This is a genomic window from Nonomuraea mesophila, from assembly GCF_004352805.1.
In the GTDB taxonomy this organism is placed as follows: domain Bacteria; phylum Actinomycetota; class Actinomycetes; order Streptosporangiales; family Streptosporangiaceae; genus Nonomuraea; species Nonomuraea longispora.
Genome location: NZ_SMLD01000033.1, coordinates 1 through 55,057 on the forward strand (window position 1 = coordinate 1; position 55,057 = coordinate 55,057).

Here is a 55,057-nt window from a genome sequence, read left to right on the forward strand (position 1 = left end):
CCGGCCCGCCCCGCTCCGCCGCCGGACGACCCCTCCGCCCTGCTGGTTGCGGAGGTGCCGGGTGTGACGGTGCCGGGCATGGACGTGCCGGTTGCGGAGGTCCCGGAAGCGAAGGTGCCGGGTGTGGAGGTGCCGGTCGCTGCCGTGCCGGCGCAGACCATCCCGGCGCAGACGGTGCCGACCGCATCGGTGGCGCACGCAGCCGTGGTGCCGGTGGAGGGGACGCGCGGCGTGCGAGAGGAGGCGGGCGTCCAGGCACCGGAGAAACGCGGCTCCTTCGCGGTGGACGAACGCGGCTCCTTCGGGGTGGAGGAACCGTGAGCCCAGGTCCTGGACGCTCGCGGTGGAGGAACCGTGAGCTCAGGCCCTGGACGCCGAACAGGTGGTCAAGGGCCTGCGGGTGATGGCGCAGGTGGGCCAGGTACGGAACTGATCGCGTACTCCCCTTGAGTTGATCACGACCGGCGCGGTCGCGTTCGGTCGGTGGGACGTGCCGAGGGACGGGTGGCTGCCGTGTTTCCGGACGTTCACGCCGTTCACGTCCTATTTACGAAACGGGCCCGTTGCGTATCGGAATGCATTGCGCTACGGTGACGTTGCGAAACTTAGACGTATCGGAATTAAGGATCTTGTCATGGACCCGAAGACGGGACATCCACGCCGATGGGCGATCCTCGGTGTGCTGGTGTTCAGCTTGCTGGCCGTCGTGCTGGACAACACGATTCTCAACGTCGCGATGAAGACCATCGCCGACGAGACGGTGGGCTTGGGGGCGACGCAGAGCGAGCTCGAATGGGCGATCAACTCCTACACGCTGGTGTTCGCCGGGTTGTTGTTCACGTTCGGCGTGATCGGTGACCGAACAGGGCGTAAGCGCATGCTGTTCATCGGCATGGTGTTGTTCGGGCTGGCCTCACTGGCCAGCGCCTACGCCCAGGATCCGACGCAGTTGATCCTGGCGCGGGCGGCGATGGGCATCGGCGGCGCGGCGATCATGCCGGCCACGCTGGCCATCATCTCCAACGTCTTCCCGCCCGGTGAGCGCGGCAAGGCCATCGGGGTGTGGGCCGGAGGCGTCGGCCTCGCGGTGGCGATCGGCCCGATCACGGGCGGCCTGCTGATCGAGCACTTCTGGTGGGGCTCGGTGTTCTTGATCAACGTGCCCATCGTGCTGGTCAGCCTGGTCCTGATCTCCACGGTCGTGCCCGAGTCGCGTGACCCGAAGCCGTCCAGGCTCGACCCGCTGGGTGTGGCGTTGTCGATCGTCGGTCTGGTGGCCATCGTGTACGGCATCATCCGCGGCGGCGCGCTGGCCACCGTGTTCAGCGCCGAGGTGCTGGTGCCGACGGTGTTCGGCCTGGCGGTGCTGGGGGTGTTCGTGTGGTGGGAACGGCGCATCGATCACCCGGTCTTCGACGTCCGCAACTTCGCCAACGTGCGCTTCAGCTCGGCCATCGGGATGATGGGCATCGTCTTCTTCGCGATGATGGGCGGGATGTTCTTCCTGACCTTCTACCTGCAGATCGTGCTGGGTTTCACGCCGGTGCAGGCGGGGGCGCTGATGATCCCGTTCGCCGCGGCGCAGCTCATCTTCGCGCCGCTCAGCCAGCGGGTGAACCAGCGGTTCGGCGCCAAGCTGTCGGCCACGGTGAGCTTGATCGTGGTGACCCTGGCGCTCGGCAGCTACGCTCTGATGGACCAGAACACGCCGGTCCTGCTGATCGAGATCGTCTTCTTCGTGCAGGGTGCGGCGATGGCCAACATCATGCCGCCCGCGACCACCGCCATCATGGAGTCGCTGCCCAGGGAGAAGGCCGGTGTGGGGTCCGCGATGAGCAACACCGTCCGACAGCTGGCCGGGGCGCTCGGCGTGGCGGTGCTCGGCTCGGTGTTGTCGTCCAGCTACCGGGGCGAGATGGCGCCGGTGCTCGCCGCGCTGCCCGCCGACGCCCAGCACGCCGCCGGAGAGTCGATCATGGGGACGATGACCGTCGCCCAGTCCATGGGCGAGCAGGGGCAGGCGCTGATCCAGCCGGCGTACGCCGCGTTCGTCGAGGGCATGCACGTCACCGCCATGGTGTCGGCGGTGGTGGCCCTGCTCGGCGTCGTGGTCGTGGCACGGTGGATGCCCGGCAAGCCCCGCCCCGTACTTCACACGGAACAGAGGGAACCCGCTACAGTGTGAGGCCGCGATGACGATCCAGGAACCAGCGGTTGCCCGCCCCGCGGGCCGTCCGCGCAGCGAGAAGGCCGAGAAGGCGATCATCGAGGCGACCCTCGACCTGCTCGGCGAAGGCATGGGTGTGTCCGAGCTGTCCATCGAGGCGATCGCGTCCAGGGCGGGCGTCGGCAAGACGACGATCTACCGGCGCTGGTCCAACAAGGAAGATCTGGTCGTCGACGCCCTGGCCACGCTCAAGGCGCCGCTGCCGGAGCTCGGCGGCACCTCCGTACGCGATGACCTGATCAGCCTGCTCGGCGCCATGCGCGCCGAATCCGCCCAGCCCCGCAGCCGCTGCGTGATGAACATCGCGATGAACGAGGCCGATCGTTATCCGCGCCTGATGGAGCGGTTCGTCAAGCGGGCCATCACGCCCCGCAGGGAGGCGATGCGCGCGGTGATCGAGCGCGGCATCGCCTCCGGTGAGCTCGACCCCGGCCTGGACATCGACATGGGCATGGCGTTGCTCACGGGAACGATGCTCTGGCACACGAAGTGGGGGCCCGAGGGTGAGCTCGACCCCGGCCTGCCCGAACGGGTCGTCGACGTGGTCCTGGCGGGGATCGCGGCGCGCCCCTGACCGCCCGGGCGGTGCGTCCCTGGGCCGGGACCGTGCGTCTCGCGGGCGTGGCTAGGCGGCGGTCCTGCGGCGGAAGAGCAGGGCCGCCACCGGTACGCTGACCACCACCGCACCGGCCAGCCACGCCGCCGCCACCGCCCCCGACGAGCCCACGGGCCGGTCCAGGAGCAGGGCCCGCAGCGTCTCGATGATCGGCGTGGCCGGCTGGTTGTAGGCGAAGTCACGCAGCACCCCCGGCATCGTCTCCGCCGGGACGATCCCGTCCGAGACGTACGGCAGGAAGAGCACCGCGAAGCTGAAGGCCCCCGCCGCCTGGGTCGTCTTGACCAGCAGCCCCCACACGACCGCCAGGGCGGACATCGCCAGGACGTATCCCGCGACCAGCGCCAGCACCAGAGCCCAGCCGGCGAGGGTGGCCTCGGGGCGGAACCCGAGGACGATCGCGGCGAGCAGGGCGATGGCCGACGATGCCACGTTGCGCACCACCGAGGCCACGACGTGCCCGGCGGGCACCACCCAGCCGCTGATGGGCAGGGTGCGGAAACGGTCGATCATGCCTCCGGTCAGGTCTTCGGAGATGTTCACGGCCGACAGGGCGGCTCCGTACCCGCCGGACATGAGCAGCACGGCGGGCACGACGAAGTCGATGTAGGACAGGCCGCTGGAGCCGGTGGTGATCGCGCCGCCGAACACGTACACGAAGAGCAGCATGATGATCACGGGCAGCGCCGTGTTCACGATGAGGCCGTCGAGGAGGCGCAGTTCGCGGCGCAAATCCCGGACGACGAGGCGGCGCAGGTCGCCGGCCGAGGTGACGAGGGCGCTCATGCCGCGGCCGCCGTGAGCTCGAAGAAGACGTCGTCCATGGTGGGGGTGCGCAGCGCCACGTGCTCGACCTCGATCCCGGCACGGTCGAGCAGGTCGAGCGTCTCGCGCAGGTGCCGGAAGTCCCGTACGGTCACGGTCACCTCGCGGGTGCCGGGGTCGAGGTGGGCCTCGGGGAGCGCGACGCCGGCGCGGGGTACGTCCCCGGCCCGCGACAGGCGCAGCACCAGCCGTTCCGAGCCGACCTGGCGCTTGAGCACGGCGGGGGTGTCGTCGGCCACGACCCGTCCGCCGTCGATCACCACGACGCGGTCGGCGAGGTGGTCGGCCTCGTCGAGGTACTGGGTGGTCAGCAGGATGGTGGTGCCGGAGGCGAGCAGCTCGCGGATCACCGACCACAACTCGGCCCGGCTGCGCGGGTCGAGCCCGGTGGTGGGCTCGTCGAGGAAGAGGATCCCAGGGTTGGAGATCATGCTCGCGGCCAGGTCGAGGCGGCGGCGCATCCCGCCGGAATAGGTGGAGGCCAGGCGGTCGGCGGCGGCGGTCAGGTCGAAACGTTCGAGCAGTTCGGCCGCCCGCCGGCGGGCCTGTCTCCTGCCGAGGTGGTAGAGGCCGGCGAACAGCTCGAGGTTCTCCTTGCCGGTCAGCAGGCCGTCCACCGTGGCCTGCTGGGCGGTCAGCCCGATCACACGGCGCACCGCGGCGCCCTCCCGGGTGACGTCGTGGCCGCCCACGGTGGCGGTTCCGGCGTCCGGCGCGAGCAGGGTGGTCAGGATGCGCACGGTGGTGGTCTTGCCGGAGCCGTTGGGGCCGAGCAGGGCCAGCAGGGAGCCGGTGGGCACGGTCAGGTCGATCCCTGCGAGCACCCGCGTGCCGCCGAAGGACTTGGTCAGTCCCCGGACGTGAACAGCTTCTGTGAATGGCGTACTGTGTATGACGTTCATAGTTTTACCGTAATGCAGAATCCTAGGAGTGAGTCAAGGAGGAAGCCGGATGACGCAGGAGCGGTCGTTGCCACCCGTCGTGGAGCGGATGTGGGGGCGCGAGCCTGTCCCGCGCCGCGGGCCGAGGCCGCGGATCGACCTTCCCGCGATCGCTTCGGCCGCCATCGAGATCGCCGACGCCGAAGGGCTGCCCGGGGTCTCGATGGCCAGTGTGGCCTCGCGGGTCGGGGTGGCGGCGACCGCGCTCTACCGCTACGTCGGGAGCAAGGAGGAACTGCTCACCGCCATGGCCGACTTCGTCGTGCCGGAGCCGCCCGAGCCCGCCGGCCGGCCCTGGCGCGACTACCTCGCGCTCTGGGCCCGAGCCCAGCGCGACATCCTGCTCGAGCACCGGTGGCTGCTGCCGATCGCGCGGCTCACTCCGCCTCTGGGGCCGCGGCGGCTGCTCTGGCTCGACCGCCTGCTGGCCGCGCTGGACGGCATGGGGCTGGACGAGGGCGAGAAGATCAACGTGGCCAGTTCCCTGGCCGGTTACGCGCTGACCGACGTGGCGCTCGTCACCACCGCCGGCGGGGGAGATGCGCAGTTCGAGGACACGGGCATCGACGGGGCCGACGCCTACGGCGAGGTCCTTGCCGGGCTGCTCGACCCCCGGACCTATCCGGCCCTGTCGGCCGCCGTGCGCGGGGGCGCGCTGCGCGGGGCCGAAGGGTGGGCCGACGACGACGACTTCCGCTTCGGCCTCGAACTGCTGCTCGACGGCGTCGAGGCGCTGATCGCGCGGCGCGCGTCAGAGGGCGAGGTCGGCGGGAAGTAGCTGCTCGGTGAGCAGGCGGCGGACCCGGTCGGAGGTGGTCGCCCAGGGCCGCAGCAGCTCCCATCCATGGAAATATCCCAGCAGGTACGGGCTTGTCGGCGACGGCTTGATCAACCCCATGGCCAGCGCCACCTCGCTCTCGCTGTACAACGCCCACCGGCCCAGGTACGCGGCCAGCACCGCCTCGCTCCTGCCCTCCTCCGCCATGAAGACGGCGTTGCCCCAGACGCCCCACAACACGTTCTTCGCGTGGTGGATCGCGGCCAGGTCGCTCCCGTCGGGCCGGACGCCCGCCTCGGGCAGAATGTGCTCGTCCAGCCAGGCCCGCGCCTCGCCGCCGGGGAAGACGAGCTCCTCGGCCAGCAGGCCGAGCCCTTCGCTGAGCGCGAACGACGGCGACAACATGAACCGTACGCGCTGGTCGTCCAGGTCCTCCTTGAGCATCGACTCGGCGATGTGCCCGGGATGGCCCTCGTGCGCGATGACGTACAGCAGGTCGGCGAGGTTGAACGGGATCGCCTTGTTGATGTGGATCGTGGACTTCCGCCCGCCCTCGTAGTCGCCGGCCGCGTGGAAGGCCACCCCCTCCACGAGCCGCACCTCCACACGTTCCTCCGGCAGCGGGACGATCGCGTTCGTCCGCGCCCGCGTCTCGGCCACCGCCCTGGCCGCCAGCTCCGGCAGCCGCTCGATCGGCTCCAGAGTGTGGGCCGCCTGCCACGCCCGCATCCGGTCGGCCAGCGAACCACCCCTCCTCGGAAGGGCCGCGTCCAGCTCCGCGTGCGCCTGCTCGAACACCTCCTCGGGCAGCCGCCGGGCCTCCAGGCCCAGGCACTCGCGCGCGTACTCGGCCAGCGGCAGCCGCTCGCCGTCCAGCCGCCGGGCGACGGCCCGCAGCGCACGCACCTGCGCGGCCAGGTATGCCGACGGGGCGGACTCCAGCAGCCGATCCGCCTCCCCTGCCAGCTCACCCGGGTCTGCTGGCGGCTCGGCCTCCGCCGTCGCCTTCAACTCCTGCGGGCCCGAGTAGATGAGCATGCCGCCGCCCAGCAGCCGGTTCACCCGCAACGCCAGCATCGCGTAGTCGTGCTGCCACCGCTGCTCTGTCATGGATTCTCCTCCTCTGATCCGGGCGGCCTAAGCTAGCCGTACGGTTTTCCGTACAGTGCACGGAAAGGAAGCGGGAGCAGTGCCGGAGTCCATCTGGTTCCGCGACGACGACCGGCCGCGCCGGCCGCGCCTGACCCGCGAGCGCATCGTCACGGCCGCTGTCGCGCTGCTCGACGCCGAGGGCGTGGCCGGGTTCTCGATGCGGGCGCTGGCCGCACGCCTGCGGGCGGGGACGATGTCGCTCTACGAGTACGTCAGGAGCAAGGAGGACGTCCTCGACCTGGCCCTCGACGAGGTGATCGGCGAGATCGAGCCCGCGGAGGCCGGCCCGTGGCGAGAGCTCCTGGTGCGCCGGCTCACCCAGAGCAGGCAGGTGATGCGCCGCCACCCCTGGGTGCCCGCGCTCACCGCCACGCGCCCCCTGCTCGGTCCGAACGCGGTGGCCCGCTCCCGCGCGTTCTACTCCGCGCTGGCCGGTGCGGGGCTGAGCGGCGCCACGCTCGTCGCCGCCGTCGGCACGCTCAGCTCGTACGTCAACGGCTTCGTCGCGTCGGAGAACACCTGGTGGGACACCGTACGCACGCCCGAAGCCGACGCCGAGATCCGCGGCAAGGTCACCCGGCACCTCGACGACCACGCCGACGAGCTCGCCAGGCACGCCCAGGTGGACAACGGCGACTTCGAGACGCAGTTCCTGCTCGGGCTCGACCTCATCCTCGACGGCATCGAGACCCGCCTGCCACCAGGGAACCGCGCGACGCGGGTCTCCGGCGTGCACGGCTCGTGACCGCGACTTGTGATCGCCCCGGCGCGGCAAGGGGCTCCGACCCGCATGTGTTCCCTTGACCTTCACATCGACGTGACGCCTTACCGTCCCAGTGCCCTAGGGCAACAACGTGAAGGAGCCGATGCTGCCGGGTGCGGTGATGATCGGGGCGAGGTCCCGCTGGGACCGGGAGGTCCTGCACGGCGGGGCTGAGCCAGGTACGCGCCGATGGCGAGTGCGTGAGCTGATGCCGCTGACTCCGCGACGAGGAGACGGCGGGGTGTCGCGTGCGGGGGAGACGGGGCCGGCCGGCGAGGCCGGAACCGGGCGGGCCGGACGTGCGCGGGCCGCGTCAGCGCGTGAGCTTCCACAACCAGCCGATGGAACGGAGCCCCAGCCGCGCCGCCACCCGCTGCGAGGAGTGGTTGTCCGCGCTCGTGCTGTAGAACAGGCGGGTGCCCGGCAGGAGGCCGGCCCAGGCGGCGGTGGTGGTCGCGGCGAGGCCGCGACCACGGAACGCGGGTGCCGTCCACACCCCGGCCTCGGCGCCGGCCGGTGTCAGGCGCGCGGTGTGGCAGACGGCGGCCACCTGGTCGTCCGCCACGACCATCGCCCAGGGCGCGCCGTCGCGGCCGTCGAGGAGGTCGTCCCACTCGTCGCGGGCCCAGCTCGAAGGCCGCAGGCGGCGTACGCGCTCAGCGTGCGCCCGGTCGTCCGACCGGAGCACCGTGGCCGGGGGAGCGTCGAAGGGCAGCGGTGGCGGCGGGATCACGTAGCACGGCCCGCCGGACACCGTCGTCTCCCCGAGGAGCGCGCGGCACTGCTCCAGCACCTCCGGCGGCTGACCTGGGGGTGAAGGGACGCCGCGGGCGACCAGGTCGAGCAGCCGGGCGGCGAGCGCGCCGGGCACGTCGTGTGCCACCGCCGCGGTCATGCCGTCGGCCGCCACACCCATCACCAGGTCTTCCGGCCCGGGCAGACGGCCGTGGCCGTCGAGGCGCCAGATGACACCGATCTCGGTGGTCAGCAGGTCGACGTCGAGTGTCACGGTAGGTGCGCCTCCAGATCGGTGCGGTGGACGGACGGTCGTGCGGGTCGTACTGACGGGGGAGCGCCAGTCGTACTGACCGGGGCAACCTACCTGGAAGCCGCCCGCCTTGGCCGCTCATTTTTCTGCACCTTCAGAGCGCTTGAAGACCGGCGCCGAGGCGTGTCCTTAATCGAGGGATGTCCGGCCTTGCCTGCCGATGGGCGGGCATCCCACGCTTGAACTGTCGCAACCCGGCGCCGAAACAAGGGGGAGAAATCCGTGAAGAAGGCTGTCATTCGTACTTTGCTCGTGATGGGCGTCGTCACCGGAGTGTCGGGCATCTCGCCGTCGTACGCCGACGCCAGGGCCGCCGCGGAGGCCGGGTCCTTCTGTCTTTACGAGCACGACGACTACAAAGGCGGCTATTTCTGTATCAACGGCAGTGACGTGTCCTTGAGGAAGAACTACTGGGTCGGCACCAGCCGGTCGGTGAACAACGGCGCGAGCTCGATGAAGAACAACACCGGATATATTGTCATGCTCCACGATCTCGAATATTTCGTGGGCCAGTATTACCTGGCGAAGCCCGGGTCGTCCGACAAGGACCTCACGAATAATTCCGGCAACCCGTCGTACGACAACAAGGCCACCTCGCTGGAATTCAGGTGATCGCGTCCCGCCCCACCGGCCCTCCGCCCGGTCCTGGTCTCAACGCGGGGGCGGGCCGGTGGCAGGGGCCGGCTCGGGTGCGGGATCGACGAGGGTGAAGCCGGCCGTCGCGGCGACCCTGCCGTTGACGATCACGTCGAGCTCCCTTCCGCCCGGCGGCTCGTCACGGGTGGTGACCGGGCGGAAGGAATGGCTCTTGCGGACGGTGAACACCGCGCCGGACCCGTCGGCCGCCCGCTGGCCCAGGTGGAACACGCGGCGCGAGCCAGGCCGGCGGATCGCGTATTTCAGCAACATCGGCCCCGGAGCGCCGGCCGTGACCGTGACGGTGAAGGACAGTTTCCCGCCGATGGGCACGGTGCCGGCCTCCAGGGCCAGCGCGTCGACCGTGCCGCTGCCCGGGGTGACGCCCATGAGCGCGAGCGCCTCGGGATGGCCCGTGCGCAGGAGCCCGCGCGCCGCGTGCCGCACCACCTTCTCCACGTGCGAGCCGCCGTCGGAACGCCAGCGAGCCAGCAGCCGCAGCGCCACCTCGGGGTGGTCCTTGGCCAGGTCGTTGACGTGGTTGGCGACCGAGCGCCGCACGTATGCGCTCGGATCGTCACGCAGGCGGTCGAGCAGGGGCAAGGTCGGCCCCGGCGTCATCAGCCAGGCCACCCGCCCGGCCCACGGCAGCCGGGGTCTCGATCCCTCGCAGGCCAGGCGGCGCAGATGCTCGTCGGGGGACTCGGCCCAGTCGCGCATGATCTGGAGCGCGTCGTCGCGGTAGCGCTCCAGGAAAGGGCGTACGGCGAACTCGCCCGTCGCGTGGGGCGTCAGCGTGGCCAGCGTGGCCATCGCCGGCTCCAGATGATCGAGCCCCGCTGCGGACGTGTGGTCGGTGGCCGGCCAGCCGCTCCACATGTCGAGCCGCACCCGCGACGCGCACGCGCGCACGATCTCGGCCGCCCGGGGATAGGGCATCGGCAGCGCGTCGTGCAGCGCCGCCGCGACGTGCCTGACGCGGTCTTTGAGCTCCAGCCCGTCAAGCCCGGCCAGGGCCCGCCCGGTGAAGCGGTCACGCGGGAACGGCGCCCAGGCCGCGGCCAGCCCGTCGGCCAGGACCTGCACGGAGGCACGATTGATGCGTTCTTTCAGCGATTGGGCCACGGGCACACTGTGCCATCCGCCACCGACAGTTCCGGCCCGCTACGTGCCGGCCGCCGGCTCCGGGGACAGGCCGCGATAGTACGCCTGCATGGCAGGGTGGTAGTCGCCGAAGCCGGGTGCGGGTGAGCCGTCGCGGGAGGCCGCGAGCAGGTCGAGGTAGTACTCCCAGCCGGGCCCGACGTCGCCGGCCAGGCCAGGGTCGTCCAGGTGCTGGATGAACCGCAGCTCCGTCGTCCCGGCGGACTCCGACAGCAGCAGCTCGACCCGCCAGGCGCCGAACTCGTCGAGCGCCGACACGGTCAGCCGGTGCGGCGGCTCGCAGGCCTCGATGCGCAGTTCGTACCAGGGCTGCTGCTCCTCGTGCACCATCCGCACCTTGATCGTGCGGCCGGGCCCGGCCTCGCCCTCCCAGGGGCCGAACCAGCGGGCCGTGCGCTCGGGCTCGGTGACGCTCGCCCACACGTCATCGGCGGGGGCGCGGAACGTCCGGGTGAGGACGAGGTCGGTTCCGGCGTCCGTCCTGAACAGCCTGCCTGTGGGGATGGGACTCATGCCGTGTGCTCCTGTCTGCCGTCGATCCTGTCCTGGGGCCTGTCCTGGGGCCTGTCCTGGGGCCTGTCCTGGGGCCTGTCGTCGGTCCTGTCGTCCGCCGGGCCGGTCGGGCGGCGTTCGCGGCGGGTCCTGTACACCTCTGTCTCCAGCGCGTCGAAGCGACGCTCCCACCCGGTGGGCCGGGCGAACTGGGAGAGCCAGGCGAGCAGTTCGTCGAGCTTGCCCGGGTCGAGCGCGTAGAGGCGCCGCCTGCCGACCAGCTCGTCGCGCACCAGGCCGCTCTCCCTGAGCACGCGCAGGTGCCGGCTCACGGCCGGTCTGCTGATCGCGAACCGCTCGGCGATCTGCCCGGCGGACAACCGCCCGTCGCGCAGCATCACCATGATCCTGCGACGCACCGGGTCGGCGATCGCCCCTGCAACGTCGTCCACCCGAAAAGCGTAACCCATCGGTTACGCTTTTGCCCAGTCCTCCGCCCGACTTCGTGTGGGCGTGCGATGACCGGGCCACGGCGGTGGCTCACCCGGACATGTGCACCAGGTGACGGCTCGGCCAGGCCCGGGATCCCGGGGGAGGGCTCAGGTCGTGCTCTCGCGCCACCTGTTGGTGATCGGCAGGCGGCGGTCACGGCCGAAGTTCTTGGGGGTGATCTTGGGGCCGGGCGGATACTGCCTGCGCTTGTACTCCGCCACGTCCACCAGCCTGATCACCCGCGTCACCAGCTCGGGATCGTGCCCGGCCGCGATGAGCTCCCGCGAGCCCATGTCCTTCTCCACGTAGTCGTCCAGCAGCCGGTCAAGCACCTCGTACGGCGGCAGCGAGTCGGTGTCGCGCTGCCCGGGCCGCAGCTCGGCGCTGGGCTCCTTGGTGATCGAGTTCTCCGGGATCGGCCGCTCGGCCTCCATCAGGAAGAAGGGGTCGCGGTGGGCGTTGCGCCACCTGGACAACTCCCACACCATCGTCTTCGGCACGTCCTTGATCGGGGCGAAGCCGCCCGCCGAGTCGCCGTACAGCGTGGAGTAGCCCGTCGCGAGCTCGCTCTTGTTGCCCGTCGTCAGCACCAGGTGGCCGTGCTCGTTGGACAGCCCCATGAGGATCATGCCGCGCACTCTGGCCTGGATGTTCTCGGCGGCCAGGCCGGACAGGTCGATCTCCTTCTCGTAGGCGTTGACGATCTCCGCGATCGGCACGATCCGCGACCTGACACCCTGCCTGCGCACCAGCTCTTCCGCGTCGGTCAGCGAGTGGTCGGAGGAGTAGCGCGACGGCATGAGCACGACGTGGACCCGCGAGGGGCCGATGGCGTCCGCGGCGATGGTGGCCGTCAGCGCCGAGTCGATGCCTCCCGACAGCGCCAGGATGACCGACTCGAAGCCGTTCTTGGCGACGTAGTCGCGGACGGCGAGCACGAGCGCGGAGTAGACCTCGGCACACGGGTCCAGCCGTTCGGCGACCCGGGCGGGCTCGGGGGCGTAGGGCTCGACCGGGTCCTGCGACAACACCAGGCGCTCGACCGTGATCGTGGTGCCGTCGCCCGCGTCGTACGGGAACGTCCCCGTCTCCGCCTGTGAGGCCGGCAGGTCGAGGTCGGCGACCAGCAGCTCCTCCTTGAACTGGCCGGCCCGCGCCAGCAGCTCGCCCGAGCCGTCGACCACGATCGAGTCGCCGTCGAAGACCAGCTCGTCCTGCCCGCCGACCTGGTTGACGTAGACGAGCGCGCATCCCGCCTCGCGCGCCCTGCGCGCGCACAACTCCAGGCGGACGTCGTCCTTCTCCTTCTCGTACGGCGAGGCGTTCGGTACGACGAGCAGCCCGGCCCCGGCCTGCCCGACGACGGACACGGGACCGCCGTCCTGCCAGAGGTCCTCGCACACGGCGATGGCCACGTCGACCCCGTGCAGCCGGATGACGGGCAGCCGGTCGCCGCGCACGAAGTAGCGGTATTCGTCGAACACGCCGTAGTTGGGCAGGTGGTGCTTGGCCGTGCGGGTGACCACCTCGCCCTTGTGGAGCAGCGCGGCGGCGTCGAGGGGCGCGCCCTTCGGCTGGCCGGTGCGGGGCGCGAGGCCGGCGCGGTCGACGTAGCCGACGACCACGGGCAGCTCGCCGAGCCCTTCCCGCTCCAGCCTGCGCGCGACGTCCTCCAGGAGCCTGATGCTGGCGTCCACGAACGACGTACGCAGCACGAGGTCCTCGACGGGATAGCCGGTGAGGAACATCTCGGTGAAGACGACCAGGTGGGCGCCGCGCTCGGCGGCGTCCCGGGTCCACGCGACCAGCCGGTCCGCGTTGGCCGTCAGATCGCCGACGGTCGGGTTGGTCTGTGCCAGGGCAATCCGCAGTTGAGCCACGCGCTCAGCCTAATACGTCCCGCTATTAATCGTCCTAGTGACGAAAAGTGACTTATGTCGCTTGCCGGCGCCGGACCGCCGGCCCGAGCGCCAGCATGCCGAGCGCCGACACCGCGCCGACCCCGCCCATCGTGAACCACAACGCCTTCGGCCCCAGCTCCAGCAGCGGACCGCCGAGCAGCGGCGCCAGCACCGCGGCCAGCGACCACGCGAAGCCGAACACCCCCGAGTACCGCCCCCGCAGGTGCGCCGGAGCGAGCGCCGCGACGACGGCGCCGGGGACGCCGGCCACGATGATCTCTCCGGCCGTCCACACCCCGATCGTCACGGCCAGCCCGGAGGTGCTGGTGACGTACGCGGTCATCGCGAACCCCAGCCCCATCACGGCCACTCCCGTCGCGAACGTGCGGGCGGCGTCCCTGCGCCCCAGCCAGGCCGACACCAGCGGCTGCACGAGGACGATGAGCACCCCGTTCAGCGCCATGGCCAGGCCGAACTGCCCGGGCGAGAGCTTCACGACCTCCGTCATCGCCACCGGCAGCATGGTCATCGTCTGCGCGTAGACCAGCGCGTGGCCCAGCACGACCAGCGTGAACCCCACCATCACCCGGTCGCGCAGCACCACGCCGAAGCCGCCGGCGGACTTCTTCGCCTCCGGCCTGGTCTCCGGCACCGCCCGCCACACCAGCGCGGCGAAGACCACGCAGGAGATCGCGTCGATCCAGAACAGCCAGACGAACCCCAGCTCCGCCAGCCGGCCGCCGGTCGTCATGCCGACCGCGTAGCCGAGGTTGATCCCCCAGAACAGCAACCCGTACGCCCGGGGGCGTTCCGCGGGGGAGACCAGGTCGGCGACCAGGGCGTTCGAGGCGGGCCTGTAGACGTCGATCACCAGGCCGAGCGCGAACATGGCGGCGAGGATCGCCGGCAGCGTGGAGCTGTAGCCGAGCGCCAGCATGCTCACCGCGGTGGCCAGCATGCCGCCCGACAGCGTGGCCCGGCGGCCGATCCGGTCCGTGAGCACCCCGGCGAGCAGCTGCGACAGCAGCGAGCCGGCCCCGTAGACGCCCATCACGAGACCGGCCGCGGCCAGCGACAGGCCGCGGCTCTGCGTCAGATAGACGCCCGTGAAGGGGACGACCATGGTGCCCAGGCGGTTCACCAGGGTGCCGCCCCACAGGGCCCAGAACGGGCGGGGCAGCCCGCCCACCATGGAATGGACGAAGGACCGCTTCTCCGGCGGGTCCGACGGCTTCTCGACAGCGATACGTGACACGCAGAGAATACTGATATTTCCGTTTTTGGGCGGCGAACGATTTAGGGCACACTAAAACCATGACGGTGACCTGGGCGCTCACGCCGGAGGACGTCGCCCGCATCCGGTTCGCGTTCTCACCCATGTGGGAGCTCGTCGCGAGCCTGCGCACCCTCCAGAAACCCGCCCGGCAGTCACTGCACCTGCCCTGGATCAAGGCCGTACGGCCCCGGCTGGCCGGGCTCGACCTGAGCGAGCTGTTCGCGCTCGTCCCGCCGGCCGGCTACGTCGCCGACTTCATCACCCCGCCGCCCGACACGCCGTTGCCCGACTTCGCCGCCGAACTCGACCGGGTCAGGCGTACGCCGCCCGGCACGGCCCGGCTGGAGGCCCTGCGGATCAAGGGGACCGACCCGGCGGTGATCGAACGGTTCACGGCCGACCCCGAGGCGGGCGTGGCGAGGGTCGCGCGGGCGCTGGAGGCGTACTGGGAGAGGTGCTTCGCGGAGTTCTGGCCCCGCGTGTACGGGCTGCTGGAACGCGACGTGCTGCGCCGCTCCCGCCAGCTGGCCGAAGGAGGCGCGCGCCGGTTGTTCGCCACGCTCGACCCCGCCGTCACCTGGACGGGGGAGCGGCTGGTCATCGACCGGCCGTGGTGCGCGGACCAAGCGGTGCACGGCGACGGCCTGGTGCTGGTGCCCAGCGCGTTCTGGTGGCCGTCCGTCGGGGTGATCACGGCTCCGCACCAGCCGATGCTCGTCTATCCCGTGCTCGGCGTGGGCACGCTGTGGGAGCAGGGCCCGCCGCCCGCGCCCGGCGCGCTCGCCGCGCTGATCGGCCGGAGCAGGGCGCAGATCCTGCTCGCGCTCGCCGAGCCCGCCACCACCTCGGCCCTGGCCGCCCGCATATCGCTCACCCCTGGCGCGGTCAGCCAGCACCTCGGCGTGCTCAGCGGCAGCGGGCTCGCGGTCGGGATGCGGGTCGGCAAGCAGGTCGTCTACCGCCGCACCCCCACGGGCGACACGCTCGCGTGCGGCTCGTGACCCGGCGCCGCGTCCGGCCCGCGCAGGTCAGGCGTAGCGCTGCGACTCCAGGAGCCAGTCGAGGTGCGCCCGCGGCGCCGCCAGGTAGGCGCAGGCGACCTTGCTGACGTCCCTGGCGGCCTTGGGCGCGAGATCGGCCAGCGGCAGCCGCCTGGCCGCCTCCTGCATGTCCTGACATCGCTCGGCGATCCGGTCCAGCACCCATGCGGTCGCCTCCCGCTCGCCCAGCCCGAGCTGGCGCATCGCGAGCACGACGAAGTTGTGCACGTCGCCGCGCTCCTTCGGCCGTGAGGCCACGTCGTTGCACCAGGCCGTGACGTCGCTGCAGGCGTCCACCAGCCGGCGCCAAGGCTCGCCGTCGTGGACCCAGCCCGGCACCTCGACCCGCAGGCACGGCTCCACCAGGTCGTACAGGTAGGGCCCCACCGTGCCCCTGCGCAGCGCCGGGTATTCCTCCAGCGTCGGCATCCGGCCGGCCGCCCTGTTGTCGGCCTCCGTACGGCACGCGTCGTGCTGGCGCTGCAACCCCACCGCGAACCTCGACCTCCACCGGTCGCTCATCCGCGCACTCGTCACCCGCCACAGGTCGGCGAAGGCCGCCTCCAGCGGATGGCCGGCCGCGCCCCTCAGCATGCCGTCGAAGACGTCGAGCCGGCACGACCCCTCGTCCAGCTCGTCGTCCAGGTGGAACAGCCACGTCAGCCACTGCGCGAACAACGCCGCCGCGGCCGCGTCGAACTCGGCGAAGGCCCGGCCCGCCATCCGGTGGAACCCGACGCCGGGGTCGGCGCGCAGGCCCGTGCGCCTGGCCCAGTCGATGACCGCGGCCTCGATCGCGTACACGGCCGGGTGCATGCGGCACGGCGCCGCCATCGCGGGCACCCGCTCGGTCAGCGGCAGCAGCGCCACGGCCGCCGAGCCGCCCCTGCGCGGCAGGGGCAGCATGGACGTCAGCGCCGAACGCAACGCGGTGCGCACCGTGGCGAACACGGTGGTGCTCGTGGGGGTGTTCACGGTCGTTCTCACGGTCGTTCTCACTGGGGCCTTCACAGCGGCCCGAAGAGCCAGTTGCCCGTGGCGTTGGGGTCGCCGCTCGTGTAGTACTCGGCAGCGGCCCTGACCAGCCCGTCCACGGTGAGCGTGCCCCTGCCCTCCCGGTCGAGCCGGTCGAACGCCTCGTCCACGTCGTCGTAGGCCACGCCGAACGCGCACAACAGCGTGCGGAACTCGGCAGGGCCCACATTCCCGTCGCCGTCGGCGTCGCACAACTCCGCCACCGCCACCGTCGCCGGCCTGAACACCGGGTCGTAACGGTCGCCGGTGACGAAGGCCGCCGTCATCCCCTTACGGAAATCCTCCCGCGTGACACCGGAGTCGCCGTCGCGCTCCAGCGCCAGCGACAGGGCGGACCAGATGCCGTCGAAGCTTCCGACGAGGCTGGCTCCGGCGACCGAGGTGGGGGACTCCCCGAAGCCCACCAGGATGCGGGCGCCCAGACCCAGCAGGTCCTCACGCTCGACGACACCGTTGCCGTTCGCGTCGATGTGGTCGAACGCTCGATCGAGCTTGTGATTGAGCAGGTCGATAGCCACCAATGCCTCCCCCGAGACTGACTGCGTGATCACAGTAAGTCGGGGCGGGCCCTTTGTCAGCGAGGCTCGCACCGGCTTGTTCCCGGGCAGCCTCACGAGCTCCCTCACTGGCACCCTCGTAACGTGTGCGAAACACGGACACGGCATCCTGGTACGAGACCCGTACTGTCGTTTTGAGGGGACGCCGTGGACCGCCAGCAGGAGTTCGTGCTCCGCACGCTCGAGGAACGCGACATCCGGTTCATCCGGCTGTGGTTCACCGACGTGCTCGGCTTCCTCAAGTCCGTCGCGATCGCCCCCGCCGAGCTGGAGGGCGCGTTCGCCGAGGGCATCGGCTTCGACGGCTCGGCCATCGAGGGCTTCGCCCGCGTCTACGAGTCCGACATGCTGGCCAAGCCCGACCCGTCCACGTTCCAGATCCTGCCCTGGCGCAGCGAGACGCCGGGCGCGGCGCGCATCTTCTGCGACATCCTCATGCCCGACGGCTCGCCCTCGCACGCCGACCCCCGCTGGGTGCTCAAGCGCACGCTCGCCAAGTGCGCCGACATGGGCTTCACCTTCTACACCCACCCCGAGATCGAGTTCTTCCTGCTGAAGAACCGGCCGGAGCCGGGCGGCCGGCCCGAGCCGATCGACTCGGGCGGCTACTTCGACCACACCCCCCACAGCTCCGGCCACGACTTCCGGCGCCAGGCGATCATGATGCTGGAGTCGATGGGCATCTCGGTGGAGTTCAGCCACCACGAGGGCGCGCCCGGCCAGCAGGAGATCGACCTGCGCTACGCCGACGCGCTCACCACGGCCGACAACATCATGACCTTCCGCCTGGTCATGAAGGAGGTCGCGCTGGAGCAGGGCATCTGGGCCTCGTTCATGCCCAAGCCGTTCACCGAGCACCCGGGCTCAGGCATGCACACCCACGTGTCGCTGTTCGAGGGCGACCGCAACGCCTTCTACGAGGCAGGCGTCGACTACCGCCTGTCCAAGATCGGGCGCTCGTTCATCGCCGGGCTGCTCAGGCACGCCGCCGAGATCACCGCCATCACCAACCAGTGGGTCAACTCCTACAAGCGGCTCTGGGGCGGCGCCGAGTTCATCGCCGGCCAGGGCGGCGAGGCGCCCTCCTACGTGTGCTGGGGCCACAACAACCGCTCCGCGCTGGTCCGGGTGCCGATGTACAAACCACACAAGGGCGGCTCGACGCGCATCGAGTTCCGCTCGCTCGACTCGGCGTGCAACCCCTACCTGGCGTTCGCGCTGATCCTGGCGGCCGGGCTGAAGGGCATCGAGGAGAGCTACGAGCTGCCCGCCGCCGCCGAGGACAACGTGTGGACACTGACCAGCGCCGAACGGCGGGCCCTCGGCATCCAGCCGCTGCCCGGGTCGCTGGACGAGGCGATCGCCGTCATGGAACGCAGCGAGCTGGTGGCCGAGACGCTGGGCGAGCACGTCTTCGACTTCTTCCTGCGCAACAAGCGGGCCGAGTGGAACGAATACCGCCGCACCGTGACCGAGTTCGAGCTCGGCCGCTACCTGCCCGTGTTGTGAAGGGGCCTGTTCGCCCGCGCGGCGCAGCGGGGTAGGCCCGCTCTCAGCGGGCGCGAACCCCCGGAGCGGGATCGGCATGACCGCGAGAGGAGATGTCGCGCGGTCACCCGTCGTGGTCGGGCGCCGACCCGATGGTCCGGATCTCCCGCGGGCGCTCGCCGTCGTCGAAGGTGATCGCCTCCAGCAGGGCCGCCTCCGAGCGGTCGACGATCAGCGCGCCCGCCGCGGGCCCGGGATCTCCGTTCTTCACCCGCGCCACCAGACCGGCCCACCGCCGCTGGTGTCGCGCGAACGTGCGCGGCGCCACCACCCGGCCCCTGGTCCGCTGCCCGGCCAGCGCCGCCTCCGGCGACGCGTCCAGCAGCAGCAGGTACAGGCGGGTCCGGTGCCGCCGCGCCAGCCACGCGAAGCCCTTCAGCATGTACGGGGCGCAGCCCCGGTTGTGGGCGATGACCGAGCGGCCGCTGGCGAGCGCCCCCCGGATGCGGCCCACATGGGTGGCGAACACCAAGGCGCGGCGCACCGAGCCGGGCAGCCAGCCGAGCCTGCCGTGCCAGTGCCGCTTGGCCTGCGCCGAGTCGATCACCACGACCGCGCCCGCGGTGACGGGCAGGCTCTCGTCGCCGCCCAGGCCGTACAGGCGGCGGAGCAGGGTGGTCTTGCCCGCGCCCGGGAGCCCGGTCAGGATGACCAGGGATCCGGGCGGGTATCGCAATCTCGACCCTTGCACAGGCCCACCCCCGAATGATCAACGTACATGTCCCGTGCCGTGCCGGCGAGGGGACCGCGTGCCTTAGAGACTCGTCGAAGCCGGGCCGTGGCGCGCGGCCGGTCCGGCATCAGCGGGCCAGGCGTGTGGTCAGGGAGTCCAGCCGATCGTGCAGCTGGGCCTGGTCGTCGCGGAGGCCTGCCAGCTCGTCCACCGCCCCGCGCAGCTCGTTGATCTCGGAAAGGATCTGCGCCACGTCGGCCTCGGTACGCCGCTCCCTGGCGGCGTTGCGCTCGAACCGCTCGACGAACCAGGACGCGATGGCCGCGGTGACCACACCGAGCAGGGCGATCCCCGCCAGCATCAGCCCTGACGCCACCAGCCTGCCCTCGGGGGTGACGGGGAAGCGGTCGCCGTACCCGACGGTGGTCATCGTGGTGAGCGACCACCACAGGGCGTCGCCGATCGTCTGGATGTTGCCGGCGGGATTGCCTCGCTCCGCGTCCAGCACGGCGATGCTGCCGACCAGGGCCAGGAAGACGGCGGTGCCGCTCACGTACACGACCGCGCGTAGCCGCAGCGGGAGCTGGATCCGTTCGGCGACCACCTGCAGGAGCAGCAGCGCGCGCAGCAGCCAGAGCGGGCGCAGGAGGGGGAGCACCACAACCAGGAGCGAGGGGATGTTCCTGAGCACGAAGGGTAGGCGGCGGGGAGCCAGGTAGACGCGGATCAGGTAGTCCGTGGTGAACAGAAAATAGGTGCACACCTGGAGGTACCAGAACATCTGGTCAACGAAGGGCGGAAGGCCGGGCAAGACGATGGGGATCGCCCAGCTGAGGAGAAACGCGATTCCAATGGTGAGAAGTGCCGTGCTCGTGCGGCGCTCCCATGAGGTCAGCCGATCCATCCCGACAGTCTGCTGGCATAACCGCCTATGGTTCTAGGCCGGTATCGGCGGATTGGTCGCGGGAGGCGGAAGAGGCGGGATAGGGTGCTGCCCGACGCCTTGATCGGCCTCACTCCCGGCAGCGGTTCGGAGTGAGGCCGATTTTCGTTGCTTCTCACCCCCTGCTCACGTCCGCGCGATGTGGGACATCTAACGTCCCCGGCAGGCGTGACCGCGCGACGGGTGGGAAGCAACGGACCTCATCGAGGCGTTGTAGGTCGTGTCGATCAGCCGCGGGACCCCCGGCATCTGCGGAAATCGGGAGTCTGGGTAAAATCGGCCTGCTTCTATTGACATTTACGGACTTTTCGCCCTAGGCGGCGATATAGGAGGGCGTGGCATGACGACGGCTGCCTTGCAGACCGTGCTGACCGTTCCCGAGCGCTTCCGCGGCCCGGCGGGGATCGCCAACGGCGGCTGGATAGCGGGCACCATGGCGGAGGCTATGAACGGTGGCCGATCAGCCGTCGAAGTCACACTTCACGCTCCCACCCCGCTGGAGACCCAGCTGCGGCTCGAACACGTGGCCAACTCCGTCTCCCTCTCCCACGGCGACCGGCTCCTGGTCGAGGCGATCCCCGTGGCGGAGGACCTGGAGGGTCCCGGCTTCGTGCCGTTCACCGACGCCGCCCGCGCCGAGGCGGGGTTCGTCGGGCTGCGGGCACACCCGTTCGCCGAGTGCTTCGCCTGCGGTATGCGCGAGCCCGGCGACGGCCTGCGCATCTTCCCCGGGCCCGTGGAGGGCACCGACATGGTGGCGGCCGGATGGCGGGTGCCGTTCACCGTGGCGGGCGAGGACGGCGTCCCGGCCTCGATCGTCGGGGCGGTGCTCGACTGCATCACCGGCTGGGCCCACTTCGGCCCAGGGGAGACCGCGCTGCTCGGGCGGCTCGCCGTGCAGATCCACCGCCCGGTCCACCCCGGCGGCCGCTACTCCGTGGTGGCCCGGCCGACCGGCCGCGACGGGCGCAAGATGTTCGGGCAGAGCGCCATCTACGAGGACGACGGCACCCTGGTGGCCGCCGCCCGCGCCACGTGGATCGCTTCACGCTGACACCGCGTGTCTCGTCGGTCCATGGCGCGGGCGTCGACCCTCTCAAGGCGACAGGCGGGAGACGCGTCGCTGGGCGGCCAGGTCGCCCTCGCGCAGCCGTACACCGTGTCCGGGCTCGCGGCCCGGCGTGATGACGCCGTTCTCGATGACCGGCAGGCCGGTGACGAGCTCTCCGTACCACGTGTGCAGGAAGGCTCTGACCGTCTCCTGGATGAGCCCGTTGGGCTGGCCGCACACGAAGTGCACACAGGCGGCCAGCGTGGCCGGCCCGGTGCAGTCGTGCGGAGCCACCGGCACGCCGTAGGCGTCGGCGAGCGAGGCGACCTTGCGCGCCTCGCTCAGCCCGCCGGTCCACTGGACGTCGAGGGTGAGGATGTCGACGGCGCCCGAGTCGAGCAGCGGCTTGAAGCCGCGCCGCCCGACGCACGTCTCGCCGGCGGCGATCGGCACGGGGGAGCCGAGGCGGGCGTAGGCGTCGGCGGCGTCCGAGCGCAGCGGGTCCTCCACCCAGAACGGCCGGTACGGCTCCAGCGCGGCCAGGATCGTCTCGGCGGCCGGCCGGCTCCACAGGCCGTGCAGTTCCACCATCAGCTTCATGTCCATGCCGGCCTCCTCCCGGATGGCCTCGATCACCTTGAGCCCCTGGTCCAGGTCGGCCCGGGAGATGCCGGCCCCGCCCGTACGCTCGGCCGCGCCGTCGAACGGCCACACCTTCATGCCGCCGATCCCCTGCTCGCGCAGATCGCGGGCGAGCCCGGCGGGGTCGGTGAGGAAGGCGTTCAGGTCCTCGTACCGGCCGGCGGCCAGGCCCCAGTTGCCGCTCTCCTGCCGGGTCGAGACGGCGATGTACCCGGGACCCGCGCAGGTGTTGTAGATGGGCATGCCGTCGTGCACCGCGCCGCCGAGCAGGTCGACGAGCGGCAGCCCGGCGGCCTGCCCGAGCAGGTCCCACAGCGCCAGGTCGACCGCGCCGTTGCCGCGCGTCTCCACGCCGGACCCCTGGTAGCCGGTGTACGGGGTCAGCAGGCGGGCCACCCGTTCCGGCGTGGGACGGGCCAGGCCGAGCAGGACGGGGGCGACGCTCTCGTGCAGGTACGCCTCCACCGCCCGCGCGCCGAAGAACGCCTCGCCGAGCCCTGTCAGCCCGGTGTCGGTGTGCAGGCGGACGAACAGCAAATTGGGTTGTACGGCGGGCCGTACGGTCTCGAGCGCGACGATCCTCACAAGTCTCCCCTCCGGTGCCTCAGACCGGATATGCGCGGCCGGCCAGGCGGCCAAACGTGCCGCCGCCCCGGGCGGCTCCGCCCGACATGTAGTGCTGTGACCGGAAACGATCACCGGGTTGGCGTGTAGAGCGTCTCTGACGGTTGGCTGGTGTTGATCAGGTTCGATTGCGCGGGCTTCCCGGTCGCGCCTTCACCATCGGCCGGGAGGCGTTACGCACCTTGCTGGCCCGGCACGGCATCACCTTCCAGCGCACCAAGACCTGGAAAGAGTCCCCGGACCCCGACTTCGACGCCAAGCTGGACGAGATCGAGTACGCCCTGACGCAGCGGCCCGAGCGCACTTTCGCCTTCGACGAGTTCGGGCCGCTCGGCATCCGGCCCACCGCCGGCTCGGGCTGGGCCCCGCAGGGCGAGCCGGACCGGCTGCCGGCCACCTACCCTCGCACCGAGGGCGTGAGGTATTTCCACGGCTGCTACTCCGTCGGCGATGACTTGCTGTGGGGCGTCAACCGGGCCCGTAAGGGCATCGGGCACACCTGGGCCGCGCTCCGCTCGATCCGCGCCGCCTGCCCGGACGGCGCCCCGATCTACGTCATTCTGGACAACCTGTCGGCGCACAAGAACTGGCGCATCCGCGCATGGGCCAAGAAGAACAAGGTCAATCTGCTGTTCACCCCGACGTACGCCTCGTGGGCCAACCCGATCGAGGCGCACTTTGGCCCCTTACGGCGGTTTCCCTGGCCAACTCCGACCACCCGAACCACACCGTCCAGACCCGGGCGCTGCACGCCTACCTGCGCTGGCGCAACTCCCACGCTCGCCACCCCGATGTCCTGGCTGCCCAACGCCGCGAACGCGCCCGAGTCCGCAGCGAGAAAGGCATCCGCTGGGGCGGCCGACCCCTGTCAGCCGCAGGATGATCGGGCCAGGTGAGCCGTCCCTGTCATCACTCAGCGATCGTCAAGCCGACTTGGTGCCAGCTCCGCGATGACCTCCTCGCCATCAACTGCTCCCGTCGGCACGAAACCCAGCGACTCGTAGAGCCGTCCAGCAACGATGTTTTCTGGCTGATATGCCAGCCGGATCGTCCAACAGCCCTCCTGCGCCGCCAACCAGGCTGTCATGGTGCGCAGGAGGGCGCGGCCGAGGCCCTTGCCCTGCTCTGAGCCATCGATAATCATTCCCCCGATCCAGTGCGAGCCGTCCTCGTCCACACCCCACATGACGTGTCCAACGACCGTGTCGTCGGCGTAGACCGCCAGCGAGTTCCAGCTGTCTTCACGCATCGACAGCAACAGATAGCGGGCTGCCATGGCGGGGACGTAACGTCGCTGCTCGTCAAGAGGCGCGACGTCAGCGACTGCACGCCAGTTCTCTTCGTCTATCTCCCGTAGCGTGACGCGCCGACCAGTTCCGTCGAGAATCCCATGATCAATCACCGGATGAGAATACTGCTCCCAGTCCAGCAACCCGGTGATCGTTTCCGGTCACAGCAGTAGCAACTTGCTCCGATATTTCCGGATAATGGGCCGGTATGAGCGTTACCGTCATCCAGCACGAGGCCGAGGCCGGGCTCGGATACCTGGAGGCCTGGCTGGGACTCGACTGCGACGTCGTACGGCCGTACCTGGGCGACGAGATCCCCGCACGCCCGGGAGCCGGGCTGATCGTGCTCGGCGGCGCGGCGGCCGCGTGGGAGGACGAGCGCAGCCCCTGGCAGCCCGCCACCCGCGACCTGCTGCGGCGGGCGGCCGGGGAGGGCACGCCGACGCTGGCGATCTGCCTGGGGGCGCAGCTGCTGACCATGGCCTGCGGCGGGGCCGTCGAGCGGGGCTCCCACGGGCTGGAGGTGGGCGCCCGCGAGGTGCGCGCCCTGCCCGGCGCCGCCTCCGACCGGCTCTTCTCCGGGATCGGCACGGCCGTGGCCGTCCAGTACCACCAGGACGTCATCACGCGGCCGCCCGACGGCGCGGTGCCGTTGATGACCGGCTCGCCGTACTCCCACCAGGCCTACCGGCTGGGCGAGGCCGCGTGGGCGGTGCAGTTCCACCCGGAGGCCACACCCGAGATCTTCGCGTCCTGGACCGGGGAGACGGCGCTGGAGGGGGCCGAGGAGCTGAACGCGGAGGTCAAGGAGGCCGAGAGCGCCCTCGTCGCGACCTGGCGCCCGGTGGCGAGGGCGTTCGCCGACGTGGTGCGGACCTCCGCCCGCGCGGCGACCGGCCGAAACGACTGAGAGCCTGCTACGGCCCGCGGTGAGGGAACTGCCACTATGGAGGGGTGCCCAGGATCGAATCCACCGCCGCAAGGCTCGCCAAGCTCGGTTTCGCCGACGGCGCCAGGGCCGCCAGGCTCGTCGGCCAGGCGGGAGGCGATCTGGACGACCTGCTGGAGTCGCTGGTCGACGTGGCCGACCCCGACCAGGCGCTGGCCTCGCTGGCCCGCCTGGCCGAGCGGGACCCGTCCGTGCCCCGCGCGCTCAGGGACAACGGTGAGTTGAGGGCCGGGCTCGTCGCCGTGCTCGGCGTCAGCGCGGCGCTCGGCGAACACCTCGTACGCCACCCGGAGCAGGTGGCGCTGCTGGCCGAGCCCCGCCTGGGCGACCCGCGCGAAGAGCTCCTCCGATCGGTCGGCGCGGATCCCGGGGGCGCGGCGCGGGTGCCGCCGGCCGACGCGCTGACGGCGTTGCGGATGGCCTACCGCGGCAGGGTGCTGCACCTGGCCGCGCGCGACCTCACCGGCCGGGCCGCGCCGGCGGAGGTCATGGCGGAGCTGTCCGACCTGGCGGGGGCGGCGCTGGAGGCCGCGCTGGCCATCGCGCGGGCCGAGGTGGACGCCGCCGACGCCGCCGACGTACGCCTGGCCGTGATCGGCATGGGCAAGTGCGGCGCCCGCGAGCTCAACTACATCAGCGACGTCGATGTGATCTTCGTGGCGGAGCCCAGGGAGGGCGCCGACGAGGCCAAGGCGCTGCGCACGGCGACCCGGCTGGCCCAGGCCATGATGCGAGCCTGCAGCACGACCACCCCCGAGGGCTCGCTGTGGGAGGTGGACGCCGGGTTGCGGCCGGAGGGCCGGTCGGGGCCGCTCGTGCGCACGCTCGCCAGCCATCTGGCCTACTACCGGCGCTGGGCGAAGACGTGGGAGTTCCAGGCGCTGCTCAAGGCCCGCCCGGTGGCCGGCGACCTGGAGCTGGGCGCGGCCTACGTCGAGGCGGTCAACGAGCTGGTGTGGTCGGCGGCCACCCGCGAGCACTTCGTCGAGGACGTGCAGGCGATGCGCCGCCGGGTGGAGGCGCACGTGCGCGCCGAGGGCGAGCGCCAGCTCAAGCTTGGGCCCGGCGGGTTGCGCGACATCGAGTTCGCGGTGCAGTTGCTGCAACTCGTGCACGGCAGGCTCGACCCGCTCCTGCGCCGCCGGGGCACGCTGCCCGCGCTGGCGGCGCTCTCCCGCGGCGGCTACGTCGGGCGTGACGACTCGCGCGGCCTGGCGGAGGCGTACACGTTCCTGCGCCAGGTCGAGCACCTGCTGCAGCTGCACCGGCTGAGGCGTACGCACATCGTGCCGGACGACGAGGCCGACCTGCGCCGGCTGGGCCGCGCGCTGGGGATGCAGGCCGACCCGGTGGGAGAGTTCACCGCCAGGTGGCGGCGGCACGCGATGGAGGCGCGGCGGCTGCACGAGAAGCTGTTCTACCGCCCGCTGCTGCAGGCCGTGGCGCGGCTGCCGGAGTCGGAGGCGCGTCTGTCGGCGTCGGCGGCGGCGGCCCGGCTGGAGGCGCTCGGCTACGACGACCCTACGGGCGCGCTGCGCCACATCGCCGCGCTGACCACGGGGGTGTCCAGGAGAGCCGCGATCCAGCGCACGCTGCTGCCGGTCATGCTGGGCTGGTTCGCCGACACGCCCGACCCGGACGCGGCGCTGCTGGGGTTCCGGCAGGTCAGCGACGAACTGGGCAGCACGCCGTGGTATCTGCGGCTGCTGCGCGACGAGACGGCGGTGGCGGCCAGGATGGCGCGCGTGCTCGGCACCAGCCGCTACGCGACCGGCCTGCTCATGCACGCGCCCGACGCCGTGGCGATGCTGGGTTCGGACGAGGAACTGGCCGTACGCTCGCGGGAGTCGCTGCTGGGCGAGGCGTCCGCCGCGGTGTCGCGGCACGCGGGAGACCCGGAGAACGCCGTCGCGGCCGTGCGGGCGCTGCGGCGCAAGGAGCTGTTCCGTACGGCCGTGGCCGACATCTCCGCGCTCATCGACATCGAGACGGTGGGCACGGCGCTGTCGCGGCTGACCGACGTGACCCTCCAGGCCGCGCTCGACGCCGCGCTCGGCAAGGCCCCGCAGCCCACCTCGTTCGCGATCATCGCCATGGGCCGGCTGGGCGGCATGGAGTGCTCCTACGCCAGCGACGCCGACGTCATGTTCGTGCACTCGCCGCTGCCGGGCGTGGACGAGCGGGAGGCCACCGACGCCGCCCACGCCGTGGCCAACGAGCTGCGCAGGCTGCTGTCGCTGCCCGCCCCCGACCCGCCGCTGGCCATCGACCCCGACCTGCGGCCGGAGGGGCGGCAGGGCCCGCTGGTGCGCACGCTGGCCTCCTACCGCGCCTACTACGCGCGCTGGTCGTCGCCGTGGGAGGCGCAGGCGCTGCTGCGGGCCAGGGTCTCGGCCGGCGACCCCGACCTGGGCGCCGCGTTCGTGGCGATGGCCGACGAGCGGCGCTACCCGCAGGACGGCCTGCGCGACGACGCCGTCAGGGAGATCAGGCGGCTCAAGGCCCGCATGGAGGCCGAGCGGCTGCCGCGCGGCGCCGACCCGGCCCTGCACACCAAGCTCGGCCCCGGCGGATTGTCCGACGTGGAGTGGGTGGCCCAGCTCCTGCAACTGCGCCACGCGGGCACGCGGCCGGCCCTGCGCACCACCCGTACGCTGGAGGCGTTGCGTGCGGCCGCGGCCGAGGGGCTGCTCGATCCGGCGGACGAGGAGGTGCTCGCCGAGTCGTGGCGTTTCGCCTCCCGCATCCGTGACGCGATCATGCTGGCCAAGGGACGGCCGGGCGACAGCGTGCCGCGTGAGGCGAGAGAGCGTGCCCTCATCGCGCAGGCGCTCGGCTACCCGCCGGACGGCTCGGAGGACTTCCTCGACGACTACCGCCGGGTGACCCGCCGCGCCCGGCAGGTGGTGGAGCGCGTCTTCTACGCCTGACGCGCCACCGGCGACCGCGGGGTGTGCCCGGCCGGACGGGGATCAGGCCGGGCCGCTGAGCGAGCCCGTGGCGGCCAGCGCGATCACGTCGGCCAGCTCCGCGAGCTCGCCGGGGTCGTCGGTGAGCCGGGCGGTGGCCAGGCGCAGGTGGTGGCCGGGCGCGGGATCGACGACGTAGCGGCTGCCGGGGGCCGCCGAGATCCCGTGCGCCGCGAGGGTGACCAGGGCCGCGGGCTCGTCGCGTACGGGCACCCACAACACCAGGCCGTCGCGCCCGCCCGTGCGCACCCCCCGGGCGGACAGCTCCGCGGCCAGCCGCGCGCGCCGCCCGGCGTAGGTGGCGCGGGCGTGCTCGACCACGGCCCGCGTCCCGGGGTCGCCGAGCAGGTGGGCCAGCGCGTCCTGAAGGATCCTGCTGGTCCAGCCGGTGCCGAAGCTGCGCAGCACGCGCACCCGCTCCACGGCCTCGGCCGCCCCGCCGACCACCGCGATGCGCAGGTCGGGGCCGTGGGACTTGGAGTACGACCGCACCAGCACCGTACGGTCGGGGAAGCGCGCTCCCATGCTCACCGTGGGCGAGACCGACAGCGCGCCGATCCCGTCGTCCTCGACGATGAGGGTCGCCGTGGGCTCCAGCAGGGCGGCCAGCTCGGCGGATCGCTCAGGGGTGACGGCGTGGCCGCGGGGCGACTGGCCGCGCGGCTGGTAGACGAACGCCACCGGCCTGGCCCGCAGCGCCCTGGCCAGCGCGCCGGGCAGCGGGCCGTTCTCGTCGCAGGCGACCGGGACGATCTGCACGCCGATCGTCTCAAGGATGTCCAGCAGCCGCGCGGCGGTCGGCTCCTCGATGGCGATCCGGTCGCCGGGCAGGGCCGCGGTCTGGCAGAGGAGCTGCACGCCCTCGTAGCCGCCGCCGACCGCGAGCCAGCCCTGGGCGTGGAACGGCCAGTCCGGCTCCACGGCGGCGCGCAGCCGTGGCGTGATCGTCTCGCGCGTGTAGTCGTTGAGCCGGTCGGCGTGGGCGGCGGCCGACAGGGCCGCCTCCAGCGGCGGCAGCAGCGCCGGGTCGGGGGAGGCGATCGCCAGGTCGATGGCCAGGCGGTCGCCGAAGTGGCCGATGCGCTCGTACCGGATGGGGCGCGGCACGTCGGGCGGGCCGAGCACCACCGTGCCCCTGCGGCGGTCGGTGCGGATCATGCCGTGCCGGCGCAGCTCCGACCACGCCTCGGCGACGGTGCCGGAGCTGACCCTCAGCTCCCTGGCCAGGGCGCGCACCGTGGGCAGGCGGGTGTCGGCGGTCACCGTGCCCTCCCTGATCAGGTCGGTCAGGACGGTCGCGATCCCGCGTGCGCTCGGTTCGCCGATGTGTTCCGCCAGCCATGCGGCGTCCACTTCACCCCCATGAGTTCCGCAAATCTTTGTTCAGCAACAAAGATCGTCTTGTGTTCGCCTTTCCCCTGAACATATGGTTTCTCGCAATTCGCGGCAACTGATATCGTTTGGGGGGTTTGTGGCGGAGATTCGGATTCGGCTGGCAGTGCGGGACTGGGACCACCTCGTGCCGATCGTGACGGGGGAGGTCACACCTGAGGGCTTCGCCCTCGACCTCGACTCGCGCCGCGTCACACCCGACGTGCTGAGTGAGCCCGGCCTGGACGGCGGCGAGACCTCGTTCAGCAGGTACGTGCTCGGCCGCGCCGCCGGCGACGACCGGCTCGTGGGCCTGCCCGTCTTCGTCATGCGCGGCTTCCGCCACCGGTGCGTCCTCGTCCGCCGCGACAGCGAGCCGACCACGCTGGAGGAGCTCAAGGGCGCCCGCGTCGGGCTCACCGGCTGGCCCGACTCGGGCAACACCTGGACCCGGGCGCTGCTCAGAGCCGCGGGCGTGGACCTCGGCGGCATCGAGTGGACGGTCGGCCCGCTGGTCGCCGGCGAGAGCGGCAAGGACAGGACCGGCCCAGGCCCGCTCCCCGGCAACGTCTCGCAGACCACCGACGGGCTCGCGGAAGGGCTCGCGGCCGGCCGCTTCGACGCCATCATGACGCCGTTCATGCCGCCGGAGCTGTTCACCCCGGACAGCCGCCTGCGCCACCTGCTGCCCGACCACCGCGCCGCCGAGCTCGCCTACTACCGGCGGACCGGCTTCGTGCCCGGCATCCACCTCGTGACGCTCAAACGCGAGAGCGTCGAACGCCACCCGTGGCTGCCGCAGGCCGTGCAGGACGTGTTCGAGCGCTCCAAGCGCCACTGGCTGGCCCGGCGGCGGCTGCTCGCCGACACCACGCCGTGGCTGCTGTCCGACCTGACCACGACCGCGCTGACCTTCGGCCACGACTGGATGCCGTACGGCGCCGCCCCCAACGCGGCCATGGTCGCCGCCTTCTGCGACGAGCTGCACGCCCAGGGCATCTCGTCCCGACCCATCGGAGCCGAGGAGGTCTTCGCCGCATGAGAATCGCCGTCGGGCAGTTCGCCTCCGCGGAGGACTGGACCCAGAACCTCAAGACCTGCCAGGACCTGATCGACCGGGCCGTGGCGGGCGACGCCGGCCTGCTGGTGCTGCCCGAGGGCTCGCTCGCGCTCTTCGTCGACGAGCCCGCCCGCATCAGGCAGGCCGCGCAGCCCCTGGACGGGCCGTTCGTCAGCGGGCTGGTCGAGCGTACGCGCGGCTCGGCGACCACCGTGATAGCCGGCGTGCACATCCCCGCCGCCGACGGCCGCGTGCACAACGTCCTGGTCGCCGCCAGGGACGGCGAGCTCGTCGCCACCTACACCAAGCTGCACCTGTACGACGCCTTCGGCCGGCGCGAGTCCGGCCACGTCGTCCCCGGCACGAACGCCCCCGTCGTGATCGACTGCGCGGGCTGGAAGGTCGGCATGATGACCTGCTACGACGTGCGCTTCCCCGAGATGGCCAGGCTGCTGGCCGACCAGGGCGCCCAGATCATAGCGCTGCCCACCGCGTGGGTGCGCGGCCCGGCCAAGGAGTGGCACTGGGAGGTCATGGTCACCGCCCGCGCCCTGGAGAACACCTGCTACGTCGCCGCCTCCGGCGAGTGCGGCCGGCGCAACATCGGGGCCAGCATGGTCGTCGACCCGCTCGGCATCACCCGGGCCCGGCTCGGCGACGCCCCGGGCCTGCTCTGGGCCGACGCCTCGGCCGGCGAGCTGGCCGACGCCCGGCTCGCCCTGCCCGTCCTCGAGAACCGGCGCTTCGCCGTCGACCCACGATTGGAGCGACATGTCTAGGTACGCGACGCGGGTGACGGCCGCCCTGCTCGGCGCGGCCCTCCTGGCGGCCGGATGCGGCGCCAACCCGGAGGAGGCGGAGGGCGTGCTCGACTCCCAGCAGCCCAAGGGCACGACCGCCGCCCAGGCCAAGGACCAGGCGCTGTACGACCGCCTGCCCGGCAAGGTCAAGCAGGCGGGCAAGCTCGTCTCGGTGAACAACGGCTCCTTCCCGCCGTACGAGATCGCCGGAGCCGACGGCAGGTCGCTGACCGGCGCCGCCGCCGACATGTCCGAGGCGCTCGGCCAGGTGCTCGGGGTCAAGATCGAGCACGTCACCGTGGACGGCCTGCCCAGCTCGCTGACCGGCATCGCCTCCGGGCGCTACGACTTCGCCATCGGTCCCATCGGCGACTTCCCCGACCGGCAGAAGTCCAACGACTTCGTCGACTGGGTCAAGGAGTTCGTGGTCTTCGCGGTGCCGAAGGGCAACCCGAAGAAGATCGGCTCCCTGGCGGACACGTGCGGGCTGAAGATCTCCGTCATGGCCGGCGGCTCCGCCGAGAGCGTGATCAAGGGGCAGTCGCAGACGTGCGCCAAGGAGGGCAAGCCGAAGATCAACGTGCAGTCGTACAAGGACCAGCCCACCTCCGTGCTGGCGGTCAGCTCCGGACGGGCCGACGCGTTCTTCTCCTCCCAGGCGCCGCTCACCTACTTCGTGGACCAGGCCGGCGGCAAGCTCGAACTCGCCGGCAAGGGGCAGCGCAACGGCTTCGACGACCTCTACCAGGGCGCCGTCGTGGCCAAGGACTCGCCGCTGCGCGACGTGCTCAAGGACGGCATCCAGAAGCTGATGGACAACGGTACGTACGACAAGATCATGGACAGGTGGGGCACGTCCGACAACAAGCTGGACCAGGCCGGCGTCAACCTGGCCAAGCCATGAGCCTGCCCGACGTCGACGTCGCGGGCGCCGCCCGCACCCGCCACCCGCTGCGCTGGGTCGCCTCGATCGTGCTGCTCGTGCTCGGGGCCCAGCTCGTGAGCCTGCTGGTCACCAACCCCAACTTCCAGTGGGACGTGGTCGGCCGGTACGTCAACGCCCAGATCATCGGCCAGGGCATCTTCACCACGCTGCTGCTCACCGTGATCGCCATGGCCGTGGGCGTGGTCCTCGGCGTGCTGCTCGCCATCGGCCGGCTGTCGGAGAACCCGGTCGCGCGGGCCGCCTGCGGGCTGTACGTGTGGTTCTTCCGCGGCACTCCGGTGCTGGTGCAGCTCGTGCTCTGGTACAACCTGTCGTACCTGCTGCCGGAGATCTCGTTCGGTGTCCCGTTCGGGCCCGAGTTCGTCAGCGCCGACACCAACGTGCTCATCACGCCGTTGCTCGCCGCCATCCTCGGCCTCGGCCTGAACGAGGGCGCGTACATGGCGGAGATCATCCGCGGCGGGCTCATGTCGGTCGACCACGGCCAGACCGAGGCCGCCTCCGCGCTCGGCATGAGCAGTGGCAGGACCTTCCGCAGGATCGTGCTGCCCCAGGCGATGCGCTTCATCATCCCGCCCACCGGCAGCCAGGTCATCAGCATGCTGAAGGCCACGTCTCTGGTCAGCGTCATCGCGCTGGCCGACCTGCTCTACACCGTGCAGTCCATCTACAACCGTACGTTCCAGACCATCCCGCTGCTGATCGTCGCCTGCGTCTGGTATCTGGTGATCACCTCGATCCTGTACGTCGGCCAGTCGTTCATCGAGCGCCACTACGCGCGCGGCGCCACCAGGAACGCCCCGCAGAGCTTCTGGTCGTTCCTGACCTTCCGCCGCCGCCCGGCCCCGGAGGTGCCCTCGTGACCGTACCCATGGTCCGCGCCCGCGGCGTGCGCAAACACTTCGGTCACCTGGAGGTGCTCAAGGGCATCGACCTGGAGGTGCGGCAAGGGGAGGTCGTGGTCGTCCTGGGGCCGTCCGGGTCGGGCAAGTCGACGTTCCTGCGCTGCGTCAACCACCTGGAGACCATCGACGGCGGCTCCATCCACGTCGACGGGGAGCTGATCGGGTTCGAGGCGTCGGGAGGCCGCGTACGGCACCTGCGCAAGCGGGAGGTCACCCGCCAGCGCAGGGAGATCGGCATGGTCTTCCAGCAGTTCAACCTCTTCCCGCACTTCACCGTGGTGCAGAACGTCATCGAGGCCCCTGTCGGCGTCCGAGGCGAACCCCGCGACCAGGCCAAGGAGCGCGCGCACGCGCTGCTGCGCAGGGTCGGGCTGGAGGAGAAGGCGCACGCCTACCCCCGCCAGCTGTCCGGCGGGCAGCAGCAGCGCGTGGCCATCGCCCGCGCGCTGGCGATGCGGCCCAAGCTGATGTTGTTCGACGAGCCGACCAGCGCCCTCGACCCCGAGCTCGTCGGCGAGGTGCTCGCCGTGATGAAGGGCCTGGCGGAGGACGGGCTCACCATGATCGTGGTGACCCACGAGATCGGGTTCGCGCGGGAGGTGGCCGACCGGGTGGTGTTCATGGACGACGGCGTGGTGGTCGAGTCGGGCGCTCCCTCGGACGTGCTGGACCGCCCGGAAAGCCCGCGTACGAAGGCCTTTCTGGCGCGCGTACTCTGACCGGGTGGAGACCGAGCGACTGATCATGCGCAGGTGGCGCGAGAGCGACCTCGCGCCCTTCGCGGCCATGAACGCCGACCCCGAGGTCATGGAGCACTTCCCCGCGACGCTCACCCGGGAGCAGAGCGAGACCATGGTCGGCCGGATCGAGCAGGGCTTCGACCGGCACGGCTTCGGGTTGTGGGCGCTGGAGGTGCGGGGGAGCGGGCTCTTCATCGGCTTCGCCGGGCTGGTCCGGCAGAGGTTCGACGCCCCGTTCCTGCCCGCCGTGGAGATCGGGTGGCGGCTGGCCCGCCCGGCGTGGGGGCACGGCTACGCCACCGAGGCGGCCAGGCGGGCCGTCGCGTACGCCTTCGCCGAGGCGGGACTCGACGCCCTCATCTCCATGACGGCCACGGGCAACGTGCGCTCGCGTGCCGTGATGGAGCGGCTCGGCATGACCCGCGACCCCGCCGAGGACTTCGACCACCCCGGCGTCCCCGAGGGCAGCCCGCTGCGCCGGCACGTGCTCTACCGGCTCAGGCGCGCAACCCCGTGAAGATGATCTCCATCGTGCGGTCCCGCAGGCCCGGGGTCCAGCCGGCCAGCAGGGCCGCCTGAGAGGTCGCCGAGAGCAGGGCCATCACCTCGTCCGGCCCCACCTCCCGCCGCACCGCCCCGGCCCGCTGGGCGCGGTCCAGCAGCGTGCCGACCGGCCGGCGCAGCCGTTCGAGCGGCTTGCCGGTCCGCACGTCCACGCCGCCGCCCGCCAGCAGTTCGGCCACGGTCTTACGCGCCGCCGCCTCCTCCACCACGTGGGTGAAGAACGCGAACAACGCCGTCTCCGGCTCGCCCTGCTCCGCCAGCGACTCCGCCTCCTCGGCCAGCCGCTCGAGCAGCCGCTTCACGATCGCGCCGAGCAGGTCGTTCTTCGTGGGGAAGTGCCGGAACACGGTCCCGATCGCGACCTCGGCCCGCGCGGCCACCTCCTCCGTCGAGGCGGACGCGCCGCGCTCGGCGAAGACGGACTCGGCGGCGGCGAGGATGCGCTCGCGGTTGCGCCGGGCGTCGGCGCGCAACTGGGCCATCGGCTGACTGACCTCCCGTTGACAACATGAGTTGCCACTCATTATTTTGTTAATCATGAGTGGCAACTCATCTTAGTCGGATGGAAGGAGCTCCATGATGAGTGCGCGCGAGGCGTTCGACGGGCTGCGCCGCCACATCTCCGGTGAGGAGGTCGACGGGCTGTGGGCCGAGGACGTCGTCGTCGAGACGCCGTTCGCGCCGCCCGGCAGCCCGCGCCGCGTCGAGGGGCGCGAACGGTTCCTGGCGTTCGCCCGCGCGGGCCGGGCCGCGCTGCCGGCGCGGCTGGAGATGGGCGAGGCCACGGTGCACGACACCGCCGACCCCGGCACGATCATCGTCGAGTACGAACTGGGCGCCGTCCTGCCCGGGACGGGGGAGCGGGTGTCGGCGTCCTTCATCGGCGTGCTCAGGGTCCGCGACGGGCGGATCGTGTGGTGGCGCGAATACCAGGACGTGCTGCGGGTCGCCGCCGCCACCGGCCGCCTGCCCGGCCTCCTCGCCTCGCTGTCCGCCGCCTGACGAGAGGTGTGCCTCGTGCCCTCCCCGTTCCGGCGCTGGGGAGCGAGTATCGTGATCGGCCCGTTCTTCCTGACCGCGATGACGAGGTGACCGTGCACTTCCAGCATTCGAGCGAGATCTGGCGTGACTTTCCCGGGCTCGTCCCGGGGGTGATGTCCATGGCCGGCGTCACCGCCGACGTCCACGTGGACGACCGGCTCGCGCACTATGGTGAGATCGCCGCCAAGCGCCTGGCCACCTGCTCCGAGGGCGAACTGCCGGAGATCCGGGCGTGGCGCCGGGCGTTCTCGGCGATGGGCCTGAAACCGACGCAGTACCGCTGCGCGTCGGAGTCGCTGCTGCGCCGCTTCAGGAAGGAGGGCGCGCTGCCGCGGCTGCACCCGCTGATCGACCTGTGCAACGCGATGTCCCTCGCGTACGCGATCCCGGTGGCCGTCTTCGACGTCTCGCGGATCACCTCCTGCGTCGAGGTCCGTTACGCCACGGGCGACGAGACGTACGTGACCTTCTCCGGCGAGACGGAGCGTCCGCCGGCCGGCGAGGTCGTCTTCGCCGACGCCGAGGCGATGGCGCACGCCCGCCGCTGGACCAACCGCCAGAGCGGCCACTCGGCCGTACGCGGCACCACGAGCGACGTCCTGGTCGTCGCGGAGGCCCTGCACGACACGGCCCGCGCCGACGTCGAGGCGCTCGTCGCCGCACTGGCCGGCGAGGCGCGGGACCTCTGGCGGGTCGGCCCTGAGCCCGCGCTCCTGGCCGCCTCCTCGCCGCGCTACACGTTCTGAGCGGTAAACGAAGCTCAGATCATTATTGGGCGTTTAGGTTTTGACGGGACGTTTGGGTTTATAGAGGTAGCTGAGAATATCTGCATGGGTACGTCTGCTTCCATCCGAGCATTCGACACGTGGATGCCGGGTTCGGCTGATCTATCCATGAATGGAAACGAGCGCGTGAATACTAGAAGTCGGCAATCGCGGACGCCGCGCCATGGGCGGTTCGCGATACTAGCTCTGGCCGGCGCCGTCGCCGGTGCCATGTTCCTTCCCGTGGGCCAGGGGGTGGCCAGCGCGAGCGCGGGCTACGTCGCCGTGGAGGCGGGAGGCCCGCCGTCCGCACCGGTTCGGCACGTCTCGAAGCCGAGGCGCGTCTCGAAGGAGAAGCCGATCCTGCGCAGCCCCCGCTGGCGCCCGCCGAAGATCGACATCATCGTCCACAACCTCAACCGCAACAAGAACAAGCACCGCCGTCACCACCACCGCCCTGAGGTCAGGGTCGAGCAGGTCCAGCCGCCGGTGGTCGACAACAACGACACCCAGCCCGACGAGCGCGACCACCGTGACCGCGACCACCGTGACCGCGACCACCGCGACCGCGACCACCGCGACTTCGACCACCGTGACCACGAGCGCGACGGCTGGTGGCCGATCGACGGTGATCTCACCGGATGGTGACTGCCGGGGCGGCACTCGCCTCCACGGGTTGAGGCCCTCACGCAGGTCCCGCGGAAAGGCCATCGGCTGAGCAGCCGATGGCCTTTTCACGCGGCGCGGGATCACACGTCGTAGGTGTGACCTATACAGTCGCTCGACCTGGCCAACCCTTGATCATGGGCCGCAAAGTGGCAGTGAGTGATGGCCACCGCGCCCGGGAGGTGCCACCGGCATCGCCTCTCCGGGTCTCGGCCGTCGACCGGCGGATCAGCATGCTGCGGGCGGTGAAGCCCAGCTGGTCGGTGATCATGGCGGCGAAGCCGCCGGGGAAGCGTCCTCCTTCCCACAGGTGCAGGACCAGCGCGAAGGCGAAAATGTCCCCCACGGCCCTTCCCCCACGGCCCGACGTCGCGACCGGCGCCTGTTTGAGCTTGTTCAGGGGGCAGCTGGACCGGTTTTGGGGCGGATCCAGGATGGGCGTTACCCGCGCCGGGTAGAGCTGACCGGTGACCGCACGAAACGGCAGACCGGCCGCGCACATGGAGCCGCGGCCCTGACACGCCAGCGACGCGACAGATCCCACCCGTCTCGAGCCGCGGGCCGCGACGGAACCTGCCCCCGGCCGACAGTGCTCACAGAGGCGTCCGGCGCAGCGCGGCCGTCCGCGCCGGCGAGGTCCATCCACGGAGGCGGCCCTCGCAACCGTATCCGGGGCAGGGTGTCCCCACTCGGAACTGGTGGAGCAGGTATCCGCTCGTAGACGGGAGAAAGGCTACGTCATGATCTCGTTTCTGCTCGTGGCCCAGCTCGGGCTGGCATCCGTGGTGTTCGCGCCCTCCCCGACGCCCATGCCATCGGAGTTGACCGACGCGCCCCGAGGTGGCTGCGCGTACACGCAGACAGGCGTGTACTGCAGCAACATCAACGGCATCGACGGCTACCTCAAGGCCAACTGCACCTGGCAGGGAGGCGGGGAGTTCCTGTGTGACAAGCCGCGCAAGCAGACCTGCACCAGCCCGGCCGACCAGGACACCGGCACGGCGGCCCTGGACTGCCGCCCGGTGGACGACTAGCACGATCAGGGGGAATGTTCGCCATGCTTCACCTGCGCACCATCATCGCCCGCGTCTTTTCTGCCGTCCTGGCCGGAGGCGCCGTCATCGCCATCGGTGGCCCGGCCGAGGCCGCGTCCGCCGGGGAGCCGCTGGCCCTGACCACGGGGAGCGCTCTGCCCACGGGGAGCGCCCTGCGCGTGCCCGGCACGCTCCGCGACAATTTCGCCTGCGGGCATGGGCCGGGCGGCCTCAAGATGACCATGCAGAGCGATCGGGAGATGGCCCAGGCGTGCGCCATGGCCGGCCAGGTCGCCAACGCCTACACCGCCGCGCCCCGGCAAGCCGGCGCCGATCAGGCCGTCTCGGTGACGGTCGACGGCGCGAGCTGGGCCTGCGTCCAGAAGAAGCAGGGCGACGACGACTACGTCGAATGCTCGCACGGCGGCGAGATGCTCTCACTGTCCACGTTCCACTCCGTGAGTTGAGCAGATCGCCGGGATGAGGGGATCTCTGCGGTGAGGAGTTCCCACATCCGTTCGATGCGGCCCGTGCCCGCGCTGAAGACCGCGTCTCGACTCGACTCCGGACCTATGGAGGGAGATGTTTCAGATGGACAGGATTTCGACCCGCGCCTCGATCGCGTTCATGGTGGCGGGGGCCTTGGCCACCGTCACCGTCGGCGGACTCGCCTCGGCCGCGTTCGCGAGCCGGCCGAGCGCCACCTCGCCTGCCGCCCACCTCGCCACGGCGCTGGACCCGGCACCCGCCGATGCCGCCATCAGGGAGTACCAATGCGGCAACCTCGGGCTGGCCGTGGTGGCGAACAGCTCCGAAGACAAGGAAGCCGCCTGCGAGACCGCCATGAAGGTGGCGAAAGCCGCCATCGAAGGCTCCCCTCCGGGCCCAGCAGGCGAAGCCGCCGGCCTGACGGTCGAGGTCGACGGGCAGACCTGGTGGTGCCGCGACCGCCAGGGCGACGAGGACGTGAACCCGCACGGCATGTGCGTGAACGGCAGCCGCGAGTCCGAAACGGTGCGCCTGTATTCGTGACCGTCCGAACGCGCCGGCGAGCCACTACGCACAGGCTCGCCGGAGCGTCTCTGCACGCTGGTGACTACGGCACCACATCCGCTTGTCCCAGGAGTAAGCTCAGGCATCACCCGTATGACTACTGTTGCAAGACTATGGATACATAAGCTCTGCCGCCTGCCCAAGCCTCGTCGCTCGGCGGCCCTCACCGCCTGAGCGGAACAGCCGGCGAACACTTCAAGTGGGGCACTGCAGCGTTCCAGCTGCCGAGACGGCCGCCGCGACCTGCAGGCCCGTCCCATACCGATCCGCTCGGCCCACCCCGGCCACAGCCACGGCCACGAGCCTCAGAGTCAGGCCGGCGCAATTACGCAACAGTCACGGTCCCGGCGCGGGTGTCCCACTCGCGGCGCCGGTAGCCGTTGCGCGAGTTGAGGCGCTGCTCGGACACCTCGCCGTAGCCGGCGCCGCAGCGCTGCTCGACCTCGGCGTCCATCATCATCTGCGCCATCCGCACGGCCATCTCGCGCAGCACATCGGGTGAGGCCTGGGCGAGGGTCTCGTCGAACCATTCGCTCTCAGCAGGCAGAATGTCTTCAGCGGCCACTTCTCGTTCTCCTTCGTTGCCTTCGACAGCTGTGAAGGATCGCGGAGTGGCCGCCCTCATGTCACATCGATCTTCCCTCACGGGCATCAAGGTGATGTGCAGGTTCAAACCCGTACACCACTCCCGTGGACGCTAACCACCCGACTCGAGGGCTCCGCAGCCTCCGGTCAGCCTAAAGATCCGAACTCCGTACAGGCTCTAAGGCTTGCGTCACGACTCCCAGACCGTGTTGATCTTGTAGCGCAGGAAGCCAGCTAGACTGACAGCTCCCAAAAAATCAGCGGATGAGTCGGCCAGCAGATGAAAGTGCACCGCCAGCACAAGCCGGGGGCGCGGATAGACAGCGGTGGATGGTACGACTCGGGCGGTGAACAGGAAGGGCTGTGTATGGACGTCTTACAGCACTGTGTGGACTACGATGTGATCGGCTCCGGTAAGTTCAGCTCCGCCGCAATCATCGGGCTGGACGGCGAACTCCTGGCTGCTTCCGGGGGGTACGCGCCCAGCCCTGAGGAGCGGCACGCAATCGTCAATGGGTTCGAGGACCTTTCACGGGTCGAGGCCGCCGGCCTGAAGCTGTGCGGCCAGAAGTTCTTCTTCATCTCGTCCACCGGTCGCTCCCTCTATCTCAAGAGGGGACCCGACGGCGCGATCGTGGTGAAGATCAAACGAAGTATCATCGTCGCGCAGTATGTCGTCCCGGTACAGGCACCCGAAGCAGGTCCCATCCTCGAGTCCATTGCCGATGAACTGATCAGCGCTGGGTACTGATCACAGAGCAGGGCGGGTGCGGGAGGTCGTCGCGTACACAGGCACGTACCGGCCTCGCCATCCCCAGTCGACCCGCAGGCACACGTCCAGCTCACTCCATCCCGCTCCCACATCCACGAGCATGATTTGCTGTCCTCACCCCGACCAGCACAGGACGGCCCGGCACCGATTTCGGTGCCGGGCCATTCTGTTGCGTCTCTGTTCCTTCAGACGCTGCTCCACAACTACGAATAACGACAACTAACGACAAGGTGTTCCCAGCTCAGCAGTGGTATCCGGCAAGATCGCGGAGGCCGGGAACCCCGGCGTCACACGTCGTAGTAGAGCTCGAACTCGTGCGGGTGCGGGCGCAGCCGGATCGGGTCGACCTCGTTCTCGCGCTTGTACGCCACCCACGTCTCGATCAGGTCGGGCGTGAACACGCCGCCCTCGAGCAGGTAGTCGTGGTCGTCCTCCAGCGCGTTGAGCACGTCGGTGAGCGAGCCGGGCACCTGCGGCACCTGGCGGGCCTCCTCCGGCGGGAGCTCGTAGAGGTCCTTGTCGACCGGCTCCGGCGGCTCGATCTTGTTGCGGATGCCGTCGACGCCGGCCATCAGCATCGCCGAGAACGCGAAGTAGGGGTTGCACGACGGGTCGGGCACCCGGAACTCGATGCGCTTGGCCTTCGGGTTGGAGCCCGTGATCGGAATGCGTACGCAGGCCGAGCGGTTGCGCTGGGAGTAGACCAGGTTGACCGGAGCCTCGTAGCCGGGCACCAGACGGTGGTAGGAGTTGACCGTCGGGTTGGTGAAGGCCAGCAGCGACGGCGCGTGCTTGAGCAGGCCGCCGATGTAGTAGCGGGCGGTGTCGGACAGGCCCGCGTAGCCGACCTCGTCGTAGAAGAGCGGCGAGCCGTCCTTCCACAGCGACTGGTGGCAGTGCATGCCGGAGCCGTTGTCACCGAAGATCGGCTTGGGCATGAACGTGACCGTGTGGCCGAACTCGAGCGCCGTGCTCTTGATGATGTACTTGTACAACATCAGGTTGTCGGCGGTCTTGAGCAGCGTGCCGAACTTGAAGTCGATCTCCGCCTGACCGGCCGTGCCGACCTCGTGGTGCTGCATCTCGACGTCGATGCCGCACTCGATGAGGTTGCGCACCATCTCGGAGCGCAGGTCGGTGAAGTGGTCCATCGGCGGCACCGGGAAATAGCCGCCCTTGTAACGCGGCTTGTAACCGAGGTTGCCGCCCTCGGTCGCCTTGCCGGTGTTCCAGGCGCCCTCGATCGAGTCGATGTAGTAGTAGCCGGCGTTCTGCCTCGTCTCGAAGCGCACGTCGTCAAAGATGTAGAACTCGGCCTCAGGGCCGAAGTAGACCGTGTCGGCGATGCCGGTGCCTTTGAGATATTCCTCGGCCTTGCGCGCGACGTTGCGCGGGTCACGGCTGTAGGCCTCGCCGGTCAGCGGATCGTGCACGAAGAAATTGAGGTTGAGCGTCTTGTGCTGCCGGAACGGGTCGACCACGGCGCTGGCCGGGTCGGGCAGCAGCAGCATGTCGGACTCGTGGATCGCCTGGAATCCACGGATCGACGATCCGTCGAACATGAGCCCGTCGGTGAAGACGCTCGCGCTGAAGTTCTCTACCGGGAAGGTGAAGTGGTGAGTCGTCCCCGGCAGGTCGGTGAACCTGACATCGACGAACTGCACCCCTTCGTCCCTGATGAACTTCAGGACGTCGTCGGCGGAGTTGAACACTCTCGAACCTCCCTGGGGACTGGCCATCATGCCGACGCTAGAACTCGGCCGTTTCCACCCGGTGTCTCGATTGTTTCGCACGTGTTACGCGGAGTCACGTGGGCCGCGACGTTCGTGGAACGCGCGGTCGCGGCGGGTTCCACGACGCGAATGGGGCAGAAGGCGGACCGACTCATGAGGCGGCTACCGTTGACTTCATGAGCGGCAAGGAACCTCGGTGGACACAGACGTGGCTGGGCGGGCTCCGCTCCGCCGGGGTCGACCTCGGATATCCGGGTGAGCGGCTGGGGCTGCCGGAGGAGGGCAGCGGGTCGATCGCCGGCTGGGGCCGCAGGATCGCCGCGCTCGTCATCGACTGGATGATCTGCACGTGGGTCATCGTGCAGTTGTTGTTCGGGATGAACCCGGCGCAGGCGCCGTGGGCGCCGGCGCTCGCCTTCGCCGTGCAGTATCTGATCCTGGTCGGCGTCATGGGGCAGACGTTCGGGCACCGCCTGGCGGGCATCAGGGTCGCCGCGATGGACGGCGGTGATCCGCGGCTGCTGCCCGTGCTGGTGCGCACCGTGCTGCTCGCCCTGGCTCTGCCGGCCCTGATCTGGGACCGCGACCACCGAGGGGTGCACGACCGCGTGTCCAACACCATGGTCGTCCGCATGTGAGCGAGCGAAAACCGTACTGGGTTAGATTTTGTACCCGGTATGGTTTAGGCTGTCCGCATGATGATGGCGGGGCTCAGGGAGCGGAAGAAGGAGCAGACGCGCCGGCGCATCTCCGAGGTGGCGCTGCGGCTGTTCGACGAGCGTGGTTACGACCAGGTGACCGTCAACGAGATCGCCGAGGCGGCCGGGGTCGCCAAAGTGACGTTGTTCAGCTATTTCCCCACCAAGGAGTGCCTGGCCACCGACGGGGTGCAGGACGACATGGCCGCCGTCGTGACCGGCCGTCCTGAGGGATCCTCGCCGCTCGGGGCCCTGCGCGCGCACTACCGGGCGACGGCCGCGCCGGTGGCCGAGGGCATGGACGTCGAGACGCTGATCACCAGAATCCGCGTGATCTCGTCCAACCCCGCCCTGCTGGCCGCGGTGCACGGAGCCCAGATGAGCCAGCGCCACGAACTGGCCGCGGCCCTCGCGGGCGGCCATGAGCCGGATCTGACGGCGCACCTCATGGCCGCTCAGATCACCGCCGCCATCACCACTCTCCAGGAGTCCTTCTTCCACCGGCTCGCCTCGGGGGCGCCGCTGGAGGAGGCGGCCGGCCGGTTGGCCGGAGACGTCGAGGTGGCCTTCGACCTGCTGGAGCACGGGCTGACGCACACGGAAGAGGAGAAGCATGAAAAGGGGCATCAACTATGACACCGGGTTCCTCCCGGGCGACGACCTGAGCCGCACATCGTTCGACCTCGAAGACGTCGAGCGCGACATGCGCACCATCGCCCGCGACCTGCGCTGCGACTCCGTCCGCATCTCCGGGCGCGACCCCGGGCGCATCACCGCCGCCGCCGAACGCGCGCTCGCGGCCGGCCTCGAGGTGTGGTACGCCCCCTTCCCCGTGGACCTCACGGAGGACGAGATGCTGGCGCTGTTCACCGAGTCGGCCGAGCGGGCCGAGGCCCTGCGCCGCGCCGGCGGCGACGTGGTGCTCGTCACCGGCTGCGAGATCACCGCCTTCGGCCACGGCTTCATGGAAGGGGCCGCCTACCGCGACCGGCTCAACACGATGATGACCGGCGACCCGCAGTGGTGGACGACGCTCATGCAGGTCATGCCGCGCTTCAACACCTACCTGGCGAAGGTGGCCGAGACCGTGCGGCCGGCGTTCGCGGGCCGGCTGAGCTACGCCTCAGGGCCGTGGGAGCCGATCGACTGGGCGCCGTTCGACGTGGCGGGCGTCGACGCCTACCGCGCGGCCTACAACGCGCACGACTTCACCGACGAACTGCGGGCGCACTTCAAGCAGGGCAAGCCGGTCGCGGTCACCGAGTTCGGCACCTGCCCCTACCAGGGGGCGGGCGAGCGCGGCGGCTCGGCCTGGGTGGTGCCGGACGACGCGGTGCGCGACGAGGGGGAGCAGGTCCGCTACTACACCGAGCTGATGGACATCTTCGAGCAGGAGGGCGTCGACACCGCCCATTGGTTCACCTTCGCCGCCTACAACAGGACCGGCGAGGCCGATCTGGGCTCCTACGGCGTGGTCAGGATGCTCGACGAGAAGAGGTGGGAGCCCAAGGAGATCTTCCACGCCATGGCCGCTAGGAACGCGAGCAGCTGAAGATGGCCGTGCCCGGGAGGTGACGGCCGCGCAGCGGGCTCCAGCCGCCCCACACCCGCTCGTGTCCCTCCGGCCATTCGGGCTCCAGCAGCCCGGTGACCATCAACCCGGACTCCACCACCAGGTTCACCCAGTCGCCCATCGTGCGGTGGTGCTCGGCGTACGTCACGGCGCCGTGCTCGTCGCGCTCCACGTAGGGGGAGCGGTCGAAGTAGGGGCGGTCGGACGTGAGACCGCGCGGCCCGGGATCGTCGGGGAAGGCCCACCGCACGGGATGGCTCACCGAGAACACGAACCGGCCGCCCGGCCGCAGCACCCTGCGCACCTCGCGGAACACGGCGAGGGGATCGGCCACGAACGGCAGCGCGCCGTACGCCGAGCAGGCCAGGTCGAAGGACGCCCCCGCGAACGGCAGCGACTCGGCGTCGGCCTGCAGCGCGGGGACGCGCAGGCCGGTGCCGAGGTCGATGCGCCTGGCGTGGAGCAACTGCCGGTTGGAAAGGTCGAACGCGGCGACCTCGGCACCCTGCGACACCAGCCACCGGGCGCACTGCGCCGCCCCGCAGCCGATCTCCAGCACCCGCCGGCCCCGCACATCTCCGAGCAGGCGCGCGTCGGCCTCGTCCACACCTTCAGGGCACCAGACGAAGCCGCTGTCGCGCAGGAAGCCGCCGTGCTCGGCCTGGTAGTCGTCGGCGTTGCCGTCCCACCAGCCGCGGTTGGCCCGTGAGGATACCGACGGCACTAGCGCATCTTGGGGCCGCGCGGCATGCGGGCGCCCTTGGGCATCGGCCCCTTCGGCATCGGCATGTTCCTCGGCAGCGACCTCAGGCGGTCCTTGACCTCGTTGACCGCGGGCTTCTTCAGGTTGCGCGGCAGCTTCATGATGTGGCGCTGCAGCTTGCTGATCGGCACCTGGCCTTCGCCGTCGCCGCACTGGATGTCGTAGATCTCGACACCCAGCACCACCCGCGCGACCCGCTTCTTCTCGGCCGCCAGCATCTTCGCCACCCGGTTGCCCGGCCCCTCGGACACCAGCACGACGCCCGGATAGCCGACCACGAGGTGGATGAGGTCCTGGTCGCGGTTGACCGCGATGGCCGGGGTGACCTGCCAGTTGCCCCGCATGCCTTCCAGCACCGCCGCCGCGGCGCCCGTCTGGCCGTGCAGGATCGAGTATTGCGCCTTCTGCGCCAGCTGCCCGAACACCACCAGCCCGACGGTGAACGCCGCCAGCACGCCGATGAACACCGAATACCACAAGTAGTCCGTGACCAGGCCGATCACGACGACCACGGCCAGCGTGCCCACCGCCGAGAGGAAGACGATCGGCATCCCCTTGGGATTGGCCTGCTTGATGATCTTCGCGATCATGCGGAGCTGCTTGATGCGCCCCGGCTTCTCTGGGTCCTCGGACTTTGCCATGCTCAGAAGGATACAAACCAACTGGTGCAGGAGGGAAAACGCAGCCCGGCCATTTTGGCTTTCAGGCTGGATCGTGACCTTGCCCGCCCACCGTCCGCAGCCCTGCCGCCCGCCGCACTGGCCGACGGGGCCCACGGGGCCGGGCCGGCCCCGCTCAGCCGGCGGGCTGGATCAGGCAGAGCGCCTCCCAGTGGTGGCCGTCGAGGTCGGCGAAGCCACGCTGGTAACGGACACCGTCGTCGGGCCGCACGCCCGCGGAGGTCGCGCCCAGCTCCAGGGCCTTGTCCACCAGCTCGTCCACCTGAGCCGGGCTCTCCAGGCCGAGCACCAGGATCGACTCGGTCGCCTTGGTGGCGTCGCTGACCTCCTTGGTGACGTACTGGGCGAACACCGGTTCGGTGAGCAGCATGACCTGCGTCTTCTCGCTGATGACGACCGACGCCATGTCGGGGGACGCGCCGAAGAACCGGAAGCCGAGCCCGGTGAAGAACTCCTTCGACCGCTCCAGGTGCTTGACCGGGAGGTTCACGAAAAGCTGCATGTCCAAGACCTTTCACCGCTGAGGAGGAACATCTCCGAGTCTGCCGACCGGCGGCCCGTGGGGTCTTGGATCTGGGCGCCAGGTGACTTGACGTTCAGCGCACAACCCGAGCGGGCTCAGGGCGAGGGCTCACGAGCGCGCCCACGCGGCGGTACTCCGCGGGCGGCATCCCGTACGCGCGCCGGAACAACCTGCTGAGATGGGCCGAGTCGGGCAGCCCCCACCTGGCCCCGATGCTGCTCACGGACAGGTCACGCATCGAGGCGTCGGCCAGGTCGGCACGGCAGCGCTCCAGGCGGCGCCGGCGGATGTAGGCGGCCACCGTCGTGTGCTCCTGCTCGAACAACCGGTGCAGGTAGCGCACGGAGATGTGGTGGGCGGCGGCGACGGTGGCCGGGTCGAGGTCGGCCTGGCCGAGCCGCTGCTCGATGAAGGCGCGTACGCGCAGCAACAGCGTGCGCCTGCGCGAGTCGGGCGGCAGGGCCTCAGCCTGGTCCATCCGCTCGGCGACGGCGGCGCCGATCAGATCGAGCACCACGGTCGCCAGCCGGTCCGCGCCGGCCGGCTGGTAGCTGCCGAGGTCGAACGCCACCCTGCGCAGCAGCGGGGCGGCGAGCGCGGCGGCGCCGCGCTCCGCCGTGACGGGCAGCGCCGTCAGCTCGGAGACGGCTCCCGGAGGCAGGGCGAGCAGCTCGTGCGGCAGGCTGAACACCGCGAGCTGCACCGCCCCGTCGTAGGCCAGCTCGTACGGGCGGGTGAAGTCGTAGATGGCGAACTCGTCGCGGCGCAGCTGCGTGGCCCGGCCGTCCTGGGAGATCCGCGGGCTGCCCGACACGGCCAGCACGACCCGGTAGACGTCGGGGTTGTCGCGGTGGATCAGCCCGGGGGTGCGGTGCACGCTGTGCGGGGTGGAGGTGCGGACCCTGCCGACGCCCACGGAGCCGAGCCGGCCGAGCTCGATCTCGCCCCGGAGCGGGGCGTCGGGGTCGATGCGCAGGTCGAGCGGGCCGAGCGTGTCGCACACGATCGCCCGCCAGGCGTCGTGGCGATTCGTGACGGGTAAGTCGCTGGTGCGGATCAGGACGCCCATGCCTCGTGGTCCTCCTGTCGGCGGCCCCCTGCCATGCGGCCATGCTAGCGCCGCCGGACACGACGGGGCCCCGGGCGGCGTGCGCCCGGGGCCCCGGCTGTGCCGATCAGGCGTTCTGGCGTGCCTCGATGGCCTGCTTGTAGAGCCTGCCCGCCCGGTAGGACGAGCGGACCAGCGGACCGGACAGCACCCCGGCGAACCCGATGGCCTCGGCCTCGGCCTGGAGCTCGACGAACTCCTCCGGCTTCACCCACCGCTCCACCGGGTGGTGGCGCGGCGTGGGCCGCAGGTATTGGGTGATCGTCAGCAGGTCGGTGCCGGCGGCGTGGAGGTCGCGCATGGCCTCGGTGATCTCTTCCCGCGTCTCGCCCATGCCCAGGATCAGGTTGGACTTGGTGACCAGCCCGGCCTCGCGGGCCGTCGTGATCACCTGGAGGGAACGGTCGTAGCGGAAGGCCGGGCGGATGCGCTTGAAGATCCGCGGCACCGTCTCGACGTTGTGCGCGAACACCTCGGGCTTGCTGGAGAAGACCTCCTCCAGCTGGTCGCGGTTGCCGTTGAAGTCGGGCACCAGCAGCTCGACGCCGCAGCCGGGCAGCAGCGTGTGGATCTGGCGCGCGGTCTCGGCGTAGAGCCAGGCGCCGCCGTCGGGCAGGTCGTCACGGGCCACCCCCGTGACGGTCGCGTAGCGCAGGCCCATCTGCTGGACGGACTCGGCCACCCTGCGCGGCTCGTCGCGGTCGTATTCCTTGGGTTTGCCCGTGTCGATCTGGCAGAAGTCGCAGCGGCGCGTGCACTGGTCACCGCCGATGAGGAAGGTCGCCTCGCGGTCTTCCCAGCACTCGTAGATATTGGGGCAGCCCGCCTCTTCACAGACCGTGTGCAGGCCCTCCTGGCGCACCAGCGACTTGAGCTCGGTGTATTCGGGGCCCGTCTTGAGCTTGGTCTTGATCCACGGGGGCTTGCGCTCGATAGGGGTTTCGGCGTTGCGCACCTCCAGGCGGAGGAGCTTTCGGCCTTCAGGAGCAACGGTCACGTTCTCAGCTTACGTCTCCCGCGAAGCGCGCCGTCCGAGGGGGCGTACGCGCCCACGTGACCAGGCAGAACCCGCAGAGCGCCCGATGGCCGGGCTCGCGCCGCCGCCGGTCCGGTCACCGGCGGAGCAGGTCTTCCTCGTGCAGGTCGTACGGCTCCATGCCGAGCGCCTCGGCCAGCCGCTTCTCCGCGATCGGCATGACCTCCTCGACCACGACGCGCCGGCCCGTCTCCGCCGACAATGACGAGACGCCCACGCCGGGGATGCCGCACGGCGTGATGCGGTTGAACCAGCGCGGGTCGTTGGCGCAGTTGAGGGCGAAGCCGTGCATGGTGACGCCGCGCGTGACCCGTAGCCCGACCGCGCCGAGCTGGCGGTCGGGCAGGCCGAGACTGGGCTCGCCGGCCGCCCAGACGCCGCCGCGCCCGCGGATGCGCCTGGCCGTGACGCCGAAGTCGGCGCAGACCTGGATCATCACATCCTCCAGGCGGCAGGCGTAGGCGACCACATCGGTGATCGCCACGATGGGGTAGGCGACGAGCTGCCCGGGGCCGTGCCAGGTGAGCCGGCCACCCCGGTCGACGTCGATGACCGGGGTGCCGTCGGCGGGCCGCTCGTGCGGGGCGGTGCGCTTGCCCGCGGTGTAGACGGGTGCGTGCTCCAGGAGCAGGACGGTGTCGGTCAGGGCGCCGGCGACCCGTTTGTCGTGCACCCAGCGCTGCAGCGACCAGGCCTGCTCGTAGGGGACGTCGACACCTAGGCGGACGATGGCGAGTGCGTGGGGATCGTCCCCGTGGATGGGGCGCATGAGCCTATTGTGCCGTTCCCGAACCTTCGAAGGGTAATCAGGGGGTCAGCAACCGTGGCTCGATCTTGACCTCCTTGACCCCGCTGGCGCCGTCGTGCTCCAGCTTGTACGCGTAGCCGGCCGGCTCGACCGTCACGGCCTGGATGAACTCGGTGCCCACGTAGTGCAGCGCCACGCCCTCGTCGGCGGCGTAACCGCCGGGCAGCTCGCCGTCGGCCACCGACCTCTGCAGCAGTTCGCGGCGCTGCGGATCGGAGTCGTAGTGGACGCCGCACGAGTAGGGCAGCAGGGCCAGGCCCTCGGCCCACACCTGCAGCTCGGGGCCGAAGGAGTCGGTGTTGCCCCCGACGTGCCAGCACAACGCGCCCGCGCTCTGCCCGGACAGCACCACGCCCGCCCGCCAGGCCTCGGCGAAGGTCTCGTCCAGGCCGTGCAGCCGCCACAGTGCCATGAGGTTGGCGACGCTGCCGCCGCTGACGTAGATCATGTCCTGTTCGAGCATCCAGGCCCGGGGATCGGCCACGTTGGGCATCGGGAACACCGTCAGATGGCTCAGCTCGACGTCCCAGCCGGCGAAGGCGCCGTACATCTTGAGCAGCCAGTCGCTCGAGTCGCCGAGCGCCGTGGCGACCAGGCCGAGCTTCGGGCGGTCCTGTCCGGTCAGGTCGAGGCCGTAGCGCAGCAGCGGGCTCGCCTCGATGAAGCTGTAGCGGTTGCTCGGGCGGAACGATCCACCGCCGATGGCGAGGATGTGCGACTGTCCTGACCGGCTCATGTCAAGATTCTCCCGACGTGCTGAAAGAAGTGGAACGGCATCCTAGAGTACGGCGCTGAGCGCCTCGCCGATACTGGTATGCGCGAAGCGGTAGCCGGAGGCGGTCAGCTTCGCCGGCAGGACGCGGTGCCCGGGGAGCAGCGCCTCGCGGGCGAACTCGCCGAGCCCCGCGGACAGCGCGAACCCCGGCACGGCGATCGGCATCGTGCTTCTGCGCAGGGTTTTCCCGAGGGTCCTCGTGAACTCGGCGTTGGTGACGGGGGAGGGCGAGGTGAAGTTGACCGGCCCCTCCACATCCTGATTTTTCAGGACATGTAGTGCGGCTCCCACCCAGTCGTCCACGCTGATCCACGACCAGTACTGCTTCCCCGAACCGAGCGGCGCCCCCAGCCCCATCCTGAAGATCGGCAACATCCTCCCGAGCGCCCCGCCCCGGCGGCTCAGCACGAGCCCCGTACGCGCGAACGCGGTCCTGACCCCCGCCTCCGCGGCCCGCTCCGCCTCGCCTTCCCATGCCGCGCACAGGCCGGCCAGGAAGCCCTCGCCCCGGCCGGCACTCTCGTCGATCACCCGGTCGCCCGTGTCGCCGTAGAAGTCGACCCCGGACGCCGACAGCAGCACCCTGGGCCGCTCCTCGACCTGGCGCAGCGCGTCGACGAGCACGCGGGTGCCCTCCACCCGGCTGGCGACCAGTTCCCGTTTGTACGCCTCGCTCCACCGCCGGTCGCCGATCGACGCCCCGGCGAGGTGCACCACGCCTTCGGCGCCCTCGAGCGCGGCCAGGTCGATCACCTGCTCGCGCGGCTGCCAGTACGCCTCACCGGCCTCGCGGGGCTCCCGGCGTACCAGCCTGACGACCTCCCGGCCCTCGGCCCGCAGTGCCTCGACCAGCGCCGAGCCGAGCAGCCCGGACGCCCCCGTCACGATGATCGCCATCGTCCCAATGTACGCCGCCGCCTTCGTACGGCGCGCCACCGTTCCGCCCGTGTTCTTCCACCCGGTCCGGGGGCGCCGGCAGCCGGTGTGCCGCACGTCGTGCGCGGACCGTACCGTCGCGGGGCGCACAGGCGAACGCCGGGCGGCCCGTGCGGACCGCCCGGCGTCACGACACCCTGTGTGCTACGCGAGCCCGAGCTGGGCCTCGAAGCGGCCCTCCTCGAGGCGGCGCTTGACGGTCGTCAGGAAGCGCGCCGCGTCCGCGCCGTCCACCAGCCGGTGGTCGTAGGTCAGCGCGAGGTAGACCATCGAGCGCACGGAGATGGCCTCGCCCTCAGGCGTGTCGATCACGACGGGACGCTTCACGACGGCCCCCGTGCCGAGCATGCCGACCTGCGGCTGGTTGAGGATCGGCGTGTCGAACAGCGCGCCCCGGCTGCCGGTGTTGGTCAGCGTGAACGTGCCGCCCGTGATCTCGTCGGGGGTCACCTTGTTGGCACGCGTGCGCTCGGCCAGGTCGGCCGTCTTGCGGGCGAGCCCGGCGAGGTTGAGGTCGCCGGCGTTCTTGATGACCGCCGCGATCAGGCCGCGCTCGGTGTCGACCGCGATGCCGAGGTGCTCGACGTCGAAGTAGGTGACCTCCATGGTCTCGTTGTTGATGGTCGCGTTGAGCTTCGGGTGCTGCTTGAGCGCCTCGATGGCGGCCATCTCGAAGAACGGCATGAACGACAGCTTGACGCCCTCGCGGCGGAAGAAGTCGGCCTTCGCCTGCTCGCGCAGCCGCGCGATCTTGGTGACGTCGACCTCGACCACGGTGGTGAGCTGGGCCGCCGTCTGCAGCGACTCGACCAGCCGCTTGGACATCGTCTGGCGCAGGCGCGACATCTTCTCCGTGCGGCCGCGCAGCGTCGTGTCGACCTCCACCGGCTCGGGCGCCGCGGCGGCGGCCGGAGCCTGGGCCGCCGCAGCCGGAGCGGCGGCGGGCTGGGCGGCGGCGGGCGCCGGCGCGGCCTGGGCGGCCTTCTCGCGCTGGGACTTGGCCGCTTCGAGCACGTCCTGCTTGCGGATGCGGCCGCCCACGCCGGTGCCGGTGATCGAGTCGAGGTCGACCCCGTGCTCGTTGGCGAGCTTGCGCACCAGCGGCGTCACGTAGGGGCTGTCGCCCGACGGGATCGGTGTGGGCTCGGCGGCCGGAGCCTGCTGCGCCGGAGCCGGGGCCTGCTGGGCGGGCTGCGGAGCCGGGGCGGGCGCGGGAGCCGGCTGGGCCGGAGCCGGCTGCGGGATCGAGGAGGCGGGAGGAGCCGGCGCCGGCTCGGGCTCGGGCTCGGGCTCGGGCTGCGCGGCCGGCTCGGCGGCCGGGGCCGCCTCGGGAGCCGACGCGGTGGCGCCTGCCTGGCCGTTCTCGTCGATGACGGCGAGCTCGGCCCCGACCTCGACCGTCTCGTCCTCGGCCACCACGATCGTGGTGAGGACGCCCGCGGACGGCGACGGGATCTCGGTGTCGACCTTGTCGGTCGACACTTCGAGGAGCGGCTCGTCAGCCTCGACGCGCTCGCCCTCCTTCTTCAGCCAACGGGTTACGGTGCCCTCGGTCACGCTCTCGCCGAGCTGGGGCATCTGTACGGAGACCGGCATCGTTATTCTTCTCTCGCGTTCTGATCTCGAGGGCTGGACTAGTTGTGTACGTGCAACGGCTTGCCGGCCAGGGCCAGCATCGCCTCACCGACTGCCTCGGACTGCGTCGGATGTGCGTGGATGAGCTGGGCGACCTCTGCGGGCAGCGCCTCCCAGTTGTAGATCAGCTGGCCCTCCGTGACGAGCTCGCCGATGCGCCTGCCCACCATGTGGACACCCACGACGGGTCCGTCCTTCTGGGCGACGACCTTCACGGCGCCCGAGGTGCCGAGGATCTGGCTCTTGGGGTTGCCCGCCAGGTCGTAGACCTGCTCGACGATCTCGATGCCGCGCTCGGCCGCCTGCGCCGAGGTGATGCCGACGGAGGCCACCTCGGGGTCGGAGTAGGTGATGCGCGGCACGCCCGCGTAGTCGATGGGCGGCGGGTTGAGGCCGGCGATGTGCTCGGCCACCATGATCCCCTCGGCGAACCCGGCGTGCGCGAGCTGCAGCGTCGGGATGAGGTCGCCGATGGCGTAGACGCCCGGCACGGACGTCCGGCAGTGCTCGTCGACCACGACGGCGCCGCGCTCGATGGTGATGCCCTGCTCCTCGAAGCCCATGCCCGAGGAGACGGCGCCGCGGCCGACCGCGACGAGCAGCAGCTCGGCGTCGAGGGTCTTGCCGTTGGCGAGCGTGACGACCACACCGGTTTCGGTGGTCTTGGCGCCGTCGAAGAAGACGCCCAGCTCATATTTGATGCCGCGGCGGCGGAAGGCCCGCTCCAGCAGCTTGGAGCTGGACTCCTCCTCGGTGGGCAGCAGGTGCGGCAGCGCCTCGACGATCGTGACCTCGGCCCCGAACGAGCGGTAGACGCTGGCCAGCTCGACGCCGATCACGCCGCCGCCCAGCACGATCACCGAGCTCGGCACGTGGTCCATCGTGAGCGTGTGCTCGCTGGTGATGACGCGCTCGCCGTCGATCTCCAGGCCGGGCAGCGTCTTGGGCGCGGAGCCGGTGGCCAGGACGATGTTGCGGCCCTCGTAGACCTCGGAGCCCACCTGGACCCGGCCGGGGCCCGCGAGGCGGCCCTCGCCCTCGACGATCGTCACGCCGGCGCCCTTCAGCAGGCCCTGCACGCCCTTCCACGCCCTCGTGACGATCTTGTCCTTGAACGTGTGCACGCCCTGGACGTCGATGCCGTCGAAGCTCGCCTTGACGCCGAAGGACCCGCTCTCGCGGGTCTCGTCGGCGACCTCTGCGGAGTGCAGCAGGGCCTTCGTGGGGATGCATCCCCTGTGGAGGCAGGTGCCGCCGATCTTGTCCTTTTCGATCAGGACGACCGACTTGCCCAGCTCGGCCGCCCGGAGCGCGCAGGCATAACCGCCGCTGCCGCCACCTAGGACGACGATGTCATAGGCCACAGGAAGGCTCCTTGTCGGGGTGTTGTGATGCCCTCATCTTTTCATTTGTTTCAGATGCTCGCGTGCCGCTCTGCCAGTCCGATGAGCGTGCGGGTGATCGCACCGGTGCCGCCCTTCGGGATGTAACCGTACGGCTCGCCCTTGTTGAACGCGGGGCCCGCCATGTCGATGTGGGCCCAGCGCACCCCTTCGGGCACGAACTCCTTCAGGAAGATGCCCGCCGCCAGCATGCTGCCCCAGCGCTCGGGCTGCAGGTTGGCGAGGTCGGCGATCGGTGAGTCGAGCCCCTTGCGCAGTTCCTCGGGCAGCGGCATGCCCCACGCGCCCTCGCCCGCGGCCCTGGCGGCGTCGAGGACGAGCTCCCGGACGGCGTCGTCGTTGGCCATGACGCCCGCGGTGCGCCAGCCGAGCGCCACGATCTGCGCGCCGGTGAGGGTGGCGACGTCGACGATCACGTCGGGCTCGTCCTCGGCGGCCCTGGCGATGCCGTCCATGAGCACCAGGCGGCCCTCGGCGTCGGTGTCGAGCACCTCGACCGTCTTGCCGCTGTAGCTGTGGATGACGTCGGAGGGGCGCTGCGCGGTGCCGCTCGGCAGGTTCTCCGCCAGGCAGAGGTAGCCGATCGCGTTGACGGGCAGGCCGAGCCTGGCGATGCCGATCAGCGCGCCGAGCACGGCGCCCGCGCCGCCCATGTCGGACTTCATCCAGTCCATCGAGGCGGACGGCTTGAGCGACAGGCCGCCGGAGTCGAACGTGATGCCCTTGCCCACGAACGCGAGGGTCTTGCCGGCCTCCGGGTGCTTGTAGGACAGGCGCACCAGGCGCGGCGGGTTGGCCGAGCCCTGGCCGACGCCGATGAGGCCGCCGTAGCCGCCGTCCTTGAGCGCCTTCTCGTCGAGCACCTCGACGCTCAGCCCCGCCTTGCCGCCCGACTGCTCGGCGATCTCGGCGAACTTGGCCGGCCACAGGTCGGAGGGCGGGGTGTTGACCAGGTCGCGCGCCAGCGCGACGGACTCGGCCAGCACGCTCGCCCGCTCGGCCACGCCCCCGGGCTGGCCGGAGACCACCGTGAGCTCGGAGACGGGCGGCTTCTGCTCGCCGTCGGTGCGGTAGCGGGAGAACGCGTACGCCCCCAGAAGGGCACCCAGCGCGACGGCCTCGGCCTCGTCGGGACTGCCGGCGGGCAGGACGAGCGCGGCGCGCGCGGTGCCGGCCAGGGAACGCACGGCGGCGCCCGCGGCCCGGCGCAGGCCGTCGGTGTCGGGGGAGTCGCCAAGGCCGACCGCGACCAGCAGCGGGGCGGCGGTGGCGCCGAACGTCGGCAGCTTGGCCAGCTCACCCGTCTTGCCGGTGAAGGCGACTGCGTCTAGCGAGGCGGCGAGCTTGCCGCCGAAGGCCGTTTCGAGGGACTCGTCGCCCGTCACGGGCCGGGGGCCGTCGGGGCCGGACCTGAAACCGACGATCAACGCGTCGGTGTCGATGGAGACGGGATC

The 55,057-nt window shown here is 70.8% G+C and carries 56 protein-coding genes and 2 pseudogenes (1 of these 58 cut by a window edge); 28 read left to right on the forward strand and 30 right to left on the reverse strand.

The features are described 5' to 3' along the window. From E1295_RS15120 to E1295_RS15130, 3 genes are all read left to right on the forward strand, one after another. On the forward strand, positions 1 to 321 hold a 321-nt coding region (locus E1295_RS15120), incomplete at its 5' end, for a hypothetical protein (RefSeq protein WP_220448722.1). A gap of 313 nt (positions 322 to 634) precedes the next feature. Then, the gene (locus E1295_RS15125) at positions 635 to 2,185 is read left to right on the forward strand and encodes an MFS transporter (protein WP_132630905.1); all 1,551 of its coding nucleotides are present in this window, start codon (positions 635 to 637) and stop codon (positions 2,183 to 2,185) included. Positions 2,186 to 2,192: 7 nt separating this feature from the next. Then, positions 2,193 to 2,801 (forward strand): TetR/AcrR family transcriptional regulator, encoded by a 609-nt coding sequence (locus E1295_RS15130; protein ID WP_132630906.1) that lies wholly within the window; start codon positions 2,193 to 2,195, stop codon positions 2,799 to 2,801. Between the two features lie 51 nt (positions 2,802 to 2,852). Here the strand turns inward: E1295_RS15130 and E1295_RS15135 are convergent, their stop codons facing one another. After that, a complete protein-coding gene (locus tag E1295_RS15135) occupies positions 2,853 to 3,629 on the reverse strand; it encodes an ABC transporter permease (RefSeq protein ID WP_132630907.1) in 777 nt (258 codons plus the stop codon). Continuing rightward, on the reverse strand, positions 3,626 to 4,570 hold the full coding sequence (locus E1295_RS15140) for an ATP-binding cassette domain-containing protein (protein ID WP_132630908.1): 945 nt from the start codon (positions 4,568 to 4,570) through the stop codon (positions 3,626 to 3,628). The genes E1295_RS15135 and E1295_RS15140 overlap by 4 nt, the downstream gene beginning before the upstream one ends. A gap of 49 nt (positions 4,571 to 4,619) precedes the next feature. Here E1295_RS15140 and E1295_RS15145 point away from each other — a divergent pair, with 49 nt between their 5' ends. Continuing rightward, positions 4,620 to 5,387, forward strand: coding sequence for a TetR/AcrR family transcriptional regulator (locus E1295_RS15145; RefSeq protein ID WP_132630909.1), 768 nt, complete (start codon positions 4,620 to 4,622; stop codon positions 5,385 to 5,387). Here the strand turns inward: E1295_RS15145 and E1295_RS15150 are convergent. Further along, on the reverse strand, positions 5,361 to 6,497 hold the full coding sequence (locus tag E1295_RS15150) for a DUF885 domain-containing protein (protein WP_132630910.1): 1,137 nt from the start codon (positions 6,495 to 6,497) through the stop codon (positions 5,361 to 5,363). The genes E1295_RS15145 and E1295_RS15150 overlap by 27 nt on opposite strands. A gap of 79 nt (positions 6,498 to 6,576) precedes the next feature. Between E1295_RS15150 and E1295_RS15155 the strand changes: the two genes are divergently transcribed. Beyond that, positions 6,577 to 7,284: a TetR/AcrR family transcriptional regulator gene (locus E1295_RS15155; RefSeq protein WP_132630911.1), complete on the forward strand. Its 708-nt coding sequence runs from the start codon at positions 6,577 to 6,579 to the stop codon at positions 7,282 to 7,284. Between the two features lie 331 nt (positions 7,285 to 7,615). On the opposite strand, the gene E1295_RS15160 is transcribed toward E1295_RS15155, so the two are convergent. Next, positions 7,616 to 8,311 carry a GNAT family N-acetyltransferase gene (locus tag E1295_RS15160; RefSeq protein ID WP_220448723.1) on the reverse strand — a complete coding sequence of 232 codons (696 nt, stop codon included), beginning with the start codon at positions 8,309 to 8,311 and terminating at the stop codon, positions 7,616 to 7,618. 261 nt (positions 8,312 to 8,572) lie between these two features. On the opposite strand from E1295_RS15160, the gene E1295_RS15165 reads away from it, so the two are divergent. Beyond that, entirely contained in the window at positions 8,573 to 8,962 is a 390-nt protein-coding gene (locus tag E1295_RS15165) for a peptidase inhibitor family I36 protein (protein WP_132630912.1), read from the forward strand. Between the two features lie 39 nt (positions 8,963 to 9,001). Here E1295_RS15165 and E1295_RS15170 read toward each other — a convergent pair whose 3' ends face one another. From E1295_RS15170 to E1295_RS15190, 5 genes are all read right to left on the reverse strand, one after another. Then, complete coding sequence (locus E1295_RS15170; protein WP_132630913.1) at positions 9,002 to 10,111, reverse strand: DNA alkylation repair protein; 1,110 nt, start codon at positions 10,109 to 10,111, stop codon at positions 9,002 to 9,004. A 39-nt stretch (positions 10,112 to 10,150) separates the two neighbouring features. After that, a complete protein-coding gene (locus tag E1295_RS15175; protein WP_132630914.1) occupies positions 10,151 to 10,663 on the reverse strand; it encodes an SRPBCC family protein in 513 nt (170 codons plus the stop codon). Then, entirely contained in the window at positions 10,660 to 11,094 is a 435-nt protein-coding gene (locus tag E1295_RS15180) for a metalloregulator ArsR/SmtB family transcription factor (RefSeq protein ID WP_220448724.1), read from the reverse strand. The genes E1295_RS15175 and E1295_RS15180 overlap by 4 nt, the downstream gene beginning before the upstream one ends. 147 nt (positions 11,095 to 11,241) lie before the next feature. Then, positions 11,242 to 13,014: an NAD+ synthase gene (locus E1295_RS15185; RefSeq protein ID WP_132630916.1), complete on the reverse strand. Its 1,773-nt coding sequence runs from the start codon at positions 13,012 to 13,014 to the stop codon at positions 11,242 to 11,244. Between the two features lie 52 nt (positions 13,015 to 13,066). Next, a complete protein-coding gene (locus E1295_RS15190) occupies positions 13,067 to 14,290 on the reverse strand; it encodes an MDR family MFS transporter (protein ID WP_246080052.1) in 1,224 nt (407 codons plus the stop codon). 59 nt (positions 14,291 to 14,349) lie between these two features. Between E1295_RS15190 and E1295_RS15195 the strand changes: the two genes are divergently transcribed. Then, positions 14,350 to 15,312: an ArsR/SmtB family transcription factor gene (locus E1295_RS15195; RefSeq protein ID WP_132630917.1), complete on the forward strand. Its 963-nt coding sequence runs from the start codon at positions 14,350 to 14,352 to the stop codon at positions 15,310 to 15,312. Positions 15,313 to 15,339: 27 nt separating this feature from the next. Here E1295_RS15195 and E1295_RS15200 read toward each other — a convergent pair whose 3' ends face one another. Both E1295_RS15200 and E1295_RS15205 read right to left on the reverse strand, forming a co-directional pair. After that, positions 15,340 to 16,338: a terpene synthase family protein gene (locus tag E1295_RS15200; RefSeq protein WP_246080053.1), complete on the reverse strand. Its 999-nt coding sequence runs from the start codon at positions 16,336 to 16,338 to the stop codon at positions 15,340 to 15,342. Positions 16,339 to 16,358: 20 nt separating this feature from the next. Beyond that, positions 16,359 to 16,904 carry an EF-hand domain-containing protein gene (locus E1295_RS15205; RefSeq protein ID WP_132630919.1) on the reverse strand — a complete coding sequence of 182 codons (546 nt, stop codon included), beginning with the start codon at positions 16,902 to 16,904 and terminating at the stop codon, positions 16,359 to 16,361. Between the two features lie 186 nt (positions 16,905 to 17,090). Between E1295_RS15205 and glnA (E1295_RS15210) the strand changes: the two genes are divergently transcribed. Beyond that, positions 17,091 to 18,452, forward strand: coding sequence for a type I glutamate--ammonia ligase (glnA, locus tag E1295_RS15210; RefSeq protein ID WP_132630920.1), 1,362 nt, complete (start codon positions 17,091 to 17,093; stop codon positions 18,450 to 18,452). A 103-nt stretch (positions 18,453 to 18,555) separates the two neighbouring features. Here the strand turns inward: glnA (E1295_RS15210) and E1295_RS15215 are convergent, their stop codons facing one another. After that, a complete protein-coding gene (locus E1295_RS15215) occupies positions 18,556 to 19,167 on the reverse strand; it encodes an AAA family ATPase (protein WP_246080054.1) in 612 nt (203 codons plus the stop codon). A 124-nt stretch (positions 19,168 to 19,291) separates the two neighbouring features. After that, positions 19,292 to 19,945, reverse strand: a complete 654-nt coding sequence (locus tag E1295_RS15220; protein ID WP_166427241.1) for a potassium channel family protein — start codon at positions 19,943 to 19,945, stop codon at positions 19,292 to 19,294. Positions 19,946 to 20,447: 502 nt separating this feature from the next. On the opposite strand from E1295_RS15220, the gene E1295_RS15225 reads away from it, so the two are divergent. Next, positions 20,448 to 21,161 carry a PaaI family thioesterase gene (locus E1295_RS15225; protein WP_132630923.1) on the forward strand — a complete coding sequence of 238 codons (714 nt, stop codon included), beginning with the start codon at positions 20,448 to 20,450 and terminating at the stop codon, positions 21,159 to 21,161. Positions 21,162 to 21,203: 42 nt separating this feature from the next. On the opposite strand, the gene E1295_RS15230 is transcribed toward E1295_RS15225, so the two are convergent. Then, the gene (locus tag E1295_RS15230) at positions 21,204 to 22,385 is read right to left on the reverse strand and encodes a mandelate racemase/muconate lactonizing enzyme family protein (RefSeq protein WP_220448725.1); all 1,182 of its coding nucleotides are present in this window, start codon (positions 22,383 to 22,385) and stop codon (positions 21,204 to 21,206) included. 167 nt (positions 22,386 to 22,552) lie between these two features. On the opposite strand from E1295_RS15230, the pseudogene E1295_RS15235 reads away from it, so the two are divergent. After that, positions 22,553 to 23,307, forward strand: a pseudogene (locus E1295_RS15235) (IS630 family transposase); the annotation flags it as partial. Positions 23,308 to 23,337: 30 nt separating this feature from the next. Here the strand turns inward: E1295_RS15235 and E1295_RS15240 are convergent. Next, positions 23,338 to 23,856, reverse strand: a complete 519-nt coding sequence (locus E1295_RS15240; protein WP_220448726.1) for a GNAT family N-acetyltransferase — start codon at positions 23,854 to 23,856, stop codon at positions 23,338 to 23,340. A gap of 65 nt (positions 23,857 to 23,921) precedes the next feature. Here E1295_RS15240 and E1295_RS15245 point away from each other — a divergent pair, with 65 nt between their 5' ends. Further along, on the forward strand, positions 23,922 to 24,623 hold the full coding sequence (locus tag E1295_RS15245; protein ID WP_132630924.1) for a type 1 glutamine amidotransferase: 702 nt from the start codon (positions 23,922 to 23,924) through the stop codon (positions 24,621 to 24,623). A 44-nt stretch (positions 24,624 to 24,667) separates the two neighbouring features. Then, positions 24,668 to 27,592 carry a bifunctional [glutamine synthetase] adenylyltransferase/[glutamine synthetase]-adenylyl-L-tyrosine phosphorylase gene (locus E1295_RS15250; RefSeq protein ID WP_132630925.1) on the forward strand — a complete coding sequence of 975 codons (2,925 nt, stop codon included), beginning with the start codon at positions 24,668 to 24,670 and terminating at the stop codon, positions 27,590 to 27,592. Positions 27,593 to 27,634: 42 nt separating this feature from the next. On the opposite strand, the gene E1295_RS15255 is transcribed toward E1295_RS15250, so the two are convergent. Next, a complete protein-coding gene (locus E1295_RS15255; protein WP_132630926.1) occupies positions 27,635 to 28,984 on the reverse strand; it encodes an aminotransferase-like domain-containing protein in 1,350 nt (449 codons plus the stop codon). A gap of 145 nt (positions 28,985 to 29,129) precedes the next feature. Between E1295_RS15255 and E1295_RS15260 the strand changes: the two genes are divergently transcribed. Genes E1295_RS15260 through E1295_RS15285 form a run of 6 tightly spaced genes read left to right on the forward strand, consistent with a single transcriptional unit; the run spans position 29,130 to position 33,970 of the window. Continuing rightward, positions 29,130 to 30,044 (forward strand): substrate-binding domain-containing protein, encoded by a 915-nt coding sequence (locus E1295_RS15260; RefSeq protein ID WP_220448727.1) that lies wholly within the window; start codon positions 29,130 to 29,132, stop codon positions 30,042 to 30,044. After that, positions 30,041 to 30,841 carry a deaminated glutathione amidase gene (locus E1295_RS15265; RefSeq protein ID WP_132630928.1) on the forward strand — a complete coding sequence of 267 codons (801 nt, stop codon included), beginning with the start codon at positions 30,041 to 30,043 and terminating at the stop codon, positions 30,839 to 30,841. The genes E1295_RS15260 and E1295_RS15265 overlap by 4 nt, the downstream gene beginning before the upstream one ends. Continuing rightward, positions 30,834 to 31,766, forward strand: coding sequence for an ABC transporter substrate-binding protein (locus E1295_RS15270; protein ID WP_132630929.1), 933 nt, complete (start codon positions 30,834 to 30,836; stop codon positions 31,764 to 31,766). Before E1295_RS15265 ends, E1295_RS15270 begins: the two co-directional genes overlap by 8 nt. Then, positions 31,763 to 32,671, forward strand: a complete 909-nt coding sequence (locus E1295_RS15275; RefSeq protein WP_132630930.1) for an amino acid ABC transporter permease — start codon at positions 31,763 to 31,765, stop codon at positions 32,669 to 32,671. The genes E1295_RS15270 and E1295_RS15275 overlap by 4 nt, the downstream gene beginning before the upstream one ends. Positions 32,672 to 32,679: 8 nt before the next feature. Beyond that, complete coding sequence (locus E1295_RS15280; RefSeq protein WP_132630971.1) at positions 32,680 to 33,432, forward strand: amino acid ABC transporter ATP-binding protein; 753 nt, start codon at positions 32,680 to 32,682, stop codon at positions 33,430 to 33,432. A 4-nt stretch (positions 33,433 to 33,436) separates the two neighbouring features. Next, positions 33,437 to 33,970 (forward strand): GNAT family N-acetyltransferase, encoded by a 534-nt coding sequence (locus tag E1295_RS15285; RefSeq protein WP_246080056.1) that lies wholly within the window; start codon positions 33,437 to 33,439, stop codon positions 33,968 to 33,970. Here E1295_RS15285 and E1295_RS15290 read toward each other — a convergent pair. Then, complete coding sequence (locus tag E1295_RS15290; RefSeq protein ID WP_132630931.1) at positions 33,951 to 34,499, reverse strand: TetR/AcrR family transcriptional regulator; 549 nt, start codon at positions 34,497 to 34,499, stop codon at positions 33,951 to 33,953. The two genes, E1295_RS15285 and E1295_RS15290, sit on opposite strands and share 20 nt — an antisense overlap. Positions 34,500 to 34,593: 94 nt before the next feature. Between E1295_RS15290 and E1295_RS15295 the strand changes: the two genes are divergently transcribed. The 6 genes from E1295_RS15295 to E1295_RS15320 all read left to right on the forward strand — a co-directional run bounded on the left by E1295_RS15295 (position 34,594) and on the right by E1295_RS15320 (position 38,554). Beyond that, a complete protein-coding gene (locus E1295_RS15295; RefSeq protein ID WP_246080057.1) occupies positions 34,594 to 35,019 on the forward strand; it encodes a nuclear transport factor 2 family protein in 426 nt (141 codons plus the stop codon). A gap of 92 nt (positions 35,020 to 35,111) precedes the next feature. After that, positions 35,112 to 35,804: a B3/B4 domain-containing protein gene (locus E1295_RS15300; RefSeq protein ID WP_132630932.1), complete on the forward strand. Its 693-nt coding sequence runs from the start codon at positions 35,112 to 35,114 to the stop codon at positions 35,802 to 35,804. Between the two features lie 249 nt (positions 35,805 to 36,053). After that, a complete protein-coding gene (locus tag E1295_RS15305) occupies positions 36,054 to 36,470 on the forward strand; it encodes a hypothetical protein (RefSeq protein WP_132630933.1) in 417 nt (138 codons plus the stop codon). A gap of 758 nt (positions 36,471 to 37,228) precedes the next feature. Then, the gene (locus E1295_RS15310; protein ID WP_132630934.1) at positions 37,229 to 37,522 is read left to right on the forward strand and encodes a hypothetical protein; all 294 of its coding nucleotides are present in this window, start codon (positions 37,229 to 37,231) and stop codon (positions 37,520 to 37,522) included. A gap of 14 nt (positions 37,523 to 37,536) precedes the next feature. Beyond that, the gene (locus tag E1295_RS15315) at positions 37,537 to 37,989 is read left to right on the forward strand and encodes a hypothetical protein (RefSeq protein WP_132630935.1); all 453 of its coding nucleotides are present in this window, start codon (positions 37,537 to 37,539) and stop codon (positions 37,987 to 37,989) included. Positions 37,990 to 38,104: 115 nt separating this feature from the next. Beyond that, complete coding sequence (locus E1295_RS15320; RefSeq protein ID WP_132630936.1) at positions 38,105 to 38,554, forward strand: hypothetical protein; 450 nt, start codon at positions 38,105 to 38,107, stop codon at positions 38,552 to 38,554. A 349-nt stretch (positions 38,555 to 38,903) separates the two neighbouring features. On the opposite strand, the pseudogene E1295_RS15325 reads toward E1295_RS15320, so the two are convergent. Further along, positions 38,904 to 39,125 (reverse strand): annotated as a pseudogene (locus E1295_RS15325) (transposase); the annotation flags it as partial. A 315-nt stretch (positions 39,126 to 39,440) separates the two neighbouring features. Here E1295_RS15325 and E1295_RS15330 point away from each other — a divergent pair. Next, positions 39,441 to 39,911, forward strand: coding sequence for a profilin (locus tag E1295_RS15330; protein WP_132630938.1), 471 nt, complete (start codon positions 39,441 to 39,443; stop codon positions 39,909 to 39,911). 308 nt (positions 39,912 to 40,219) lie between these two features. Here the strand turns inward: E1295_RS15330 and glnA (E1295_RS15335) are convergent, their stop codons facing one another. After that, positions 40,220 to 41,644: a type I glutamate--ammonia ligase gene (gene glnA, locus E1295_RS15335; protein ID WP_132630939.1), complete on the reverse strand. Its 1,425-nt coding sequence runs from the start codon at positions 41,642 to 41,644 to the stop codon at positions 40,220 to 40,222. Positions 41,645 to 41,841: 197 nt separating this feature from the next. On the opposite strand from glnA (E1295_RS15335), the gene E1295_RS15340 reads away from it, so the two are divergent. From E1295_RS15340 to E1295_RS15350, 3 genes are read left to right on the forward strand one after another with little or no spacing between them, the layout of a single operon-like run. Next, positions 41,842 to 42,303, forward strand: a complete 462-nt coding sequence (locus E1295_RS15340) for an RDD family protein (protein ID WP_132630940.1) — start codon at positions 41,842 to 41,844, stop codon at positions 42,301 to 42,303. A 57-nt stretch (positions 42,304 to 42,360) separates the two neighbouring features. Further along, positions 42,361 to 42,999, forward strand: a complete 639-nt coding sequence (locus E1295_RS15345) for a TetR/AcrR family transcriptional regulator (RefSeq protein WP_246080058.1) — start codon at positions 42,361 to 42,363, stop codon at positions 42,997 to 42,999. Further along, complete coding sequence (locus E1295_RS15350; protein ID WP_132630941.1) at positions 42,977 to 43,915, forward strand: glycoside hydrolase family 113 protein; 939 nt, start codon at positions 42,977 to 42,979, stop codon at positions 43,913 to 43,915. Before E1295_RS15345 ends, E1295_RS15350 begins: the two co-directional genes overlap by 23 nt. Here the strand turns inward: E1295_RS15350 and E1295_RS15355 are convergent. From E1295_RS15355 to E1295_RS15405, 11 genes are all read right to left on the reverse strand, one after another. After that, on the reverse strand, positions 43,896 to 44,660 hold the full coding sequence (locus E1295_RS15355; RefSeq protein ID WP_132630942.1) for a class I SAM-dependent methyltransferase: 765 nt from the start codon (positions 44,658 to 44,660) through the stop codon (positions 43,896 to 43,898). The two genes, E1295_RS15350 and E1295_RS15355, sit on opposite strands and share 20 nt — an antisense overlap. After that, the gene (locus E1295_RS15360; RefSeq protein ID WP_132630943.1) at positions 44,660 to 45,340 is read right to left on the reverse strand and encodes a DUF4191 domain-containing protein; all 681 of its coding nucleotides are present in this window, start codon (positions 45,338 to 45,340) and stop codon (positions 44,660 to 44,662) included. Before E1295_RS15360 ends, E1295_RS15355 begins: the two co-directional genes overlap by 1 nt. Before the next feature lie 154 nt (positions 45,341 to 45,494). After that, positions 45,495 to 45,881 (reverse strand): VOC family protein, encoded by a 387-nt coding sequence (locus tag E1295_RS15365; RefSeq protein ID WP_132630944.1) that lies wholly within the window; start codon positions 45,879 to 45,881, stop codon positions 45,495 to 45,497. A gap of 94 nt (positions 45,882 to 45,975) precedes the next feature. Beyond that, the gene (locus tag E1295_RS15370; RefSeq protein WP_132630945.1) at positions 45,976 to 46,971 is read right to left on the reverse strand and encodes an AraC-like ligand-binding domain-containing protein; all 996 of its coding nucleotides are present in this window, start codon (positions 46,969 to 46,971) and stop codon (positions 45,976 to 45,978) included. A 106-nt stretch (positions 46,972 to 47,077) separates the two neighbouring features. Then, complete coding sequence (gene lipA, locus E1295_RS15375) at positions 47,078 to 48,007, reverse strand: lipoyl synthase (RefSeq protein ID WP_132630946.1); 930 nt, start codon at positions 48,005 to 48,007, stop codon at positions 47,078 to 47,080. A 115-nt stretch (positions 48,008 to 48,122) separates the two neighbouring features. After that, positions 48,123 to 48,815: a lipoyl(octanoyl) transferase LipB gene (gene lipB / locus E1295_RS15380; RefSeq protein ID WP_132630947.1), complete on the reverse strand. Its 693-nt coding sequence runs from the start codon at positions 48,813 to 48,815 to the stop codon at positions 48,123 to 48,125. A 37-nt stretch (positions 48,816 to 48,852) separates the two neighbouring features. Then, on the reverse strand, positions 48,853 to 49,590 hold the full coding sequence (locus tag E1295_RS15385) for a Type 1 glutamine amidotransferase-like domain-containing protein (RefSeq protein ID WP_132630948.1): 738 nt from the start codon (positions 49,588 to 49,590) through the stop codon (positions 48,853 to 48,855). Between the two features lie 42 nt (positions 49,591 to 49,632). Continuing rightward, a complete protein-coding gene (locus tag E1295_RS15390) occupies positions 49,633 to 50,526 on the reverse strand; it encodes a TIGR01777 family oxidoreductase (RefSeq protein ID WP_132630949.1) in 894 nt (297 codons plus the stop codon). 183 nt (positions 50,527 to 50,709) lie between these two features. Next, a complete protein-coding gene (gene sucB / locus E1295_RS15395; RefSeq protein ID WP_132630950.1) occupies positions 50,710 to 52,161 on the reverse strand; it encodes a 2-oxoglutarate dehydrogenase, E2 component, dihydrolipoamide succinyltransferase in 1,452 nt (483 codons plus the stop codon). Between the two features lie 38 nt (positions 52,162 to 52,199). Continuing rightward, positions 52,200 to 53,564 (reverse strand): dihydrolipoyl dehydrogenase, encoded by a 1,365-nt coding sequence (lpdA, locus tag E1295_RS15400; protein ID WP_132630951.1) that lies wholly within the window; start codon positions 53,562 to 53,564, stop codon positions 52,200 to 52,202. A gap of 50 nt (positions 53,565 to 53,614) precedes the next feature. Next, positions 53,615 to 55,057, reverse strand: partial view of a leucyl aminopeptidase gene (locus tag E1295_RS15405; RefSeq protein WP_132630952.1) — the 3' portion only. 27 nt of this gene lie beyond the right edge of the window; only the last 1,443 of its 1,470 coding nucleotides appear in the window; the start codon falls outside the window, past its right edge; it ends in the stop codon at positions 53,615 to 53,617.

What these genes read in the sequence shown, in the direction of transcription:
- E1295_RS15125 (WP_132630905.1), top strand. Translation starts at nt 635, where the DNA reads ATGGACCCGAAGACGGGACATCCACGCCGATGGGCGATCCTCGGTGTG.
- E1295_RS15130 (WP_132630906.1), top strand. Translation starts at nt 2,193, where the DNA reads ATGACGATCCAGGAACCAGCGGTTGCCCGCCCCGCGGGCCGTCCGCGC.
- E1295_RS15135 (WP_132630907.1), bottom strand. Translation starts at nt 3,629, where the DNA reads ATGAGCGCCCTCGTCACCTCGGCCGGCGACCTGCGCCGCCTCGTCGTC.
- E1295_RS15140 (WP_132630908.1), bottom strand. Translation starts at nt 4,570, where the DNA reads ATGAACGTCATACACAGTACGCCATTCACAGAAGCTGTTCACGTCCGG.
- E1295_RS15145 (WP_132630909.1), top strand. Translation starts at nt 4,620, where the DNA reads ATGACGCAGGAGCGGTCGTTGCCACCCGTCGTGGAGCGGATGTGGGGG.
- E1295_RS15150 (WP_132630910.1), bottom strand. Translation starts at nt 6,497, where the DNA reads ATGACAGAGCAGCGGTGGCAGCACGACTACGCGATGCTGGCGTTGCGG.
- E1295_RS15175 (WP_132630914.1), bottom strand. Translation starts at nt 10,663, where the DNA reads ATGAGTCCCATCCCCACAGGCAGGCTGTTCAGGACGGACGCCGGAACC.
- E1295_RS15195 (WP_132630917.1), top strand. Translation starts at nt 14,350, where the DNA reads ATGACGGTGACCTGGGCGCTCACGCCGGAGGACGTCGCCCGCATCCGG.
- E1295_RS15220 (WP_166427241.1), bottom strand. Translation starts at nt 19,945, where the DNA reads ATGTTCTGGTACCTCCAGGTGTGCACCTATTTTCTGTTCACCACGGAC.
- E1295_RS15225 (WP_132630923.1), top strand. Translation starts at nt 20,448, where the DNA reads ATGACGACGGCTGCCTTGCAGACCGTGCTGACCGTTCCCGAGCGCTTC.
- E1295_RS15245 (WP_132630924.1), top strand. Translation starts at nt 23,922, where the DNA reads ATGAGCGTTACCGTCATCCAGCACGAGGCCGAGGCCGGGCTCGGATAC.
- E1295_RS15265 (WP_132630928.1), top strand. Translation starts at nt 30,041, where the DNA reads ATGAGAATCGCCGTCGGGCAGTTCGCCTCCGCGGAGGACTGGACCCAG.
- E1295_RS15270 (WP_132630929.1), top strand. Translation starts at nt 30,834, where the DNA reads ATGTCTAGGTACGCGACGCGGGTGACGGCCGCCCTGCTCGGCGCGGCC.
- E1295_RS15275 (WP_132630930.1), top strand. Translation starts at nt 31,763, where the DNA reads ATGAGCCTGCCCGACGTCGACGTCGCGGGCGCCGCCCGCACCCGCCAC.
- E1295_RS15280 (WP_132630971.1), top strand. Translation starts at nt 32,680, where the DNA reads ATGGTCCGCGCCCGCGGCGTGCGCAAACACTTCGGTCACCTGGAGGTG.
- E1295_RS15290 (WP_132630931.1), bottom strand. Translation starts at nt 34,499, where the DNA reads ATGGCCCAGTTGCGCGCCGACGCCCGGCGCAACCGCGAGCGCATCCTC.
- E1295_RS15295 (WP_246080057.1), top strand. Translation starts at nt 34,594, where the DNA reads ATGATGAGTGCGCGCGAGGCGTTCGACGGGCTGCGCCGCCACATCTCC.
- E1295_RS15305 (WP_132630933.1), top strand. Translation starts at nt 36,054, where the DNA reads ATGTTCCTTCCCGTGGGCCAGGGGGTGGCCAGCGCGAGCGCGGGCTAC.
- E1295_RS15310 (WP_132630934.1), top strand. Translation starts at nt 37,229, where the DNA reads ATGATCTCGTTTCTGCTCGTGGCCCAGCTCGGGCTGGCATCCGTGGTG.
- E1295_RS15315 (WP_132630935.1), top strand. Translation starts at nt 37,537, where the DNA reads ATGTTCGCCATGCTTCACCTGCGCACCATCATCGCCCGCGTCTTTTCT.
- E1295_RS15320 (WP_132630936.1), top strand. Translation starts at nt 38,105, where the DNA reads ATGTTTCAGATGGACAGGATTTCGACCCGCGCCTCGATCGCGTTCATG.
- E1295_RS15330 (WP_132630938.1), top strand. Translation starts at nt 39,441, where the DNA reads ATGAAAGTGCACCGCCAGCACAAGCCGGGGGCGCGGATAGACAGCGGT.
- E1295_RS15340 (WP_132630940.1), top strand. Translation starts at nt 41,842, where the DNA reads ATGAGCGGCAAGGAACCTCGGTGGACACAGACGTGGCTGGGCGGGCTC.
- E1295_RS15345 (WP_246080058.1), top strand. Translation starts at nt 42,361, where the DNA reads ATGATGATGGCGGGGCTCAGGGAGCGGAAGAAGGAGCAGACGCGCCGG.
- E1295_RS15350 (WP_132630941.1), top strand. Translation starts at nt 42,977, where the DNA reads ATGAAAAGGGGCATCAACTATGACACCGGGTTCCTCCCGGGCGACGAC.
- E1295_RS15360 (WP_132630943.1), bottom strand. Translation starts at nt 45,340, where the DNA reads ATGGCAAAGTCCGAGGACCCAGAGAAGCCGGGGCGCATCAAGCAGCTC.
- E1295_RS15365 (WP_132630944.1), bottom strand. Translation starts at nt 45,881, where the DNA reads ATGCAGCTTTTCGTGAACCTCCCGGTCAAGCACCTGGAGCGGTCGAAG.
- E1295_RS15370 (WP_132630945.1), bottom strand. Translation starts at nt 46,971, where the DNA reads ATGGGCGTCCTGATCCGCACCAGCGACTTACCCGTCACGAATCGCCAC.
- lipB (WP_132630947.1), bottom strand. Translation starts at nt 48,815, where the DNA reads ATGCGCCCCATCCACGGGGACGATCCCCACGCACTCGCCATCGTCCGC.
- E1295_RS15385 (WP_132630948.1), bottom strand. Translation starts at nt 49,590, where the DNA reads ATGAGCCGGTCAGGACAGTCGCACATCCTCGCCATCGGCGGTGGATCG.
- E1295_RS15390 (WP_132630949.1), bottom strand. Translation starts at nt 50,526, where the DNA reads ATGGCGATCATCGTGACGGGGGCGTCCGGGCTGCTCGGCTCGGCGCTG.
- sucB (WP_132630950.1), bottom strand. Translation starts at nt 52,161, where the DNA reads ATGCCGGTCTCCGTACAGATGCCCCAGCTCGGCGAGAGCGTGACCGAG.